Source organism: uncultured Prevotella sp. (genome assembly GCF_946407605.1).
Classification (GTDB): domain Bacteria; phylum Bacteroidota; class Bacteroidia; order Bacteroidales; family Bacteroidaceae; genus Prevotella.
This window is the reverse complement of sequence record NZ_CAMJOS010000029.1, coordinates 1-44,254: the sequence shown is the minus strand read 5'-3', so window position 1 is coordinate 44,254 and position 44,254 is coordinate 1. Positions and strand designations below refer to the sequence as shown.

At 50.2% G+C, this 44,254-nt stretch carries 32 protein-coding genes and 2 tRNA genes; 16 read left to right on the top strand and 18 right to left on the bottom strand.

Annotated elements, in window-relative coordinates; genetic code table 11:
- Positions 1-151: 151 nt before the first annotated feature.
- Genes Q0R57_RS11520 through Q0R57_RS11505 form a run of 4 tightly spaced genes read right to left on the bottom strand, consistent with a single transcriptional unit; the run spans position 152 to position 4,751 of the window.
- Positions 152-1,840 carry a C69 family dipeptidase gene (locus Q0R57_RS11520; RefSeq protein ID WP_294747705.1) on the bottom strand — a complete coding sequence of 563 codons (1,689 nt, stop codon included), beginning with the start codon at positions 1,838-1,840 and terminating at the stop codon, positions 152-154.
- Between the two features lie 30 nt (positions 1,841-1,870).
- Complete coding sequence (gene nadC, locus Q0R57_RS11515) at positions 1,871-2,746, bottom strand: carboxylating nicotinate-nucleotide diphosphorylase (protein ID WP_294747701.1); 876 nt, start codon at positions 2,744-2,746, stop codon at positions 1,871-1,873.
- A gap of 30 nt (positions 2,747-2,776) precedes the next feature.
- Positions 2,777-3,277 (bottom strand): outer membrane beta-barrel protein, encoded by a 501-nt coding sequence (locus Q0R57_RS11510; protein WP_294747698.1) that lies wholly within the window; start codon positions 3,275-3,277, stop codon positions 2,777-2,779.
- 7 nt (positions 3,278-3,284) lie between these two features.
- Complete coding sequence (locus tag Q0R57_RS11505) at positions 3,285-4,751, bottom strand: carbon starvation CstA family protein (RefSeq protein WP_294747668.1); 1,467 nt, start codon at positions 4,749-4,751, stop codon at positions 3,285-3,287.
- A gap of 111 nt (positions 4,752-4,862) precedes the next feature.
- On the opposite strand from Q0R57_RS11505, the gene Q0R57_RS11500 reads away from it, so the two are divergent.
- The gene (locus tag Q0R57_RS11500) at positions 4,863-6,473 is read left to right on the top strand and encodes a family 10 glycosylhydrolase (RefSeq protein ID WP_294747665.1); all 1,611 of its coding nucleotides are present in this window, start codon (positions 4,863-4,865) and stop codon (positions 6,471-6,473) included.
- 30 nt (positions 6,474-6,503) lie between these two features.
- Entirely contained in the window at positions 6,504-9,767 is a 3,264-nt protein-coding gene (carB, locus tag Q0R57_RS11495; RefSeq protein ID WP_294747663.1) for a carbamoyl-phosphate synthase (glutamine-hydrolyzing) large subunit, read from the top strand.
- Positions 9,768-9,825: 58 nt separating this feature from the next.
- Here carB and ettA read toward each other — a convergent pair whose 3' ends face one another.
- The 4 genes from ettA to Q0R57_RS11475 all read right to left on the bottom strand — a co-directional run bounded on the left by ettA (position 9,826) and on the right by Q0R57_RS11475 (position 16,152).
- Entirely contained in the window at positions 9,826-11,544 is a 1,719-nt protein-coding gene (ettA, locus tag Q0R57_RS11490) for an energy-dependent translational throttle protein EttA (protein ID WP_294747660.1), read from the bottom strand.
- A 44-nt stretch (positions 11,545-11,588) separates the two neighbouring features.
- Positions 11,589-11,888 (bottom strand): DUF4491 family protein, encoded by a 300-nt coding sequence (locus Q0R57_RS11485; protein WP_294747711.1) that lies wholly within the window; start codon positions 11,886-11,888, stop codon positions 11,589-11,591.
- 32 nt (positions 11,889-11,920) lie between these two features.
- Complete coding sequence (locus Q0R57_RS11480) at positions 11,921-12,997, bottom strand: glycerate kinase (RefSeq protein ID WP_294747657.1); 1,077 nt, start codon at positions 12,995-12,997, stop codon at positions 11,921-11,923.
- Positions 12,998-13,083: 86 nt separating this feature from the next.
- Entirely contained in the window at positions 13,084-16,152 is a 3,069-nt protein-coding gene (locus tag Q0R57_RS11475) for a TonB-dependent receptor (protein ID WP_294747655.1), read from the bottom strand.
- 138 nt (positions 16,153-16,290) lie between these two features.
- Between Q0R57_RS11475 and dnaB the strand changes: the two genes are divergently transcribed.
- On the top strand, positions 16,291-17,826 hold the full coding sequence (gene dnaB, locus Q0R57_RS11470) for a replicative DNA helicase (RefSeq protein WP_294747652.1): 1,536 nt from the start codon (positions 16,291-16,293) through the stop codon (positions 17,824-17,826).
- A 15-nt stretch (positions 17,827-17,841) separates the two neighbouring features.
- On the opposite strand, the gene trpS is transcribed toward dnaB, so the two are convergent.
- Both trpS and Q0R57_RS11460 read right to left on the bottom strand, forming a co-directional pair.
- Positions 17,842-18,888 carry a tryptophan--tRNA ligase gene (trpS, locus tag Q0R57_RS11465; RefSeq protein WP_294747649.1) on the bottom strand — a complete coding sequence of 349 codons (1,047 nt, stop codon included), beginning with the start codon at positions 18,886-18,888 and terminating at the stop codon, positions 17,842-17,844.
- A gap of 54 nt (positions 18,889-18,942) precedes the next feature.
- Positions 18,943-19,791, bottom strand: a complete 849-nt coding sequence (locus Q0R57_RS11460; protein WP_294747647.1) for a patatin family protein — start codon at positions 19,789-19,791, stop codon at positions 18,943-18,945.
- Between the two features lie 103 nt (positions 19,792-19,894).
- On the opposite strand from Q0R57_RS11460, the gene Q0R57_RS11455 reads away from it, so the two are divergent.
- The 4 genes from Q0R57_RS11455 (at position 19,895) to Q0R57_RS11440 (ending at position 26,114) form a co-directional block, all read left to right on the top strand.
- Positions 19,895-21,292, top strand: a complete 1,398-nt coding sequence (locus Q0R57_RS11455; protein WP_294747644.1) for an aminopeptidase P family protein — start codon at positions 19,895-19,897, stop codon at positions 21,290-21,292.
- Between the two features lie 6 nt (positions 21,293-21,298).
- Positions 21,299-22,498: a C1 family peptidase gene (locus Q0R57_RS11450; protein ID WP_294747641.1), complete on the top strand. Its 1,200-nt coding sequence runs from the start codon at positions 21,299-21,301 to the stop codon at positions 22,496-22,498.
- A 155-nt stretch (positions 22,499-22,653) separates the two neighbouring features.
- A complete protein-coding gene (gene recJ, locus Q0R57_RS11445) occupies positions 22,654-24,378 on the top strand; it encodes a single-stranded-DNA-specific exonuclease RecJ (protein ID WP_294747639.1) in 1,725 nt (574 codons plus the stop codon).
- A 26-nt stretch (positions 24,379-24,404) separates the two neighbouring features.
- Complete coding sequence (locus Q0R57_RS11440) at positions 24,405-26,114, top strand: ATP-dependent DNA helicase RecQ (protein ID WP_294747636.1); 1,710 nt, start codon at positions 24,405-24,407, stop codon at positions 26,112-26,114.
- Positions 26,115-26,123: 9 nt separating this feature from the next.
- On the opposite strand, the gene Q0R57_RS11435 is transcribed toward Q0R57_RS11440, so the two are convergent.
- From Q0R57_RS11435 to Q0R57_RS11425, 3 genes are read right to left on the bottom strand one after another with little or no spacing between them, the layout of a single operon-like run.
- On the bottom strand, positions 26,124-26,885 hold the full coding sequence (locus Q0R57_RS11435; protein ID WP_294747634.1) for an MBL fold metallo-hydrolase: 762 nt from the start codon (positions 26,883-26,885) through the stop codon (positions 26,124-26,126).
- Complete coding sequence (murB, locus tag Q0R57_RS11430; protein WP_294747632.1) at positions 26,882-27,898, bottom strand: UDP-N-acetylmuramate dehydrogenase; 1,017 nt, start codon at positions 27,896-27,898, stop codon at positions 26,882-26,884. Before murB ends, Q0R57_RS11435 begins: the two co-directional genes overlap by 4 nt.
- Positions 27,898-28,752, bottom strand: coding sequence for a DUF4348 domain-containing protein (locus Q0R57_RS11425; RefSeq protein ID WP_294747628.1), 855 nt, complete (start codon positions 28,750-28,752; stop codon positions 27,898-27,900). Before Q0R57_RS11425 ends, murB begins: the two co-directional genes overlap by 1 nt.
- Positions 28,753-28,957: 205 nt before the next feature.
- Between Q0R57_RS11425 and Q0R57_RS11420 the strand changes: the two genes are divergently transcribed.
- The 4 genes from Q0R57_RS11420 (at position 28,958) to Q0R57_RS11405 (ending at position 32,667) form a co-directional block, all read left to right on the top strand.
- Positions 28,958-29,031, top strand: a tRNA-Arg gene (locus Q0R57_RS11420).
- Positions 29,032-29,040: 9 nt separating this feature from the next.
- Positions 29,041-29,115: transfer RNA gene (locus Q0R57_RS11415), tRNA-Val, on the top strand.
- Between the two features lie 54 nt (positions 29,116-29,169).
- A complete protein-coding gene (pepT, locus tag Q0R57_RS11410) occupies positions 29,170-30,393 on the top strand; it encodes a peptidase T (protein WP_294747625.1) in 1,224 nt (407 codons plus the stop codon).
- A 15-nt stretch (positions 30,394-30,408) separates the two neighbouring features.
- Positions 30,409-32,667, top strand: coding sequence for a cation:proton antiporter (locus Q0R57_RS11405; protein WP_294747622.1), 2,259 nt, complete (start codon positions 30,409-30,411; stop codon positions 32,665-32,667).
- Here Q0R57_RS11405 and Q0R57_RS11400 read toward each other — a convergent pair.
- Positions 32,664-35,501, bottom strand: a complete 2,838-nt coding sequence (locus tag Q0R57_RS11400; protein ID WP_294747619.1) for a putative LPS assembly protein LptD — start codon at positions 35,499-35,501, stop codon at positions 32,664-32,666. The genes Q0R57_RS11405 and Q0R57_RS11400 overlap by 4 nt on opposite strands.
- Before the next feature lie 92 nt (positions 35,502-35,593).
- Positions 35,594-36,130 carry an HD domain-containing protein gene (locus tag Q0R57_RS11395; protein ID WP_294747613.1) on the bottom strand — a complete coding sequence of 179 codons (537 nt, stop codon included), beginning with the start codon at positions 36,128-36,130 and terminating at the stop codon, positions 35,594-35,596.
- A gap of 121 nt (positions 36,131-36,251) precedes the next feature.
- On the opposite strand from Q0R57_RS11395, the gene Q0R57_RS11390 reads away from it, so the two are divergent.
- The 4 genes from Q0R57_RS11390 to Q0R57_RS11375 all read left to right on the top strand — a co-directional run bounded on the left by Q0R57_RS11390 (position 36,252) and on the right by Q0R57_RS11375 (position 40,982).
- Positions 36,252-37,319: a substrate-binding domain-containing protein gene (locus Q0R57_RS11390; RefSeq protein WP_294747610.1), complete on the top strand. Its 1,068-nt coding sequence runs from the start codon at positions 36,252-36,254 to the stop codon at positions 37,317-37,319.
- 12 nt (positions 37,320-37,331) lie between these two features.
- Entirely contained in the window at positions 37,332-38,828 is a 1,497-nt protein-coding gene (locus tag Q0R57_RS11385) for an altronate dehydratase family protein (protein ID WP_294747607.1), read from the top strand.
- Between the two features lie 106 nt (positions 38,829-38,934).
- Positions 38,935-40,161, top strand: coding sequence for a Na+/H+ antiporter NhaC family protein (locus tag Q0R57_RS11380; protein ID WP_294747708.1), 1,227 nt, complete (start codon positions 38,935-38,937; stop codon positions 40,159-40,161).
- A gap of 14 nt (positions 40,162-40,175) precedes the next feature.
- The gene (locus tag Q0R57_RS11375) at positions 40,176-40,982 is read left to right on the top strand and encodes a hypothetical protein (RefSeq protein ID WP_294747604.1); all 807 of its coding nucleotides are present in this window, start codon (positions 40,176-40,178) and stop codon (positions 40,980-40,982) included.
- Positions 40,983-40,985: 3 nt separating this feature from the next.
- Here Q0R57_RS11375 and Q0R57_RS11370 read toward each other — a convergent pair whose 3' ends face one another.
- Entirely contained in the window at positions 40,986-41,453 is a 468-nt protein-coding gene (locus Q0R57_RS11370; RefSeq protein WP_294747601.1) for a nucleoside deaminase, read from the bottom strand.
- Positions 41,450-42,088, bottom strand: a complete 639-nt coding sequence (locus Q0R57_RS11365; RefSeq protein ID WP_294747598.1) for an HD domain-containing protein — start codon at positions 42,086-42,088, stop codon at positions 41,450-41,452. Before Q0R57_RS11365 ends, Q0R57_RS11370 begins: the two co-directional genes overlap by 4 nt.
- 73 nt (positions 42,089-42,161) lie before the next feature.
- On the opposite strand from Q0R57_RS11365, the gene menA reads away from it, so the two are divergent.
- Positions 42,162-43,073 carry a 1,4-dihydroxy-2-naphthoate octaprenyltransferase gene (menA, locus tag Q0R57_RS11360; RefSeq protein WP_294747595.1) on the top strand — a complete coding sequence of 304 codons (912 nt, stop codon included), beginning with the start codon at positions 42,162-42,164 and terminating at the stop codon, positions 43,071-43,073.
- Positions 43,074-43,148: 75 nt separating this feature from the next.
- Here menA and Q0R57_RS11355 read toward each other — a convergent pair.
- A partial coding sequence (locus Q0R57_RS11355) for a His/Gly/Thr/Pro-type tRNA ligase C-terminal domain-containing protein (protein WP_294747592.1) occupies positions 43,149-44,254 on the bottom strand: 1,106 nt, incomplete at its 5' end.

Genomic DNA, 44,254 nt, shown 5'->3' with positions numbered 1-44,254 from the left:
CCACAACCTTCTGATCCGTAGTCAGATGCTCTATTCAGTTGAGCTACGGAACCATCGTTCCTTGTTTGCGGGTGCAAAGGTACGCACTTTTTTCGAATCCACCAAACTTTTCAGCAAGTTTTTTCGAAAAAAGTGCGTTTTTGCTGGTTTTCTATTGTTTTTCGAACTTAGAACCAGTCTGTTTGATGAGTTCGCGTGCGAATTTATCGGAATAGCCAGGACGTTTGACGGTGGCTCCGAGTCCGTATTTTGAGCGGAGGAAACGTCCGTTTTCGTCGGGCTTGACTGCCATATCGTTGTACTTCACGATGAGATAGGTGGCGAGCTGACGCCAGCGGGCCAGCATCTGGTCGGCCTTCTCAGCAGTATAGTCGGTAAGGAACTTCACTCGCGCAGCCTCGTCGAGCAGAAGGGCACGGTCCTCCACCTCTTTCTGTGCACGGAAGTAGGAGTTGTCGAGAGAGTCGCGTACCTGCTTCAGGCTGGGGAACAGCATGGAGTAACGGGGATAGACCATATTGCTGACCCAGTTCTGCACCCAGAAGGCGTTGTCCATAGAGAAGGTGACATCGTCGGCACCAGGGGTGTTGTAAGGACGGGGCGACTCGGTGGCGCAGCAATAGACGGGGGTGAAGGGCACCATGTTGCCATCGTCGTTAGCAAACCAGAAGCAGCCTCCCACCTGGCGCGGCAGCCACGAGCGCATCTGCGACACATAGACGAAGCCTGCCTGCTGGGTAGAGACGGGACGCTCGTTGAAGTATTCCTTGCCATCGACCTTAAAATAAAGAGGTGTGGGACGATAGGGCATCTCCCAGATGCCGCCACCATTGTCCTGGTCGAGCGAGAAGGGGGTATCCTCGAAGTGGTCGCGCATGGCTGTCTCTACATCCTGTACGGTGAGCTTCTTGTTGGGCTTGACCCACAAGGGCATCACCTCGGCATTGGCATCGCGGCCCTCAGCCCAGGGGATGTAGCGGTCCATACCGTCGGCATAGCGATTGAAGAACTGCCACACACGGGCATCACAGATGCGACGGCCAGAGAAGTCGGGAGCGGCATAGGCGGCATTGTACGAGAAGTCCTCGTCCTTGCCAGAGAACCATCCCATGAGGCGGGCGTAGGACACCACATTCTTAGAGAAGAGCACGTCGCCAGACTTGTCCTTCATATTAAAGGTGGTGATGCGGCTCTGGTTGGCATGACCGCAGATCATATCGTCGGGGATGCGCAGGGCCACCCATACGGTACGGCCCAGCTGCTTCTTGACGGAAGACTTCAGGCCAGCCTTAACGGAGTCGGGCACCCAGGCACCCATCATCTCCATGATCCACGCCTCGTTGGGGTCGCAGATAGTAAAGGTCTCGCCCTCGGAGTTATAGCCGTACTGCTCGACCAGCGACGTCATTACGGCAATAGCCTCGCGAGCTGTCTTGGAACGCTGCAGGGCGATATAGATGAGTGAGCCGTAGTCGATGATGCCAGTGGTGTCGACCATCTCCTCGCGTCCGCCAAAGGTAGTCTCGCCAATGGTGACCTGCCACTCGTTGATGTTGCCAATGACGTTATAGGTCTCTTCGGCCTCGAGGATCTCGCCACCATATTTATTAGTGTCCCAGTCGTAGACCTGACGCATGGTGCCCTTGGGATGCTTGGCAGCAGGATAATGTACCAAACCCTGGAACATGCCGTAGCTGTCGGCACTATAGGAACAGATGACGGAGCCGTCGGCCGACGCCTTCTTTCCCACGATATAGTTGGTGCAGGCAGAGGCCGGAGACAGGTGAAGGGTGAGAGGCGACAGGACTGCCACTAATACAGATATAATGATTTTCTTCATTGTATTAAACCACGAATTATGATAGTGTAACTATTTGATTTTCAACTTATCGCTGCCAGCTGCCTTAAAGCTCATGTCGAGACCTTTGACAGAATGCGTGAGGGCACCGAAAGAGATGAAGTCGACACCTGCCTTGGCATAAGGTATCATGGTGTCGAAGGTGATGCCACCACTCGACTCGGTCTCGGCACGACCATTGACAATCTTTACGGCACGGGCCGTTTCCTCGGGGGTGAAGTTGTCGAACATGATACGGTCGCAACCCTCGGCCAGCGCCTCGTCGAGCTCTTTGAAGTCGCGAACCTCGCACTCAATCTTCAAGTCCTTGCCTTTCTCCTTGCAATATGCCTTGGCACGAGAGATGGCGTTGTGCACGCCGCCGCAAAAGTCGATATGATTGTCCTTGAGCAGGATCATGTCGAAGAGTCCGATGCGATGGTTCATGCCACCGCCAATCTTCACGGCTTCTTTCTCGAGCATGCGCATGCCAGGAGTGGTCTTGCGGGTATCGAGCACACGGGTCTTGGTGCCCGCGTCGATAAGGGCCTGCTGGTACTTATGCGTCATCGTGGCAATACCACTCATGCGCTGCAGGATATTGAGCATGAGACGCTCGGTCTGCAAGAGGCTCTGCTCCCTACCCTTCACACTCATGACGATATCGCCAGGCATGACGTGGGCGCCATCCTCCACATATACCTCTACCTGCATCTCGGGGTCGAAACGATGGAACACTTCCTTGGCTATCTCGACACCAGCGAAGATACCCTCTTCCTTGATGAGCAGCTTTGACTCGCCTACGGCATCGGCAGGGATGCAGCATAACGTGGTATGATCGCCATCGCCGATATCCTCGGCAAAGGCAAGGTCGATGAGCTTATCGTTTAATTCCTCAACTGTCAGCATAATTCTCAATTCTGAATTCTCAATTCTCAATTACTCAAAGTAGATGCCAATACCAATGCGGAAGCCGAAGCCACTATACTGCGTGTGGTCCTTCAGACTGAGGTTGTAGTAGAGCTCGGGCTCGATGGTGACGGTACGGTTCAGGAAGTAGGCATAGCCCAGCTGAACGGTAGGCATGAAATCGTCAAATTGGGGGTTGTGCAGGTAGTTGGCACCAGCACCCAGGAACAGGCCGTTCTGCTCGATGTAATAACGAATACCAGCACCAGCCATCAGGACATTATCGCCCTGCTTATGCCAGTCGTAATCCACGTTGGCAGTAATCATCCAGTCGTCTTCGAACAGATAACCGCACTTGGCTGCCACATCGGCATGCCAACTCTGGCTTTTGTTCCAGTTGAGGTCGAAGCCTGAGAGACTGGCAGAGGTGTAGAACTTGTCCTTAGCAAAGGGCAGACGGTCTTGTGACTGAGCCTGACTGGCGACTGAGAACATCAGCGCGCAGAGCGTTGTTAACAGAATCTTTTTCATAATCATATTATTTTTGAGATTTATTGAATTTTAAATACCATACAAGGAACCATGCCAATGCCACGACGAGGGCGGCACCGGCAATAACCCAAGTCCACAGGACAGGCAGCGTGAACACCTTCTGGGAAAAGAAGAACGTGGTGCAGACTACCGTCATGAATAGAGCAGGTATGAGGGTGATGAAGTAATTGCGCTTCTGACGAACCAGATAGACGGTGATGGCCCAGAGGGTGAAGACAGACAATGCCTGGTTGCTCCAGCCAAACCAGCTCCACAGCATGTTAAAGCCCTCCTTATCGGCCATCTGCCATATCAGCAGACCCATGGTGAACACGAACAGGGGAACGCAGACATAGAGACGATTGCGCATGCTGCGCTGCTCCAGCTTCAGGAAGTCGGCAATGATCAGTCGGCAAGAGCGCAATGCCGTATCGCCGCTGGTGATGGGGGCGGCAACAACACCCAGCAAAGCCAGGATACCACCAGCCACACCTAACCAGTCGTTGCAAATAAGATTCACGATGGTAGGCGCATCCTTCGTGGCGTCAGAGCCTAATCCCATCAGCTGATAGCCTGGCTGAGGTTCGTCGTAGAAGAAATACATGGCTACCGTGGCCCATATCAAAGCCACGATTCCTTCGGTAATCATAGCACCATAGAACATGGGGCGACCCATCTTCTCGTGCTTCACGCAACGGGCCATCAGAGGCGTCTGAGTGGCGTGGAAACCACTAATGGCACCACAGGCGATGGTGATAAACAGACAAGGGAAGATGTTCTGTGTGGTGAGCAGGTCGCCAGACACGCCCTCCCACAACTCAGGAATATCGGGATGTTTCACAAACAGCATCACCATGAGGGCACCAGCCATGAACAACAGCGAAAAGGCAAAGAGCGGATAAATGCGGCCAATGATCTTGTCGATAGGCATCATCGTGGCTATGAGGTAATAGATGAACACGATGGCAATCCAGAAGATATAGGGGCCGAAGGTCTCGGTGAAATAGGCAGGTTCCCACATGTCGCCCAGAATCTTTGCAGGGCTGAACACAAACACGGCACCCACCATAATCAGCAGGAATACTGAGAAGACAAGCATCACCTGCTTCGTGACATTGCCAAGATACTTTCCGATGATATCGGGCAGGTTGGCACCACCATTGCGGATAGAAAGCATGCCGCTCAGATAGTCATGGGTGGCTCCGGCAAAGATACAGCCCAGCACAATCCACAGATAAGCGGCAGGGCCGAACTTGGCACCCATAATGGCACCAAAGATTGGACCCGTTCCTGCGATGTTCAGGAACTGAATCATGAAGATCTTCCACGATGGCAGCACGATGAAGTCCACTCCATCGGCTTTGGCAACGGCCGGAGTGGGTCTGTTGTCAGGACCAAAAACTCTCTCAACAAAACGGCCATAAAGCATATAGCCCAACACAAGAGCCACGAGGCTCAACACAAACGTAATCATTTACTATTGATGCTTAAAAATGAATTCACGATGCAAAGATACAAATAAATTGAGAATTAAGAATTAAGAATTGAGATTTTTTTTGTACCTTTGCACGCAAATCATTCATCGATGAAGAAATATCTCTGTTTTCTACTGTTATTTCTGACGTATATAACTGCAGCAGGACAGTCGCCTAAGCACGAGGTCAGAGCCGTGTGGCTGACCACGATTGGCGGCATTGACTGGCCGCACTCCTACAATGCGGAGGCTCAGGAAAACGAACTCACCAACATTCTGGACCAACTGAAGCGTGCTGGCATCAACACCATACTAATTCAAACACGTGTGAGAGGAACGACCATCTATCCCTCTGATATAGAGCCCTGGGACGGATGCATCACGGGTACGCCAGGCAAGAAAGCGTCGTACGACCCTTTGCAACTGTGCATCGACGAGTGTCATAAACGCGGCATGGAGTGTCACGCATGGGTGGTAACCATCCCTGTGGGAAAATGGAACAAGTTGGGATGTAAGCAGTTGCGACAGAAATACCCCAAACTCATCAAGCGTATTGGCGAGGATGGCTATATGGACCCTGAGCAGAGTCAGACGGGTGACTACATCGCCTCGATATGCAAGGAGATTGTGACGAGATATGATGTGGACGGCATACACCTGGACTATATCCGCTATCCTGAGACCTGGAAAATCAAGGTGACACGCAGCAAGGGTCGCGAGTATATCACGGACATTGTACGAAAGATCTATCGCGTTGTCAAGAGCCAAAAGCCGTGGGTCAAGCTGTCGTGTTCGCCAATAGGCAAGTATGACGACTTGCGCCGCTATAAGGCTGGTGGCTGGAACGCCCGCACCGCCGTTTGTCAGGATGCTCAGGCGTGGTTGAAAGAGGGACTCATGGACGCCCTGTTCCCCATGATGTATTTCCAGGGCAACAACTTCTACCCCTTTGCCATAGACTGGAAGGAGCAGAGCAACGGACGCATCGTGGTGCCTGGCTTAGGCATCTACTTCCTCGACCCACGCGAGGGTAAATGGACACTCGACATGGTGGTGCGACAGATGAACGTCAGTCGTGAACTGGGACTGGGACATTGCTATTTCCGTTCGAAGTTCTTCACAGACAATATCAAGGGCATCTACGACTTCGGCTGTCGCTTCGATGCCACACCAGCACTGGTGCCGCCTATGACGTGGGCAGGACAGCATGCCCCATCGGAGCCCCCTACCCTGACACTCGACGGCAACACGCTGTCGTGGCAGGCTGCTACCGACTCGAGCGATGCACCCAACCTCTTTTATAATATCTATGCCAGCGAGGATTTCCCTGTGGACATCAACAAGGCTGAGAATCTGATGGCCACACGACTGACAAAGACCAGTCTGATGGTGCCTGTCAACGGGAAGAACTATGCCGTGACGGCGATGAACCGCTACGGACAGGAGAGCACACCCGCACAGCTGCTGCTGAATGCTGGTAGACAGTATGCGGCACCTACCATCAGCAAGACGGACGGACGCCCCATAGCCCTGCCACAAAAGGGAAAGACGCTCGATGCGGAGTATATCGTTGTAGAGACGCTGGGCGGACAGCAGGTGGCCCTGCGTCCTTATGGCGCCGTGCTCGACGTAAAGGGACTGCCTGACGGGCTCTATCAGCTGCGGTCGCTTGGCAAGAAAGGCCGAAACCACCGCATAGGTTTCTTCAGTATCAAACGATGAAAATATTTTTCTAATTTAACCCAATAAACAATGAACAAAAAGAATCTTAAGAAGGTGCTCGTACTCGGTTCGGGCGCACTGAAAATCGGACAGGCTGGCGAGTTCGACTACTCTGGCTCGCAAGCCCTAAAGGCCCTGCGCGAAGAGGGCATCAAGAGCGTGTTGGTGAACCCTAACATCGCCACCATCCAGACTTCGGAAGGTATTGCCGACCAAGTGTATTTCCAACCGGTTAATGCGCATTTCGTCACAGAGATTATCAAGAAGGAGCGTCCTGACGGCATACTACTGGCCTTTGGCGGACAGACAGCCCTGAACTGCGGTACTGAACTCTATCTGAACGGTACGCTGAAGGAGTATGGAGTAGAAGTGTTGGGTACCAGCGTCGAGGCTATCATGGATACTGAGGATCGTGACCGCTTCGTAAAGAAGCTCGACGAGATTAGTCTGAAGACACCTGTGAGCCACGCCGTAGAGAACATGGACGACGCCCTGAAGGCTGCCCACGAGATTGGTTTCCCAATCATGATTCGTTCGGCCTATGCACTGGGCGGACTGGGTTCTGGTATCTGTCCTGACGAGAAGGCCTTTATTGAGCTGGCTGAGTCGGCCTTCACCTTTGCACCTCAGATTCTGGTGGAAGAGAGCCTCAAGGGCTGGAAGGAGATTGAGTTCGAGTGCATCCGCGATGCCAACGACCGCTGCTTCACCGTAGCCTCGATGGAGAACTTCGACCCCCTGGGTATCCATACGGGTGAGTCGATTGTGGTGGCTCCTACCTGTTCGCTCACCGAAGAGCAGGTGAAGATGCTTCAGGAAATCACAATCAAGTGTGTGCGTCATCTGAACATCGTGGGCGAGTGCAACATCCAGTTTGCCTTCAACGCCCAGACCAACGACTACCGTATCATTGAGATAAATGCTCGATTGAGCCGTTCATCTGCATTGGCCTCAAAAGCAACGGGTTATCCTCTTGCATTCGTGGCTGCTAAGATTGCTTTGGGTTACACGCTCGACCAGATAGGCGAGATGGGAACAACCTCATCGGCTTATGTCGCTCCGAGCCTCGACTATATGATTTGTAAGATTCCTCGTTGGGATCTCACCAAGTTTGCTGGCGTCAGCCGTCAGATTGGCTCATCGATGAAGTCGGTGGGTGAAATCATGTCTATTGGACGTTCGTTCGAGGAGATGATGCAGAAGGGTCTGCGTATGATTGGTCAGGGTATGCACGGCTTCGTGGGCAACGACCATACGAAGTTCGAGAACCTCGACGATGAGCTGGCCAATCCCACCGACCTGCGTATCTTTGCTATAGCACAGGCGCTGGAAGAGGGTTACACCATCGAACGTATTGAGGAACTGACAAAGATTGACGTCTGGTTCCTGGAGCGTCTGAAGCACATCGTGGACCTGAAGCACGAGTTGATGAAATATAACAAGCTGGAGGAACTCTCTGACGAGCTGCTGCTCGAAGTGAAGCGCTGCGGCTTCTCTGACTTCCAGATTGCACGCTTCGTGCTCAAGACCAAGTCGACCAACATGGAGAAGGAGAACCTAGAGGTGCGCCGCTATCGTAAGTCAAAGGGTATCGTACCTTCTGTGAAGCGCATACCCACGGTAGCCTCTGAGCATCCTGAGCTTACCAATTACCTGTACTTCACCTATACCCATGTGCCTGCCTTTGGAAATGCTGAGGGTGAGAAATATGCTGTGGCTCACGATATCAACTACTTCAACAACGAGAAATCTGTTGTCGTGCTGGGTTCTGGTGCCTATCGTATTGGTTCTTCGGTGGAGTTCGACTGGTGTTCGGTGAACGCCATCAATACAGCCCGCAAGTTGGGTTATAAGTCCATCATGATTAATTATAACCCTGAGACCGTATCGACTGACTACGACATGTGCGACCGTCTGTATTTCGACGAGCTGTCGCTGGAGCGTGTGCTCGACGTGATGGATTTGGAGCAGCCGCGTGGCGTCATCGTCAGCGTGGGTGGTCAGATTCCTAACAACCTCGCCATGAAGCTCTATCGTCAGGGTGTGCCTGTGCTGGGTACGTCTCCTGTGAATATCGACCGCGCTGAGAACCGTGACAAGTTCTCGGCTATGCTCGACAAGTTGGGAATTGACCAGCCTGCATGGCGCGCGCTGACCTCGTTCAATGATGTGAAGGAGTTTGTTGACAAGGTGGGATATCCTGTACTTGTTCGTCCTTCGTATGTGCTCTCGGGAGCTGCCATGAACGTGTGCTACGACGATGAAGAGCTGCATCGCTTCCTGAATATGGCTACTGAGGTGTCAAAGGAGTTCCCTGTGGTTATCTCGAAGTTCATGACAGAGACCAAGGAGATTGAGTTTGATGCTGTGGCCGACAAGGGCGAAGTGGTAGAATATGCCATCTCTGAGCATGTGGAATATGCTGGTGTGCACTCTGGCGACGCCACAATGGTGTTCCCTGCACAGCACATCTATTTCTCTACCATCCGTCAGATAAAGAAGATTGCCTATAAGATTGCGGCTGAGCTGAACATCAGCGGTCCGTTCAACATCCAGTTCCTGGCAAAGAACCGTGAGGTGAAAGTCATAGAGTGTAACCTGCGTGCCAGTCGTTCGTTCCCCTTCGTATCGAAGATTCTGAAGCGCAACTTCATCGAGACTGCAACAAAGATTATGCTCGACGCACCTTATCAGCGTCCTGACAAGAGCGAGTTTGACATCGACCGCATTGGCGTCAAGGCCTCACAGTTCTCGTTTGCTCGTTTGCAGAATGCTGACCCCGTGCTGGGTGTCGACATGAGTTCTACTGGTGAAGTGGGCTGTCTGGGTGACGACCTCAACGAGGCCCTGCTCAACTCGCTTATCGCCACAGGCTATAGCATTCCCAAGGATGCCGTGCTCATCTCATCAGGTGGTGCTAAGGGTAAGGTTTCGCTCCTCGAACCTGCGCAGCAGTTGGCCAAGAAGGGCTACACCATCTACGCTACTGCTGGTACTGCTAAGTTCTTCAACGACAATGGTGTGAAGGCAATAACTGTAGCTTGGCCTGACGAGGCTGGTGACAACAACGTGATGGATCTCATCTCGCAGCATAAAGTGGGTCTGGTCATCAACGTGCCGAAGAACCACACTTCGCGTGAGTTGACCAATGGTTATAGGATTCGTCGTGGTGCCATCGATCACAACATTCCGCTGATGACTAATGTCCGTCTGGCAAAAGCCTTCATCGAGGCCTTTACCGCCATGAGTCTCGACGACGTCAAGATTAAGAGCTGGCAGGAGTACAACAAGTAATCCTGAAAGACATAAAAGAAAGACGGCCCAGAAGCGAATTGCTTACTGGGCCGTTATTTTATTCATCCATCAACTTGCGATAGCGGGCTCGCTTGGGTTCCTCCAGTCCCAGTCGCTGGGCCTTGTTAGTTTCATACTCACTATAGTTGCCCTCGAAATAGAAGACGTTGCCTTCACTTCCGTCGCCAACAAATGGTCCTTCAAACGCCAGGATATGCGTACAGATACGATCCAGGAACCAGCGGTCGTGACTGATGATGACTGCACAACCAGCAAAGGCCTCCAGACCTTCTTCGAGAGCACGAAGGGTATTCACATCGATATCGTTGGTGGGCTCGTCGAGCAACAGCACGTTGCCTTCCTGCTTTAAAGCAATAGCCAGATGCAGGCGGTTGCGCTCACCACCAGAGAGCACGCCACATTTCTTTTCCTGATCAGCACCGCTGAAGTTAAATCTTGAGAGGTATGCTCGCACGTTAACATCCTTGCCACCCATCCGGATGGTCTCGTTGCCTTGCGACACCACCTCGTATACAGACTTATTGGGGTCTATATCCTTGTGCTGCTGATCAACGTAGGACAGCTTGACGGTCTCGCCAACAGAAAACGATCCAGCATCGGCTTGCTCCAAGCCCATAATCAGACGGAACAGCGTGGTCTTACCAGCACCATTGGGGCCAATAACTCCTACAATGCCGTTGGGCGGCAATACGAAATTGAGGTCTTTGAACAATACCTTCTCAGGATATGACTTTGCCACATGCTCTGCCTCAATCACCTTATTACCTAAGCGCGGACCATTGGGGATGAATATCTCGAGTTTCTCTTCTTTTTGCTTCTGTTCCTCGTTCAGCATCATCTCGTAAGAGTTCAGACGGGCTTTACCTTTAGCATGACGGGCTTTCGGTGCCATGCGTACCCACTCCAGCTCGCGTTCCAAGGTCTTGCGACGCTTTGACGCAGTCTTCTCTTCCTGAGCCAGTCGCTGACTCTTCTGTTCCAGCCAACTTGAGTAGTTACCCTTCCAAGGGATACCCTCACCACGATCCAGTTCGAGAATCCACTCTGCCACATCATCGAGGAAGTAACGGTCGTGGGTCACAGCAATCACCGTTCCTTCGTACTGTTGCAAGTGCTGTTCCAACCAGTCTATCGACTCGGCATCGAGGTGGTTGGTAGGCTCGTCAAGCAGCAGCACATCAGGCTTCTGGAGTAACAGACGACACAAGGCAACACGACGACGCTCACCACCAGAGAGATTCTTAACACTCCAGTCACCTGGAGGACAATTCAGGGCTGCCATCGCACGGTCTAATTTCGAATCCATGTTCCAGGCATCTGTCGAGTCGATGATATCTTGCAACTCAGCCTGACGCTGCATCAGCTTATCCATCTTATCAGGGTCCTCGTAGTATTCCGGCAGACCGAACTTCACATTAATCTCATCATATTCAGCCAGCGCATCATACACATGCTGTACGCCCTCCATCACGTTTTCCTTCACCGTCTTCTCCTCATTCAAAGGTGGCTCCTGAGGCAAATAGCCCACGCTGTAGCCTGGGCTCCACACCACATTACCCTGATACTGCTGGTCGAGTCCCGCAATAATCTTCATAAGTGTTGACTTACCTGCGCCATTCAAGCCGATGATGCCAATCTTGGCACCATAGAAGAAACTGAGGTAGATGTTTTTGAGCACTTGTTTCTGGTTCTGTTGGATGGTCTTGCTCACTCCAACCATCGAGAAAATCACTTTCTTATCGTCGACTATTGCCATGACTTTTGAATTATATGAGTGTTCAACTATTTTCTAACTGATGACTATTGCTTATAATCTGCTGCCCTCTTGGGATTCTTTGGAAACCAACCTCTTTCTACACGCTTCTTCTGCTCGAAGAGTTCGCCGATAGCCCAAAGTGACGAGGCGCCGAACACGCCAACGATAGCAGAGATGACCGTGTTCTCAATGAACAGGGCCCCAATGACGGATGCCAGTCCAATGACTAAATAGATAAACCAGGGACGCGTACCCCAATAATACTCAGTCTTGATAACAATGGGATGCCATATACCTATAGTCAAAAAGGTACAAATAGCGATGATTATGCCTGTAAAATACATGTTGGTTATTGCTTTTATATGATACTCCTCACTTAATTTCTGTGCAAAGATAACCATTTTTCTGCAATAATCATCATTTTATTCTCTAAATTCTGCATGGCCACCTCTTTACGCATGGCTTCTTCAAGGGGCATATTATGAGGACTGATAGATTCTACACAAGTGAACCCTGCTTTCAATAGCTCTTCAAGATGAGTGTAACGTCCTGCTACCAGACAGACAGGAACATTACCAGAATGCTGAAGGATTCCCATAGGTAACTTACCCATTAATGTCTGGCGGTCGGCAGAACCTTCGCCTGTAATGACAAGATTGGCATCCTTGACAATCTCGGAATAATTAATAGTCTCGAGTAACAATTCAATGCCTGACTTACATTCTGCATTCATGTATTGGAGAAAAGCATAACCAAGTCCACCAGCGGCACCTGCACCCTCAGCCTCAGAACGGTCAAAACCAAAATGACGGGTCGACATCTCTGCAAACTTTCTTGCGCGCTCGTCCAGAACCAATATGTCTTGTGGAGAAGCTCCTTTCTGCGGAGCAAACACATGAGCCGCTCCATTGTTGCCACAGAGTGGATTCTTTACGTCGGAAGCAATGATAAAACGAACATTTTCAAGAGCCTTTATATTATCCCATTTGCCGCCCTTGGCAAAAGTGTCTGTCAAAGCCCGCAGCATCCCAACACCAGCATCACTCGTAGCGCTGCCACCAAGGCCAACGATAATATGTTTGGCACCTCTCCTGACTGCATCAGCAACCAACTGACCAGTACCATAACTTGTTGCCAACATCGGATTTCGCTCTTCGTTTGCCAGCAGAGTCAGACCGCTGGCCTGCGCCATCTCAATCACTGCCTTATCACCATTCAGCAAATATTTTGCTTGGACAGTGCGCATCAGCGGGTCTCTTACCGACACTTCCACAAGAATACCGCCAATAGCAGTAAGGAAAGCCTCCAAAAAGCCTTCGCCACCATCGCTAACAGCTATCTGCACTACTTCTGCATCAGGCATAATTTGACAGATACCTTCGGATGCAGCATGGTTTGCCTCTTTTGAAGTCATACAATTCTTAAATGAATCTATCGCTACAATAATCTTCATACGCTTAATGTTAATTGCGGGTGCACCAGATCACTCTGACACACCCGCGTAGAAAGGTATTTTGGTTATAATATCATAATCATATCTTAGAACATGCCGGGACCACCGAAGCCACCGCCTGCAGGACGTCCACCGCCGAAGCCGCCACCGCCACCACGGTTGCCACCACCACGGTTACCACCGCCCATGCCGCCGCCCATAGGCATGCCGCCACCGAAGCCACCCATACCCATGCCCATACGAGCCTGACGAGTGCCGAAGAGGTTGAGGCGATAACTAGCGCGGAACATCACGTAGCTGTTGATTGAGTTGTACTCGTTATCAGTACGGGCCATAGCCGAGATGGTACGTGAGAAGTTGGACTGCTTGCCGAGGATATCGTAGAACTGCAGCGAGAGTGTGAGGGGCTTGCCACGCAGCAGACTATGAGAGATCTGTGCATTCCAGATGAGCTCGTTGGTATTCATCGACTCATCAGTATAACCACGACGACTGTTCATACTGAGGTCTGTAGTGAACTGTGAGCCCCAAGGCATCTGCAGAGTGGTATTGAAACCATAAGAGAAGGTATAGGTGTCGAGGTTTGACTGAGGCTGCAATTCATTACGTGTGATGTTGTAGTTGAGTGAACCGTTAAGCTCGACCTCCAACCAGTCGTTACGATAGCTGGTACCCAGACGACCACCGAGGTTATGAGAATTAGTAGTATTTCTCAGTGTCTCCTGATTCTGAAAAACATAACCTACACGGTGGTTGTAGTTCTCCTGCAGAGTAATGTTATAGTTGAAGTAACCTAATGAGTCGATAGCCGAGTTGAAAGTAACATTACCACCAGCATTCCAATTACCATTGATATTCTCAGGCTTTGACTCCTGTCCACCAGTCTCGGCATTATAGCGTACTGCGTTAGCAATGCTGTTAGCCGTTGTAGAGAAGTTCAGATTGGCGAAAATGAAACGCTGATGATCCTGGAAATAGTCGTTATAGCGCAGGTTGAAGCTCTGGGTGAACGAAGGCTTCAGGTTGGGGTTACCAGTGGTCTTGTTCAAGGGGTTGGTATCGTCATTGAGGACGAGCAACTGACTCAGAGAAGGCTGACTAGAGCTACCACGATACTCGAAGCGGAGGTTACCCTGCTGAGAGAAACGCCAGCGGAAATTAGCTGTAGGACTCCAGTTAACAACATTGATGACTGTGTCGACCAACTGTCCCAGATAGTCCTGATTATAATGTGACTTCTGTGGGATGATCTGAACACCAACGTTGAAGTCGTAGGTATTGCGGATAAAGCGTAACATTACCTCTGCGGTGTGGATGTAGTTGGTATATTCTGAATACTGGCTCTGATTCTTTGTATAATAAGTATCATTTACAGAAGGAGAATAACCATTATTAACCAGATTGAAATAATCATTCCAGTTGCCGTATGAAGGTGTGACGCCTGTGAAGTCATAACCACGAGTGGGGTCAGAAAGCAGAGGATCAGAATAGTCATACGTCTGACGGTCGTTCTGGTTATAGCGATACTGGAAGGTATAGCTGAACTGCAGGAACGTGGCGTAGGCAATAGGCTCACTATAAGTAGCACGTGCGCTATAGTCGTAAGACTTGGTAGGAGTGAGTGTGTAACGGTTGGTCTGATAATTGTCAAGACCTGAAACGCCGTTAAAAGTAGTAGTACTCTTAAACAGACGAGTGAAGTTGTTTGATAACTGCTTGTTCTCGTTGTCGCTGTAGTTACCTGTCAACTGAACGGTGATGTTACGACCCTGACCATTGAGCACGCGGTTAATCTGCAAAGTACCGCCCAAACGCTTGTTCTCACCATAAGAAAGTGATTTGTTGGCAGAACCGTTGACAGCAATATTACGTAACTTGCTTATAATGTCATCATTGCTATTATTATTATTTAAAAGTTCTGCAATAACAGCAGAAGAAATTTGTTCATCGACAATATCATAGGGATCAGCATTGAAAGTTGCTGATGAGTTGTTGCCAGTACCATCGTTGTCGCCGAAACTCCAGTTTGGACGGAACGAAATGTTCCACAATGTGTCGGGAGTCCACTCTACACGACCTGTTACGCTCCAGTTGTTAGAACGAGAGTAGCTTTGGTTGATAGAGTTCTGGAATGATGAGGTACTACCAATAAAGTTCTCGCTAGAACGACGTGACCAAGAGTCACCATCACGATGGTTGAAATTCACGCTGGCCTGAGCAATAATTAGGTCGGTCTTCTCGTAGTTCAGGTTAATCATACCTGTCTTGGCTGCATTGAGGCCTCCGCCCATGCCCATACCGCCACCATAGCGTCGACCACCACCGCCGCCCATGCCCTGGTCGTTGGTGTTGTTAGCGTTAAGCATAGCCATCACACGATAGTCATCACGCATATACATACCGAACAGACGACCAGAGTAGCGGTCTTTAGTACCTTTACCCAAGTCGACGTTTATCATAGTACCGCGATTCATACCAGCACGAATGCCGAAGTCGAGCACGGTCTGCTCGTTACCATCGTCGATACCTGTGATACGGGCCAGGTCGCTCTTTTCGTCGTATGCGCGTACCTTTTCTATAATAGAAGTAGGCAGGTTCTTCAGCGCTGTCTTTGAGTCGCCAAATTCCTTACCGTCAACCTTAATCTTTGTAACAGTCTTACCATTGACCTTGATATTACCATCGTCATCGAGATCGACACCAGGCATACGCTTCACAAGTTCCTCAACTACTGAACCTTCTGGGGTGTGATAAGCGTCGGCATTGAAAATCAGCGTGTCGCCCTTGGACTGAACCTTTGCCAGATGAGAAGTAACGGTAGCGCCCTTCAGCATCACAGCATCGACGTTAAGGCTCATCTTACCAAGATTAACGGGCTTACCAGCCATCGTCACGTTCTTGTAGAGCGTCTTATAGCCCACGTATGTCACGCGTACTATATACTTACCATCAGACGGAGCAGTCATGGTGAACTGTCCGTTCATGTTAGTCACGGCATTAGCGACGCGGGTGCTATCGCTCTTCAACAAAGAAACAGTTGCTTGGATGACGGACTCTTGTGTGTCTTCTTCCAACACTGTACCTGTGATGGTACGCTGAGCCTGCATGGTGAGAGCCGATAAAACGACGGCCATCGTGAATAGAAATCTTTTCATTATCCTTTGGTTTTGTTTTTTTACTGAACTTTTGACGCATGAAGATAATTAAAGTTTAACAGACAATTAAAAAAAATCACTTCAACTGAACTTATCTACTAAAAAAGTATTACCTTTGCATCAGAAAATAACAAAAATATGCCTGAACAAAAAACTTCAAACCGTCGACAGTCACGTAAACAACAGCCCGTCGACAATACTTATGCCCACCTACAACCGCAGGCCCTCGAAGTAGAGAGAGCTGTGCTGGGTGCATTGTTGATTGACAAAGATGCTTATGCGGTGGTATGCGAGACACTTCGTCCTGAAAGTTTCTATGAGCCTCGCAACCAAATGGTATATTCCGCTATTCAACAGCTCTCGATGAACGAGCAACCTGTCGATGTGCTCACGGTGGCCGAGGAGTTAGCCCATGAAGGCAAACTGGAGGAGGTTGGAGGCCCTGCCTATATCGCCGAGATTTCATCTCGTGTGGCTTCATCTGCTCATATTGACTATCATGCCCGCATTATTGCCCAGAAATATCTGGCTCGTCAGCTCATTCAGTTCTCGAGCGACATTGAGACACGTGCCTTCGACGAGACTATTGATGTAGACGACCTGATGCAGCAGGCCGAGGGTGCCCTCTTCGAGTTGTCGCAGAAGAACATGAAGAAGGACTATACCCAGATTGACCCTGTGGTGTCACAGGCGGTGAAGGTGATACAAGAGGCATCGAAGAATACAGACGGCCTGACTGGTATCTCGAGCGGCTATCATGGACTGGACGACAAAACCAGTGGCTGGCAAAACTCTGACCTGGTGATTATAGCCGGACGCCCTGCAATGGGTAAAACGGCCTTTGCACTTTCGATGGCCAAGAATATTGCTGCTGACAGTCAGGTACCTATGGCTTTCTTCTCGTTGGAAATGTCGAACCAGCAGTTGGTTAATCGTCTGCTGTCAAATGTCTGCGAAATTGAAGGCAAGAAGATTCTGAACGGTCAGCTTCAACCTGATGAATGGGACCGTTTGGATAAACGTGTAAACAGTCTTCTTGGCGCACCATTATATGTAGATGACACCCCTGGTCTCTCCGTCTTCGAGCTACGTACCAAGGCCCGTCGATTAGTTCGCGAGCATGGCGTAAAGATTATCATGATTGACTACCTGCAGCTGATGAATGCCAACGGCATGAGGTTCTCGAGCCGTCAGGAAGAGGTGTCAACCATCAGCCGATCGCTGAAAGGTCTGGCCAAAGAGTTAGATATTCCCATTCTGGCTTTGTCACAGTTGAACCGTGGTGTAGAGAACCGCGAGGGCTTGGAAGGCAAACGTCCGCAACTGAGCGACTTGCGTGAGTCAGGTGCCATTGAGCAGGATGCCGATATGGTGCTCTTCGTGCATCGTCCAGAATACTATCGTATCTTCCAGGACGATAAAGGACGCGACCTGCGTGGCATGGCCGAGATAATTATAGCCAAGCATCGTAAAGGTGCCACAGGCGATGTACTGCTCACCTTCCGTGGCGAATTCACACGTTTTGAGAATCCTGACGAAGGCCGTCTGACACCGAATTCTGCAGCAGGTGGTGAGATTCTTGGGTCAAAAATTAATGGCGAAGAAGGCCCTGCACCCCTACCCGATGGATACGACCCCTTCGCCAATGCTCCGAGAGGCGAGATGCCGTTCTAAACGGCACCTCTCACTTTATCCGAAATAGTCAATCTGCATGGCTTTGCGCACCTCACTCATGGTTTGTGCGCCCACTTCACGTGCAGCTTCCGTACCTTTCTTCAGGATATTATAAATTTCGGGAATATCCTTCTCAAGTTCGGTTCTGCGCTGGCGCATAGGCTCCAAATACTGATTGAGCACCTCGTTAAGGAATTTCTTACACTTCATATCGCCCAGACCACCACGGGTGTAGTGCTCCTTCAACTCGTCCAGATTCTGATATTCAGGCCAGAAATTCTGAAAATCAGCATCGGTAGAGAACGCATCGAGATAGGTAAATACGGCATTGCCCTCCACATGACCTGGGTCAGAGACGTTCAGGTGAGTGGGATCTGTATACATAGAGCGCACCTTCTGCCATACCTCGTCAGCAGAATCGCTCAGATAGATACAGTTACCTAAGCTCTTCGACATCTTCTCTTTTCCATCGGTACCAGGCAAACGACGTGCTGTCAAATTCTCTGGCAGCATGATGTTGGGTTCTACTAACACGGGACCATAGGTATTATTGAAACGATTTACCAGTTCGCGTGTTACCTCCAGCATCGGCTCCTGATCTTCGCCAGCAGGAACAGTAGTGGCCTTGAACAGCGTGATATCGGCAGCCTGAGAAACGGGATAGCAGAAGAAACCTAAAGGAATGCTCTCACCCTCGAAGCCACGCATTTTGATTTCCGTTTTTACCGTAGGGTTGCGCTGTACGCGACTCACGGAAATCAGGTTCATCAGATAGGTGGTCAACTCGGCCAGCTCGGGAATCTGACTCTGAATGAAAAGCGTACACTTCTGAGGATCCAGTCCGGCCGACAGATAGTCAAGAGCTACCTGAGTGATGCTATTACGGATCTTCTGAGGATTATCAGCATTATCTGTAAGGGCCTGAACATCGGCCATAAATACAAACATCCTGTCGTAATCACCAGCATTCTGGAGTTCCACACGACGGTGCAAAGAACCCACAAAGTGGCCCAGATGCAACTTTCCAGTAGGACGGTCACCCGTCAAAATTACTTTTCCCATATCTTTTATTTCAATAAGTTTTTGTTTCAGCGTGCAAAGGTAACACTTTTTTTTCTATAAACGATAGTTGGTACAAAATTTTTCGCCTTCTTCGAAACCTTCTTCATAAAGTCGTTCCAACTTCGATACGTCACTACAAGTACGTCCTACCTCCATTTTTCGCTGTGGACGGATAACAAGGATTTCTCCCCAGCGTTCCATTTGTTCCACCATCTCCAACTGGGCGTTATAGGCCTCTACACGATGACTCAAAGCCTCACGCAGTTGTGGATAGTCACTATAAATAAAAGAAGGTATGTTCACATCGCGTTCAGTCGAGCGGAAACCCTTGTTTCGAGTCATCACCACAACGTTGAACGGATGTCCCTGACTTGTGGCACGCAACACGGGTATCGAGTCGATAATGCCACCATCGAGCATCGGGATGCCGTCGACCATCGTAATCTGAGCTACATAAGGCAACGAACTACTGGCCTTGGCTATGGCTGTGATGCGACGCGGATCGTGCTTCTCACTCAAATATTCAGCTTGTCCCGTCAGACAGTTAGTAGTTACCATCTCGAAGGGGGCAGGATTCTTGGCATAAGTATCATAGTCGAAAGGCACTATCTCTGCAGGAAAACGCTCATAAAGGATGTTTGGGTCGAAAATGCTGCCTTGAACCAGCAAGTGTTTAAGCGATAGATAACCGTATTTACGCAACATGTCAATATTTGAGAAACGAGCCCTTCGGGGTTGTCGACTCATATAGGAAAGACCATTACACGCACCTGCCGACACAGCCACGACATATGGGAAATACCGTTCATACTTCATCAGCGCATCAAGCACGCCACTGGTGAATACGCCACGCATGCCACCACCTTCAAGCACCAGTCCAGTATCCCTTCCCAATCGTTCCATCTCTATGTTTTAAGAAAAATTTGCTGCAAAGATACTAACAATTTAATAAAAAATGCGTAACTTTGCATCAAATTTGAATAAAGAAACCATTTTTCTTATCAATATGTTTGGAAAAGAAACTTATATCCGCCGTCGTTCGGAGTTAAAACGACTTGTTGGTAGCGGTTTACTGCTGTTTATCGGCAACAACGAATCGCCCGCCAACTATCCGGCCAACAGCTATGCTCCTTTCCGCCAGGACTCTTCGTTCCTGTATTATTTCGGACTGCATCACGACGGTCTTGTCGGACTGATTGATGTGGACAACGATGAAGAGTGGCTCTTTGGTGACGATATCGACATCGAGGATATCGTGTGGATGGGTTACGTGCCCTCCATTGCCGACCTCGCTGCAGAGGTAGGCATTACCAAAACAGCACCAATGTCAGAGCTCAGTTCTGTATGTAGTCGTGCGCTGGCCGCAAACAGGAAGGTTCATTTTCTGCCGCCCTACCGCCACGACACTAAGATTCAGCTGATGGACTTGCTGGGCATTCACCCCTCAAAGCAGAAAGAGGCTGCCAGCTTGCCGTTGATCCAGGCTGTGGTAAAAATGCGTGCTACCAAGGATGTACAGGAGATTGCAATTATTGATGCGGCCTGCGATATAGGCTATGTGATGCACACCACCGCTCAAATGCTTATCAAGCCTGGTGTCACCGAGCGTTTTGTAGCTGGACAGGTTGACGGCATCGCCCGCTCGTTGTCTCAAGGTAATAGTTTCGGCACTATCTTCTCGCAACATGGTGAGATTATGCATGGCAGCCCTTCTGATGCTAAGTTGGAAGCGGGTCGATTGGTCATCTGCGATGCTGGTTGCGAGTTGGAAGATTACTGCTCCGACCATACTCGCACCATGCCTGTCAGTTGTAAGTTCACGCAGAAGCAACTGGAGATATACTCAATTGTGGAAGCCTGCCACGACTATGTGCTCGAGGTAGCCAAACCTGGCGTAAAATATCAAGACGTGCACTTTGCAGTCTGTCGCATGATGACCGACCGCCTGAAGGAGATAGGTCTGATGAAAGGCGACACGGAAGAGGCCATTCGCGCCGGTGCCCATGCCATGTTCCTGCCTCACGGACTGGGACACATGATGGGTATGGACGTACACGATATGGAGGGTTTAGGACAGATTTATGTTGGCTTCGACGATGAGACCCGCCCTAACCTCGAGCAGTTTGGTACCAATTGTCTGCGCATGGGTCGCAAACTCGAACCAGGCTTTGTGCTTACTGACGAGCCGGGTATCTACTTCATTCCCCACCTCATCGACCTGTGGCGAAAGGAAGGCCATTGTAAGGAATTTCTCAATTTCGACCTGCTGGAGACCTACAAGGATTTTGGCGGCATCCGCATCGAAGACGATATCCTCATCACCAATGACGGTTGTCGTTTCTTAGGCTCGAAACGTATTCCTTACCATCCTACAGAACTAGAAGAATTAATGAGCAACAACTAATTGAATATGAAGAAATTACTATCACTCGCACTTATCAGCCTTTTGGCTATTGGTGCTCAGGCTCAAGAAGCCGAAAAGAAGGCCAACAACAAGCCGATTTTTACCACCATCAAGGAGAATCCCATCACCAGCATCAAGGACCAAAATCGTTCAGGTACTTGTTGGGATTATTCTACGATTTCATTCTTTGAATCAGAAATTCTGAAGGCTACAGGCAAGACCTACGACCTCTGCGAGAGTTTCGTGGCCAACAAGACCTACATGGAGCGTGCCATCCAGGTGGTCCGCTTCCATGGTGATTGCCAGTTTGCCCAGGGCGGTTCTGCCGAAGACGTGCTAGCTACCATGAAAACCCACGGCATTTGTCCGCAGGATGCCATGCCTTTCCCTGGTTCACTTTATGGCGACTCTCTTAACAACTTCAACGAGTTCTTCTCATTGCTGGAACCCTATGTGGCAGCTATCTCGAAGAGCACAGCCAAGAAAATTTCAAACCAATGGAAGGCAGGTCTGCAGGGCATTCTCGACGCCTATCTGGGCGAGTGTCCTGAGGAGTTTACATACGAGGGCAAGAAATACACACCAAAAAGCTTTGTGGAGAGTCTTGGCATCAACCTCGACGACTATGTGAGTATCACTAGTTACACCCACCATCCCTTCTATACGGCCTTTGCCGTGGAGGTACAGGACAATTGGCGTTTCCCCTTGAGCTATAATCTGCCTATGGACGAGATGATGCAGGTCATCGACAACGCCATTGAAAACGGCTATACCGTAGCCTGGGGCGGTGACGTTTCTGAAGACGGTTTCACTCGTCAGGGTCTGGCTTATGCCATCGATACAAAGAAGACTGAGAGTCTGCAGGGAAGCGACATGGCTCGTTGGTTGAAGATGAGTACAGAGAAAAAGCGCAATCTCATTGACTCCCTGGGCTGTACCGTTCCTGAGATTGTACCTACACAGAAGATGCGTCAGGAGCGTTTCGACAATTGGGAGCTGACCGACGACCACGGCATGTTAATCTTTGGTGTGGCCAAGGACCAAAATGGTAAGGAGTACTACATGGTGAAGAACTCATGGGGCGAGACAGGCGAATATAAAGGTGTCTGGTACATGACCAAGTCATTCATCGCCGCTAACACGATGGACTTTCTCATCAACAAGAACGCCATCCCCAAAGCTATCCGCAAGAAATTGGGAATCTGATTCCAGAATTCTAATAATTAGTAAAAAATGCGGAAGATTCTGTTAAAATTCGACAGATTCTTCCGTTTTTTCATTTTTTATCATTACCTTTGTATGCTATTTTGCCTCAATAGGCACTTTTAGCACCTAAAGCGACGATAAAAATAAACAATATAATGAATTTTAAATGGAATTACGAACAACCTACATCCGAGCACAAGCAACAGGCTAACGAGCTGGCCGAGAAAATCGGCATGAGTCCCATTCTGGCCGACTTGCTTATCAGGCGAGGCATCAAGACTGAGTCGGCAGCAAAGCGGTTTTTCCGCCCGATGCTCAACGAACTCATCGACCCCTTCCTGATGAACGACATGGACGTAGCAGTCGACAGACTGAACGATGCCATGGGACGCAAGGAACGCATCATGGTCTATGGTGACTACGATGTTGACGGATGTACAGCCGTCGCTCTGGTGTACAAGTTCTTACAGCAATTTTACTCGAACATCGAGTACTACATTCCTGATCGCTACGAAGAGGGCTACGGTATTAGCCGTAAGGGTCTCGACTATGCGGCGGAAACAGGTGTCAAACTCATCATCGTTCTTGACTGCGGCATCAAGGCCATCGACGAGATAGCCTATGCCAAGCAGCTCGGCATCGATTTCATCATCTGCGACCATCATGTGCCCGATGATGAACTGCCTTGCGCGGTGGCTATCCTTAATCCCAAGCGTGTTGACTCCACCTATCCTTTCAAGGATCTGTGTGGATGTGGCGTAGGGTTCAAGTTCATGCAGGCTTTTGCCAAGAACAATGGTATTCCTTTCTCACAACTCATTCCCCTACTCGACTTCTGTGCAGTCAGCATTGCTGCCGACATCGTGCCGGTAATGGGTGAAAATCGTATTCTGGCCTTTCACGGACTGAAACAGCTGAACCAGAATCCCAGCGTGGGTTTGAAGAGCATTATCGAGATATGCGGTCTTACAGGTCGTGAAATCACCATGAGCGACATCATCTTCAAGATTGGTCCGCGTATCAATGCCAGTGGTCGTGTGCAAAATGGCATCGAGACTGTTGACCTGTTAGTGGAAAAGGACTTCCAGCGTGCGCTGACTGAAGCCACCCATATCAATGAGTACAACGAGCAACGCAAGGATATTGACAAGCAGATGACCGAAGAGGCCAACCAGATTGTGGCCCGTCTGGAGAGTCAGGAGCACCAGTCGGCCATCGTCCTTTATGGCGAAGGTTGGAAGAAAGGCGTGGTTGGCATCGTGGCCTCTCGCATGACAGATATGTACTACCGACCTACGGTAGTACTTTCGTGCAACGAAGGCGTAGCTTCAGGCTCGGCACGAAGTGTTGCCGGCTACGATATCTATGATGCCGTGAAGTCGTGCCGCGACCTCCTAGAGAACTTTGGCGGCCATACCTATGCTGTTGGCTTGACGCTTAAGGTTGAGAACATTCCTGAGTTCCGTCGCCGCTTCCAACAATATGTCAGCGAGCATATCCACATAGAACAGACCGAAGCCACGCTCGACATCGAGGCCGAAATAGACTTCAAGGACATCACCAAGAAGTTGCACAACGACCTAAAGAAGTTTGCACCCCACGGTCCCGACAATCCCAAGCCACTGTTCTGCACGCGACGTGTTTATGACTACGGTACTTCGAAAGTGGTGGGTAAGCAGCAAGAGCATATTAAACTCGAACTAGTAGACTCTCGTTCATCGAACGTCATGAACGGCATCGCCTTCGGCCAAAGCCAAGCGGCTCGCTATATCAAGTCCAAGCGTTCGTTCGACATCTGCTACACCATCGAAGAGAATATCTACAAGCGTAGCGAGGTGCAACTGCAGATTGAAGACATTAAGCCATCAGAAGAGGTTTGAAGTTGGAGATTTAAGATTTGAGGTTTATGGAGGACTTCAAAAAAATCTTGAAGAAATATTGGGGCTATGATGATTTTCGTGGTATTCAGCGCGAGATTATCGAGTCTATCCTTTCCGGCCAAGACACATTGGGTCTAATGCCCACAGGTGGAGGCAAGAGCATCACCTTCCAGGTGCCGGCATTGGCTCAGGAAGGTGTTTGTATTGTTATCACGCCCCTCATCGCCCTGATGAAAGACCAGGTGCAGAACTTACGTAGCAGAGGCATCAAGGCAGCAGCTATCTATACGGGGCTGACCCACGACCAGATACTGCAGACACTCGAAAATGCCGTCTTTGGCGCTGTCAAACTGCTCTACATATCGCCTGAACGTCTGTCGTCCGAACTATTCCAACAGAAGCTACGTCACATGAAGGTGTGCTTTATCTGCGTGGATGAGGCCCATTGCATCAGTCAATGGGGCTATGACTTCCGGCCTTCTTACCTCGCTATAGCTGACATTCGTCGTTTGGTGCCTGACATCCCTGTGCTTGCTCTAACAGCCACAGCGACCCCTGAGGTCGTCGACGACATTCAGAACCGGCTGCACTTTCAAAAAAAATGCGTCTTTCGCATGAGCTTTGAACGCAAAAACTTGGCTTATGTGGTGCGCCGCACCTTCAACAAGGAGCAGCAACTGGTCCATATTCTTCAGAGCGTGCCTGGCTCGGCCATCGTCTATGTACGCAGTCGCCAGCGCACCAGGGAATATGCCGACCTGCTAAATAAGTCAGGCATCAAGGCCACCTTCTTTCATGCTGGCCTCGACAATACATTAAAAGACCAACGACAGATGGACTGGCAGAAAAATAAAGTGCGGGTAATGGTGGCTACCAACGCCTTCGGCATGGGTATTGATAAACCTGACGTGCGTGTGGTGATTCATATTGACTGCCCAGATAGTCTTGAGGCATATTTCCAGGAGGCTGGCCGTGCTGGACGTGACGGTCAAAAGTCTTATGCCGTACTGCTCTACGACGACAATGACAAGATGAAACTTCGCAAACGTGTCGTCGACACTTTTCCCGACAAAGAGTTTATCTGCGAGATTTACGACCAACTGGCCTATTTCTATCAGATAGCTGTAGGCTCGGGCTATAACGCCACGTTCGAGTTTCCTGTGGAACGTTTCTGTCAGACCTATCGTCATTTCCCTATCCCCACCATCTCGGCGCTCAACATTCTCACCCGCGCTGGCTATATTGACTATCGCGATGAAGATGAGGCTCAGGCCCGTGTCATGTTTTTGTTAGGACGCGATGATCTCTACCGTCTGCGTGACAACGAACCACGCGAGGATGCCGTCATTGTGGCATTGCTTCGAACTTATACTGGTTTGTTCCAGGACTATGGCTATATTGACGAAAGTATCATCGCCCAGCAATGCGACCTCACGCCGCAGCAGGTCTATATGATTCTCACCAATCTCAACCAGAAGCACATTTTAAGTTTCATCCCCCAGAAGCATATTCCTTTTATCCGCTTCACCCAGCGTCGCGAGGACTCGCAGCACTTGATTATTCCACCCGCCGTTTATGACGACCTCAAGGCACGCTATGTCCATCGCACCGACAAGATGCTTGAATACGCTACCTGCGACCTCATTTGTCGCAGCCGTCTACTGCTCCGCTATTTTGGCGAAGACCGTACTGACGATTGCGGCATGTGCGATGTATGCCTAGGTGGCAAAGAATAAACGTAACTGTTAAATTTCCAGCACCTGACCGTCAAATGCCAGTTCAAATCCCGAGGGCAGACGGCGGTTCACCTCGTCGTGCAGTCCTATGTCATGACACATATGAGTGAGAAGTGTACGACGTGCGCCCACCTGACGTGCAAAGGCGATAGCATCATCAACCAATTGATGTGAGTGATGCGGACGGTCAAAACGCAAGGCATTGACCATCAACGTTTCTACGCCCCGAAGCAGTTTTACCTGTTCAGGATCTATGCTTTTCATGTCGGTGATATAGGCAAACGTGCCAAAACGATAACCTAGTATGGGCAGCTTTCCATGCATCACTTGCACGGGAAGCACCTCGATGTCGCCAATGGTGAAAGCTTCGCCTGCACGAATCTCATTAAGACCAATCTGCGGCACACCAGGATAGCGATTCTCAGCAAAACAATAAGGCAGCATTTCTAGCATACCCTGGCGGGCAATGGCATCAGCATAGACCTCCATTTTGCCGAACTGGCAGTAAGGTCGAATATCGTCCATTCCGCCCACATGATCGTAATGGGAATGGGTAACAAGAATGCCGTCGATACGACGGAAAGGCTGTGTGAGCATCTGCTGACGGAAATCGGGTCCGGCATCGATGAGCAGTCGTGTCTGTTCTGTCTCAACAAGAATGGAGCAGCGCAGACGTTTGTCCTTTGGATGAGTACTCTGACACACATCACATTGGCATCCCACTACTGGCACGCCACATGAAGTTCCTGTTCCAAGTATCGTTATTGTCATGAAATAATGTTTACCTCTGGGAATAACAGAATATCAAACTGGGCCTTGACATCGCGGCAAACCGCCTGGCACAGACGAACGATGTCGCTGCCAGTAGCACCGCCTCGATTGACAAGCACCAAGGCCTGACGACTATGCACGCCGGCACGTCCTAGCGAGCGACCCTTCCATCCACATTGATCTATGAGCCATCCTGCAGGAATCTTTTCGTGAGCCTCGTCAACAAAGTAATGGGGCATCTGCGGATATTGCGTCAGCAGTTGTTCAAACTGTTTGCGACTCACCACAGGGTTCATAAAGAAACTGCCAGCATTCCCCTCAATCTTCGGGTCGGGCAATTTCTGCTGGCGAATGGCGATGATAACGTCGCGCAGTTGCTGGGCTGTAGGATTGCTAATGGCTCTTTGCTCCAGTTCGGCTCTAATGTTGCCATAGTCCAGACATGGTGAAAAGGTCTTCGACAGTCGATAAGTGACATGAGTGATAAGATAGCGGTTTTTCCAGTCCTGTTTGAAACGACTCTGTCGATAGCCATAGCAACATTCGCTCGCCATCATTTGACAGCATGAGCCATCAATCAGTCTTACCGTTTCCACCTTATCTATAATATGCGAAGCTTCGGCACCATAGGCCCCAATGTTCTGCACAGCAGAAGCACCCACCTCTCCAGGTATTAGCGATAAATTCTCGGCACCGTACCAGCCATTATCAACGCACAGGGCAACAATATCGTCCCACACCTCACCGCTTCCTACGCGCAACAGCACCTCGTCAGTCGTCTCGCTAACCACCTCGTGACCCTTGATGGCCGAATGCACCACGATGCCGTGGAAATCATTAGTCAGCAACAAGTTACTGCCACCACCAATCAGCAGTAGTGGTTCCTGTCCTTTCACCATCTGGGCCACAAGTTGCGCCTCCTGAATGGTGTTATACTCCAGGAATCGGTCACAACAGGCTTCAATGCCGAAGGTATTGTGTGCCAACAGGCTGTAATTGCACAGGTCTTTCATTATTCAGTCAGTTTTACCAGTTTCCATTTATCCTTCTCGTGATGGAAGGTAAGTTCCACCTCTTGACCATTCGAAATGCCGCGCATCACAAAAATCTTATAATCCGAATGGTGGTTCTGATGACCATATACAATATTATATATAGTATCGTGAGGCAGGTCGGGAGCAAAAGCATCCCAGAAATCGGGCGTGATGACGCCTTCCATCTGTCCGAACTCATCGTCGGGGTCTGGCCCCACGAAGTTTATCTCCGGACTCAGGCTCTTATGACAGAATATCGAATCGGTAGCAAAACGACGGTAGAAAGCCAGGAATGAAGCGTTGTGATTGAGGGAGAGCGTCTGTTTGTCAATAGCGTCAAGCATCCATTGTCCGTTTTCCCGACGAAAGATATAACGATGCACAAAGGCCTGACTAAGGAAAATCTTTTCCACGACCACCTCGTTGATAGTGGTATCTTTGACGATATCCATCTGCTGCTCGCTGTCAAAAATCAGGGTGTACTCCTCCTGATGCATGAAGAAGTGGTTCATCTGCCATTCCGAACGTTCCAGCGTGTCGGTCTTAGCGTCTGAACGAATCACCAAGGGGAAATGAATACGTTCGAACTGCAATCGGCGATTTGAGGCGAAGTTAAAGAAGAAATCATCGAACAATTCTTCAGCCGCCTGTGGCATGGGCTCTTCCGAAATGAGCTCATCCATATCTTCCTCGTCAGCATCTTCGAGGTAATTTTCTGTTGTCTCTGTCGAGTCCACATCGGCAGCAGAGTCACTGAAAAAGGAGGTTTTACCCTGTTTACAACCCGTCAACAGACAGGCTGTCAGCACTCCAATTACCAGATTCCTTTTCATCTTTTTATCTTTTCGGCATGCAAAGGTACGAATAAGCGAGCAAAATGCAAAAGGAAATAGAATATTTCTTTCATTTTCGAGTGAAAGTGCCTTCGGCCCAAGGTCAGAGGTGCGAATTATTCCTTAATCCGTTGCAAATATCTCATCAAAAATTTGCAGGAATAAAATAAAATGTGTAATTTTGCACCCGCAAACGAACGCAAGGGGACCCGTAGCTTAGCTGAATAGAGCGTCAGATTCCGGTTCTGAAGGTCAAGGGTTTGAATCCCTTCGGGTTCACAAATGCACAGGAGCATAGCTCAGTTGGTTTAGAGCGCTTCAGTCACATTGAAGAGGTCATGGGTTCGAGTCCCATTGTTCCTACAAAAAGTGAGGCAGGATATCAGTCCTGCCTTTTTTTAATCAAAAACCATACAAATGAATATTACAGAAAGATTCTTAAACTACACCAAGTTCGACACGCAGTCGTCGGAAGAGAGCGAAAGCGTGCCCAGTACCTCCAAACAGTTGGTCTTTGCCCGCTATCTGAAAGAAGAGATGGAGCGCGAGGGTCTACAGGACGTGGAAATGGACGACAAGGGTTACCTCTACGCCACGCTGCCTTCAAATATGAAAGGCCATGCGCCCACCATAGGTTTTATTTCTCACTATGACACCAGTCCCGATTGCTCGGGTGCCGAAATTAAGCCACGTATTGTTGAGAACTACGAGGGCAGCGACATCCTGTTGTCTGACGGCATTATGCTGTCGCCAGGCAAGTTCCCCGAGTTGCTGCTGCACAGGGGTGAAGACTTGATAGTGACCGACGGCCACACATTGTTAGGTGCCGACGATAAGGCGGGTATTGCTGAGATTATGCAGGCTATGGTTTATCTGCAGGAACATAAGGAAATAAAGCACGGCAAGATTCGCGTTGCCTTCAATCCTGACGAGGAGATTGGCATGGGTGCCCATCATTTTGACGTGGAGAAGTTTGGCTGTGAGTGGGCCTATACGATGGACGGTGGTGATGTAGGCGAGTTGGAGTTTGAGAACTTCAATGCTGCCTCGGCTAAGATTACCATTAAGGGTGTAAGTGTGCATCCAGGCTATGCCAAAGGCAAGATGGTCAACGCCTCGCTTCTTGCTGCTGAGCTGGTAGGGCTACTGCCTGCCGACGAGACGCCAGAGACCACCGAAGGCTATCAGGGTTTCTATCATCTTACTGGCATGCAAACACAGACCGAGCAAGCCAAATTGAGTTATATCATCCGCGACCACGACCGCGAGAAGTTCGAAGCCCGCAAGCGTTTCATTCTGCAGGTTGTGGAGCAGATGAACCAGAAATACGGCGATGGAACGGTTACTGCCGAGGTGAAGGACCAGTACTATAACATGAAGGAGAAGATAGACCCGCAGATGCACGTCATCGACTTGGTGCTGCGTGCCATGCAGGATTGTGGTGTGGCTCCGAAGGTCAAACCCATCCGCGGTGGCACCGATGGCGCTCAGTTGTCGTTCAAGGGTCTACCCTGCCCCAACATTTTTGCTGGCGGCATCAACTTCCACGGTCCCTACGAGTTTGTGCCCATCCAATCCATGGAGAAGGCCATGCAGGTCATCGTAAAAATATGCGAACTGACTGCTGAATACAATTCTTAATCACGAACCAACGAGATGGCAGAACTCCCTACGATGATACGCGACCTGGCGCTGATATTGATGATGGCCGGCGTGGTAACGATAGTCTTCAAATGGCTCAAGCAGCCATTGGTGTTGGGTTATATCGTGGCTGGCTTCCTCGTGTCGCCCCACATGCCCTACACGGCTTCCGTCGTAGATACCTCAAACATCCACCTGTGGGCCGACATCGGCGTTATGTTCCTGCTGTTCTCGTTGGGACTCGACTTCTCATTTAAGAAGATTCTGAAGATGGGTGCTTCACCCATCATCTCCGTGGTGTGCATCATCTTCGCTATGGGCATGCTGGGCGTCATTGTTGGTCATACATTTGGATGGTCCAAAATGAACTGCATCTTCCTTGGCGGTATGCTCGCCATGAGTTCCACCACTATTATATATAAGGCTTTCGACGACTTGGGTCTGCGCCAGCAGCAGTTTGCCAGTCTGGTGATGAGTGTGCTCATTCTCGAGGATATCCTCGCCATCGTGATGATGGTGATGCTGAGTGCCATTGCAAGCGGCAACAGTCCCGACAGCGGTCAAATGCTGGAGTCTGTCATAAAGATTGGGTTCTTCCTGGTATTATGGCTGGTGGTTGGCATCTTTGCCATTCCGCTGTTTCTACGTCGTGTGCGCAAGCTCATCAATAGCGAAGTGCTGCTCATCGTGTCGCTTGGTCTATGCTGTGCTATGGCGGTGGTCTCTACCGAGGTAGGCTTCTCATCGGCTTTCGGTGCCTTTATCATGGGCAGCATACTGGCTGAGACTATCGAGGCCGAGCGTATAGAAAAATTGGTGGAGCCAGTGAAGAACCTCTTTGGAGCCATCTTCTTCGTGTCGGTAGGTATGTTGGTTGATCCGCAAATATTGGTCGATTACGCCCTACCCATCTTTGTGCTCGTCATGACCATCATCGTGGGGCAGGCCATCTTCGGCTCATTCTCGTTCCTCCTGGGCGGCGAGTCGCTCAAGTCAGCCATGCGTTGTGGTTTCTCCATGGCGCAGATTGGTGAGTTCTCGTTTATCATCGCCTCGCTCGGCCTGTCGCTGGGTGTCATTGGCGATTTCCTATATCCGGTTGTGGTGGCCGTATCCGTCATAACAACATTTCTCACACCTTACATGATACGGCTTGCCACGCCGGCTTATAATGCGTTGGAGCACAGGTTGCCAAAGCGGCTCATTACGTCACTCAACCACCTATCGATGAGCCATCCTAACACTAACGAACAAAGCAAATGGAAACGTTTGCTCGCGCAGATGGCCGTCAACACGCTGATCTATGCCATCCTTTCCACTGCAGTCATCGTTGTCATGCTCACTGTGTTCCATCCCTTCATCATGCGCATTTTCCTTGACCATTGGTATGGACTCGCTATCACTGGCTGCGCCACCATCCTGATTATCTCACCATTCCTGCGGGCCATGGTAATGAAAAAGAACCACAGCGAAGAGTTCAAGGCACTGTGGCACGAGAGCAATCGTAATCGTCCGCCACTTATCTTCACCATCCTGATTCGCATGCTCATCGCTGTCAACTTCGTGTTCTACGTTGTGCAGTATCTCACCAACTTCGGCCCAGCCCTGCTTATCACCATCGGCGTGATAGCTGTTGTCCTTATCATTATGTCTAGAGGCATCAAACGCCGTAGTATCCTGTTGGAACGACTATTTATCAATAACCTGCGCTCACGCGACATTGAGGCTCAGGTACTCGGTAAGAAGAAGCCACTTTACGAGGGCAAACTACTGGACCGCGATATACATATTGCCGATTTCGACGTGCCTGTCAACTCCCGCTGGATGGGCTGCACACTGCGCCAGCTCAGCCTTGGTCGCAAATATGGTGTACATATCAGCAGCATCCTGCGTGGCGGTTGCCGACTTAACATTCCCGATGGCGACTATATTATCTACCCAGGTGACAAACTACAGGCTATTGGCAGTGACGATCAGCTCACAAAGTTCCGCAACGCCCTTGAGACTGAGGTCATAGGCAGCGATACCGAACTTGAAAAACGTGAGATGAAGTTGCGCCAGTTCATCATTGGTGCTGACAGTCCCTTCATTGGCAAGACGCTTGAGCAGAGTGCCATCCGCCGTCATTATAACTGCATGGTCGTAGGACTTGAAGAAGGTAAGGAGAACCTCTCTTCAGTACCTCCTACCCGTCAGTTTGAAGAAGGCGACATTCTATGGATTGTAGGTGAACAGGATGACCTCGACCTGCTGGTAAAGGCGAAAAAGCATTAATACCATTGTACGGCATTGGAATACGATGAGCGCTTGTCGTATTTCAAGGCATCGGTAAGGGTGGAAGCGTTACAACGGAAGGAGAAGTTGTAACTGGTATAAGGCGCAAGCACAACAGAACATGACATGTTAAAGCAATGGAGGTCACGCCCCAGCGAGGCGGTGGTCATTGATATCTTTTTGTTCTCAAAGTCGTAACCTGAGGAGAAGGAGATGTTCCAGCCATCGGAGAGGCGGATATTTCCACTCATGTTCAGGTTCTGCGTAAACTTATAGGGATAGCGCATGGTATTGTAGTTGAACTTGCTGCGGTCGGTATCCTCACGCATCGTGATACCATAACCAAAACTCAGCGACCAAGGACAAGTATATTTCATAAAGCCGTCCTCGTCTGTATCGGCCTTGCCTGCGTTCTCTTTCCTGGCTCCATGCTTGCCAGCCTCAAGGTCCTTGTCGAGGTTCGAGTCGATGTCGATATCGTCATCATCGTCTTTGTTGTTGTCGCGGTTGTTACGATTATTATTATTTTTCTTATCGTCACGCTCACCTTTGAGCCACTTGATGATGCTGCTGATTTTATCGTTGGTGATGGTGTATGACAGGTTTTGCGACATGCCCTGAAAACGACCTATCTTACCTTGTTCCCAATAGGTAGTGTGCTCGCTGACGCGTGGTGTTGCTCCCACGGAGTCGGCCTCATATACATAGCTGGCAAAGACAGCATTCATGTTGAAGGTGTAGTTCTTTGAGAGCTTCAAGCGCAAACGTGTAGAAAGGTCACTCCAAGGACGAATCTTTGCTGCCATGTTATAACTCATTGATAAGCCCAACTCGTCAATCAGATATATTTTCTTCAGCGAGTCGTTACGGTCGTACATCTTCATCTCCAAGTTGTTCGAGATATCCCATGAGATACTTCCCGTCTTACCCTTACCAGGCACGCCATAGAGTTGACCTGCATAGGGCGAGTATTCTACAAGCGAGACGCTACCGTCGGCATTGGTTCTCTGATAGGTTTCGTAATAGCCATAGCGCGAGGTGCTGAAGTCAGGGGCATAGGTAAACGACACCTGTGGGGTGACGAGGTGACGGATAGCATAAATCTTACCCTTGAGGAACTTCGGTCCAGGCTTGAGGAAGCCATAGAGCTTGGTCGATGCGCTGAGCGACATAGACCAGTTATAGATGTTATATAGACCATAAACGGTATCGTTGACCACTTTAGAGCCATCCCACGACTGCATGGTCTTGCGGAAATAGGTGCGGTCGGTGAAGTTGAACGTAGCGTTGAGGTTGATATAGTTCAGCACAGTGAAGTTGGCGCTGACGGGGATGGTATGCTGCATACCATTGTTCCAGTCTCGCGTCAGACTAGAGTGCATCAACTTGTCTTCTTTTGTTGAGATGCTGTTGCTGAGTCGTCCCGTATATGAGAGTGAGATTTTCTCGTACCATTTTTGTTCACCAGCCATCTTCTTGCGGCGGAAAGGATAGAAGCGCGCAATGGAGATGTTGAGGTCGGGCATTGTCATAGCGATAGTCGAGTCACGCATGTTCTGATTCAAGTTCATGGTGGTGCTAAGCGACATGCCTATGCTCGAGAACTTGGTGCTATAGCTGACAGACGAAGTACGCGTAGATTGCGTGAGCGACTGTGGGTTGTACATTGACGAGAGGTTGTTACGCTCGTAGCTACTAGTGGCGAAGTTGACCGATGCCGAGAGGTTGGAATAAGGATTGGCCTTGGCATCCTGCCGGTGGCTCCATTGAATCTTGAAGCTGGTCTGTTTAGAATAGTCGGGCATATTCTTCTCGCCAGTCACCGAGTTCTGATAACTGGCATAGAAGGCACCATTGTACTTGTAGCGCTTGCGGTAGTTGCTTTGGGTGCTGACAGCCCATGAGCCCTTGGTATAAATCTCACCCAATACCTTCAGGTCCATCTTGTCGGACAGGGCAAAATAATAGCCACCATCGCGCAAATAGAAGCCACGCTCTGTTTCGTCGCCATAGGTAGGCATGATGAATCCACTACTATAACTCTTGGTAAAGGGGAAGAAACCGTAGGGGATGGCCAGCGGCAAGGGCACGTCGCAAACCACGAGATAGGCAGGACCGAACACCACATCCTTGCCAGGACGCACCTTGGCTCGCGAGAGTGCCAGGTAGAAATCGGGATGAGGTTCGTCGCAAGTGGTGTATTTACCATGCTGCAGGTATAACTCGCCATTGGCGCCACGCTTCGACAGTTCGCTGGTGAGGTAGCCGTCTTCCTGCTCAGTATATACTTGCTGAATCAAGCCCTTCTTAGTCTTGAAGTTAAAGGCCATCGTGTCGCTCTCATAGGTGTCGCTACCCATCTTAAACACGGGATTTCCGTAGAGCGTGCCTAGACTGTCGCGAGCACCAGTGGCATGAACCAGCGAAGAGTCCATACACATATAAATATTCTCGCTACGCAGATCCATGTTCTGATAGGTGACATGCGAGTTGCCGTAGAGGAACGACATGCCCGACGAGGCCACATAGACCAGCGAGTCGTCGGCCGAGAACTGCACAGGCGAATCAATACCGTTTTTCTTGGTGCGGTTGATGCTGTCGAGCGCCAACGAGTCATCGATGGCTTTATTACGCTTATAAATGGCCAGATGGAGTGAGTCCATTAGCGTGGTATCTACAGCGAGAGAGTCAGACTTAAACAACGAGTCGGGAAGCGACAACGAGTCAGACAACGCCACCTGGGTATTGTCATCTTGAACCGGTGCCGACGGTACGCCCGCCATCACACAAAGGAAGACGGAAAGCAGTAAAAATATGACCGACTTGCGTTTCACGGCTGCAAAATTACGAAAAAGTTAGGAGTTTTTGGAGTGGTGCATGCTGATAATACATACTCTTTAACGTTTTTTACCCGTTTGGTCCCACTCTACTCAAACATTTCAGCCCATTGCAGGAATTTCTCCACACCATCTTGGCCGAATTTCTCAAGGCTTTGGGCCGCCTGCTCTACCGTCAATACGCGCTCAGGCTTCGACTTGGAAAAGAACTTGTCGGCATAGCAAATCAGTTGTTCTTCCAGGGTCACAGGCGTATAATTCTCAGCAGGAAGAGGCAATTGCTGACTGACAATCTGCTCCTTGGTGAGTCCTGTGCCAGTATGTCGCTCGCAAACCTGAGCATGACGTGGAAGCCCCTCCTGTCGCAACAGTTCACCGCCAATCAGTCCATGACGAATATAATGTTGGTCACCCACGCAAAAGATGGAAGGGGCATGACACCAACGAATGCCAATGTCGTGGAGCATGGCAGCCTCTTCCACAAAGGTATTGTCTAATGCTAATTCAGGATGTTTCTCACACAACGCTAAGCACTTGTCCGCCACCTGTCGTGAATGCAACAGTAACAGGCGCTTTAGGTCATCGTCTTCGGGATAATATTTGTCGATAATTGCTTGATAATCCATTTGTATTCTTGAATATTTTTTGCAAAGGTACAAAATAATTGATAATCGACAATTGATAATTGACAATTTCTTTGGTATTTTGATATGATATTTGTACCTTTGCACAAAATTACCAAGTATTATGGCAACTGATAAGATTAGGATTAAGGATATCGCAGAACGGGCAGGCGTGTCAGTGGGCACCGTGGACCGTGTGCTGCACGAGAGACCAAACGTGTCGAAAGCAGCACGAGAGAAAGTAGAACAGGCACTTGCCGAAATGGATTATCAACCCAATGTCTATGCCTCGGCATTGGCATATAATAAGGACTATACCTTTTATTGCATCATTCCGATGCACGATAGTGAGGCCTACTGGGACGAGATTGAACAGGGCGTTAAAGCAGCAACAGCCCGTCGACGTGACTTCCACGTCTCACTCAAGTTGCTGTATTACGAGCGTTTCAACGGCCCTTCGTTCGAACAGGCCGCCCAGGTTTGCCTGAACGAGAATCCCGATGGTGTCATCGTGGTGCCTGCAAAACTGGAGATAACCCGAAACTTTACTGATCAGTTGAGCGAACGCAACATCCCATTCATCCTGCTCGACTCCTACCTGCCCGACTTGAAGCCGTTGGCATTCTTCGGACAGGACTCTTTCCAGAGTGGCTATTTCGCAGCCCGCATGATGATGCTCATTGCATCGAAGGAAAAGGAAATCATGATGATGAAGCAGTTGAAAGACGGTCATGTAGGCTCTAAACAGCAGTCGAACCGTGAAACGGGCTTCCGTCATTATATGCGCGACCACTTCCCTGAGATTACTATTACCGAAGTGAACCTGCCGCTGGGCGAGCCCAAGGCAAAGTTCGACAAGATTCTCGAGGAGTTCTTCACCTCGCACCCACATATTCACCATTGCATCACCTTCAACTCGAAAGCCCATCTGGTGGGCGAGTTCCTGTTGCGCACCAATAGGCGCAACGTGCAGATTATGGGTTACGATGTAGTGCCTAAGAACGAAGAGTGTGTGCGCAGAGGCAGCATCTCGTTCCTCATTGCCCAGCACGCCTATATGCAAGGCTATGCCTGTGTGGAGACGCTCTTCCTGGCCATCGTGCTGAAGAAAGAGGTGACGCCAGTAAACTATATGCCTATCGAGTTGCTGACAAAGGAGAACATTGAGTTCTACAGACGAATCAATATATGATAAAGACAGCCCATGACTTTAAAAACGTATCTTAAGATTAACCCCGCCGACTCGGTGGTGGTCTGTCTCGTCGACAAGAAAAAGGGGGACATCATCGAGGCTGATGGCAAACAAGTGGTGCTGGCAGAAGATATTCCTGCAGGCCACAAGGTGCTGATAAGCGATGTAAAGGAGGGTGAGGACATCATTAAATATGGTTACCCCATTGGTCATGCGCTGAAGGATATGAAGGCTGGCGATTGGGTTAACGAGCACAATCTGAAGACCAATCTTTCTGGAACGCTCGAGTATACATATTCTCCTGTAGCCGAGAAACTTAATATCAAAAAAGAAAATAGAACGTTTAAGGGTTATGTACGCAAGAATGGCGACGTTGGCATTCGCAACGAGATATGGATTGTTCCAACTGTGGGATGCGTCAACGGCATTGCTGAGCGCCTGGCCAAACAACTACGCGAAGAGACACAAGGCCGCGGTGTGGATGCTGTCTATTGCTGGCACCATAACTATGGCTGCTCGCAGTTGAGTGGCGACCACGAGAATACTCGCAAGGTGCTTCGCGACATTGTGCTGCATCCTAATGCTGGTGGTGTGCTAGTACTGGGCTTAGGCTGTGAGAACAACCAACCCGACGACTTCATGAAGATGCTGGGCGACTATGACCAGAAGCGCATCCGACTGCTGGTAACCCAGAAGGTGGAGGGCGACGAGGTAGAAGCCGGCATGCAGATACTACGCGAACTATATAATATAGCCAAGAACGACAAACGCGAAGAAGTACCTGTATCAAAGCTGAGAGTAGGTCTGAAATGCGGAGGTAGCGATGGCTTCAGCGGCATTACCGCCAACCCTCTTGTGGGTGAGTTCAGCGATTGGCTGGTGGCTCAGGGCGGCACGAGTGTGCTGACCGAGGTGCCCGAGATGTTTGGTGCCGAGACCATCCTCATGAACCGTTGCGAGACCCCAGAGCTTTTTAATCAGACGGTCTCGATGATCAATAACTTCAAAGAGTATTTCCTTAGTCATGGCGAACCCGTAGGCGAGAACCCAAGCCCTGGAAACAAGGCTGGCGGCATCTCCACACTTGAGGACAAAGCTCTGGGATGCACACAGAAGTGCGGTCGCGCTCCTGTCAGCGGCGTCATGGAATATGGCGACCGTCTGCAAGCCACAGGACTCAATCTGCTGTCGGCTCCTGGCAACGACCTCGTGGCAGCCACGGCGCTGGCCTCTTGCGGTTGTCATTTAGTACTCTTTACCACAGGTCGCGGCACGCCTTTCGGCACCTTTGTGCCCACCATGAAGATTGCCACCAACCCTACCCTCGCCCAGCGCAAGCCGCAATGGGTTGACTTCTCTGCAGGACAACTCATAGAGGGTCGCACCATGCAGGAATTAGTGCCCGAGTTTATCGACAAGGTCCTGGCCGTTGCCTCTGGCGAGAAGGCCCGCAACGAGGAAAACGATTATCGCGAGATTTCTATATTCAAGAATGGCGTAACACTATAGTGAAAGGCTGCGAGAGCAGACTATTCTAAAGTTCAAAGTGAATAACGAAAAGAGAATAACGGAAGGAAAAGGCTTGCTGGCATTGTCTCCTTTGCTGGTATTTGTAATGCTTTATCTGGTTACGAGCATCATTGCCCGCGACTTCTACAAAGTGCCTATCACCGTGGCTTTTCTCGCTGCCGGCATCTACGCCATAGCCATCACCAAGGGTAAACTGATTCACCGCATCAACATCTTCAGTCGTGGAGCAGCCACGGCGGAGATGATGCTGATGATATGGATTTTTATTCTTGCTGGCGCTTTTGCCAATTCGGCCAAAGTGATGGGAGCCATCGATGCCACCGTCAACCTGACTATCTCGCTATTGCCAGAACAAATGCTGCTGGCGGGACTCTTCCTGGCGGCATGTTTCATCTCGTTATCCATTGGCACCTCAGTAGGCACCATCGTGGCTCTGACGCCTATTGCCGCTGGCGTGGCCTCGCAGACTGGAGCCGACTTAGCTATGGTCATCGCCATCGTGGTGGGCGGTTCGTTCTTTGGCGACAACCTGTCCTTCATCTCCGACACCACTATTATAGCCACACAGACGCAAGGTTGTAAGACCAGCGATAAGTTTCGCGTCAACTCCTTTATTGTGGCGCCAGCTGCACTCATTCTGTTAGCTGTCTATTTCTATTTAGGCAAGGATGTCGAGGCCACCTCGGCAGCATCGTCCATCGAGTTCTGGAAGGTGGTGCCCTATCTGGCTGTCATCATCACCGCCGTGGTAGGACTCAACGTGATGATTGTGCTGACGTTAGGCATTATACTGACAGGCATCATCGGTCTCTCTGACGGCTCATTCACCTTCTTCGGATGGTTAGGAGCCATGGGCGACGGCATCATGTCGATGGGCGAACTGATTATCATCACCATGTTGGCTGGTGGCCTGCTTCAGATGATCAAGCATAATGGCGGTATTAACTTCATTATTAGTCGACTGACAAGCCACGTCAACAGCAAACGTGGCGGCGAGTTGGTTATCGCCCTGCTAGTGAGCATCGTCAACCTGTGTACTGCCAACAATACGGTGGCCATCATTACCGTGGGCGGCATAGCCCGGAATATTGGCCAGCAATTTAAGATTGACCCGAGGAAATGTGCCTCGTTGCTCGACACGTTCTCGTGCGCCGTGCAAGGCTTGCTGCCCTATGGCGCCCAGATTCTCATGGCTGCAGGACTGGCCAGCATCAACCCCATCGCCATCGTGCCCCGTCTCTATTATCCTATGGCCATTGGCGTGGCAGCCCTTTTGGCCATCCTATTCCGTTATCCCCGTCGTTATTCATAAAACACAGTTAGCCCATGGATGTCATCACGCGTAATTTCTTCCGTCTGCTGCGAGCAGGAGCCTTTGGCCAGCAGGACATGGTAGAACCCATGTCAGTATGCAAGTGGCGAAAAGCCCTGCAGTTGTCAATGGCGCATGGCGTAGAGGCCGAGGCCTACGAGGGTCTCGAAGTGCTCAGCAATCAGTTTTTCGTGGAGATCATCCCTGCTGACTTCCGTGCTGAATGGGCGGAGAAGGCCTCAGTACGACGCCAGCAGCAAGAAGAACAGAAGTCTGCCGACCTGTCGAAAGTCAACCAGCGCATCAACAAACGATTGAAAGACATTGCCGAAGAGATTGGCGTCAGCACCATAGAATACCGCATTCTTGAGGCGATGGCGCAGTTGGCAGGGACACTGCTCACCGATGACTACTGGATTAAACAACTGTTGGCCTTGGGTGAGCTGATACGCGAACAAGGCAGCAAGACCAAACGCGACATTATCAAGAAAGGCATCAGCAAGCTGCACCTTGGCCAGATGGTACAATTAGAGGGAGCCCTTCTGGTGACCCTCATGGGTGTCATGCTGGAAGAACTCCCCTTTGACTGTCAGACCTCGCGCTTTATCAATCAGGTAGAGGCCATCGCCTCGTCAGTACCTCATGGTCGCGAGCAATGGGTTCTGTCGCAGGGCGATAATATCTTTGTGCGCACCAGCAACACCTCGGCGCTGGTATGGAGTGCACGGCGCTCGGCACGCTTCTTCCGTTATAATCCCTTAGACAGCGTGAGCCAGCTGTTCACCTCGTTTGCAAAGTCGCTGACCAACATCGAGGAATAGCGGTTAATACTCCGTCTTATCCTCTTTCTCGTCCCACATCTTAAAGGCCTCCAGCGCCTCTTCGCGCAGCAGGACCTCCGACGGCTTTTTGCGCTGCTCGGCGCTTAGGGCTATCTCCTGATAGATGAAGTCATCGTCGAAACCAATCTTGGCAGCATCCTTGCGGTCGTTGCCCATATAGATTTTATCGAGATGGGCCCAGTAGATGGCACCGAAGCACATTGGACAGGGCTCGCACGAGGTGAATATCTCGCAGCCAGAGAGGTCGAAGGTGCCCAGCGCCTTGCAGGCCTTACGAATGGTAGACACCTCAGCATGGGCCGTAGGATCACAGTCGATGGTTACGCAGTTAGAGCCCTCGGCCACAATCTCTCCATTACGGGCTATGACAGCTCCGAACGGTCCTCCGCCATTTCTTACGCTCTGCTTCGAAAGCTCAATGGCACGTCGCATTAATTCTTTGTTTGTCATATCTTCTCTTGATTATAATATTTCTCAAACTGTTCTCTCAGCAAGGTGGTATTGGCAATGATATTACGCAGTTCCTTGAGTCGTTCCTCGTTGGGCGAGCCAGGAATCCACAGGCGGATATAGCCGTTGACCGAGTATTTCTCGTCCATGTGTTTCTGGAATCGCTGCCAGTGTTCCTCTTTGCTCATCTCAGGATAGTTGGCCATGCCGAACTGCACGGTACGCTGAAACACCACCTCGGGCACGATGTCCCTGTCGGCCTCGGCCACAATCTTTCCGTAGAGACTACGTGGTGCACGCGATGCAGAGGCGCGATGGTCCTCAATGGCTTCTTTCATGATCTTGATCTGCTCAGCCGAGAACCATTTCTTCAGTCGCGCGTCGCTGGCCAGAATTTTTCCGCCAGTGATATGATGAATGGCCCTGGGGCCCGACATGCCCGCATCGTGATAGGCCGCCACGGTATATACCATGTTCTTGTCGGCCCCTGTTTTCTGCGCCAAATCCATGGATCGGCGAATCACTCGGGTGACATGTTCCAGATTGTGTGCCTTATCGAAATTGGCATACTGAGGCAGAATCTGAGTCTCTATAAATTCCACCAAATCAAGGCTTGCATAGTTATTGTCTATCATTTTTTTAAGGTTTGGTTTGCAAATATACAGGAAATTATTTACTTTTGCAAGTGTTTTTAGAAAAAAGTGTGAAATGGAAGTAAAGAAAGACTCTTTCAAAGCATGGTTGCTGGCTGCTCGTCCCAAGACGCTGACAGGTTGCGCCGTGCCCGTGATGATAGGTCTGGCGCTGGCCTGGACCGACTCGAAAGGCTATATCACCCTCGACGGGCATTCTGTGTTTAAGATCCTGCCCGCCGTGCTCTGTCTGCTGTTCGCCTTTATCATGCAGATTGATGCCAACCTGATCAACGACTTCATAGACTATGCCAAGGGCACCGACGACAAGGAGACACGACTGGGACCAGAGCGAGCCTGTGCCCAGGGTTGGATCAGCGTTGATAAGATGAAGCATGCCATCGCCGCCGTCACTTGTGTAGGCTGCCTCGTTGGTCTGCCTTTGGTGTTCTTTGGCGGCTTGGAGATGTTGCTCATAGGCCTGCTCTGTGTGGTAGCCTGCTTTCTCTATACCACCCACCTTTCTTATATAGGACTGGGCGATGTGCTGGTAATCGTGTTTTTCGGCATCGTGCCAGTATGCGTCACCTATTACATCCAGCTCCACACCGTGACCACCGAGGTCGTCATTGCTTCGCTGGCCTGCGGACTAGTCATCGACGCCTTGTTGCTGGTTAATAATTTTCGCGACCGCGATACTGACAAGGCTGTGGGCAAGAACACCTTAGTGGTGCGCATTGGCGAGAAAGCCTCCATTGGTCTCTATCTGGGCGTGGGTATCACGGCCTGCCTTGCTGGCATCGTCTTCGGCATCAATGGTCGCTGGTGGGCTTTCATACTGCCATTTGCCTATCTGGTACTCCACGTCCTCACGTTCCTGAAGATAAACAGCATCTGGAAAGGACGCGAACTTAACAAGTGTTTAGGCGAAACAGCCCGTAACATTTTCATGTACGGGCTGCTTGTCAGTATCGGATTGCTCCTCTAATTCTTATTTCTTCGCTCGGCTTTGCCGCTTGGCTCAGCCAAGAACTCTTAATTCTTAACTATTAACTATTAACTCTTAATAGCTTCTTGCGATGATGACGCGAGCCTTCGAGGGCTTGCCAGTCACCATGTCCACGCCAGGAGTCTGCTCCACGCCGAAGGGCACACAGCGGATGGTGGCCTGCGTCTCTTCCTTGATCTGAGCCTCGGTCTCGGCAGTGCCGTCCCAGTGGCAGAGGAAGAATCCACCGTCCTTCACTTTCTCCTTAAACTCCTCGTAGTTCTCGCACTCGTAGATACGACTGTCACGATAGGCCTTAGCCTTCTCGAAGATATTCTTCTGGATATCCTCCAGCAGTTGCTCCACGTATTCTGCGATACCCTCCAAAGGACGAGTCTCCTTCTCCAGCGTGTCGCGACGCATCACCTCGATGGTGCCGTTCTCCAGATCGCGAGCACCCAGTACCAGGCGCACGGGTACCCCCTTCAGCTCGTAGTCAGCGAACTTAAATCCAGGACGCTTGTTATCGGCATCATCAAACTTCACGCTGATGCCAGCCTTACGCAGCTTCTCGATGATAGGCTGCACCTCTTTGTTCACCAGCTCCATCTGCTCGGGCTTGGTAGCAATAGGAATAATCACCACCTGGATAGGAGCCAAACGCGGAGGCAGTACCAAGCCGTTATCGTCAGAGTGAGTCATGATGAGGGCACCAATCAGACGAGTGCTCACACCCCATGATGTTGCCCAAACATACTCAGGCTTATTATCTTTATTAAGATAGGTGACGTCGAAAGCCTTGGCAAAGTTCTGACCCAGGAAGTGCGAGGTACCGCTCTGCAGCGCCTTGCCGTCCTGCATCATAGCCTCGATGGTATAAGTGTCGAGGGCACCGGCGAAACGCTCGGTCTCACTCTTCACACCCTGAATCACGGGCACTGCCATCCATTCCTCGGCAAACTTGGCATACACCTTCAGCATCTTCTGTGCTTCCTCTTCAGCCTCTTCGCGAGTAGCGTGAGCCGTGTGACCTTCTTGCCACAGGAACTCTGAGGTACGCAGGAAAGGACGAGTGCGCATCTCCCAGCGCATCACGTTACACCACTGGTTGCACATCAGGGGCAGATCGCGCCACGACTGAATCCAGTTCTTATAGGTGTTCCAGATAATCGTCTCTGAGG

What these genes read in the sequence shown, in the direction of transcription:
- Q0R57_RS11520 (WP_294747705.1), bottom strand. Translation starts at nt 1,840, where the DNA reads ATGAAGAAAATCATTATATCTGTATTAGTGGCAGTCCTGTCGCCTCTC.
- nadC (WP_294747701.1), bottom strand. Translation starts at nt 2,746, where the DNA reads ATGCTGACAGTTGAGGAATTAAACGATAAGCTCATCGACCTTGCCTTT.
- Q0R57_RS11510 (WP_294747698.1), bottom strand. Translation starts at nt 3,277, where the DNA reads ATGAAAAAGATTCTGTTAACAACGCTCTGCGCGCTGATGTTCTCAGTC.
- Q0R57_RS11505 (WP_294747668.1), bottom strand. Translation starts at nt 4,751, where the DNA reads ATGATTACGTTTGTGTTGAGCCTCGTGGCTCTTGTGTTGGGCTATATG.
- Q0R57_RS11500 (WP_294747665.1), top strand. Translation starts at nt 4,863, where the DNA reads ATGAAGAAATATCTCTGTTTTCTACTGTTATTTCTGACGTATATAACT.
- carB (WP_294747663.1), top strand. Translation starts at nt 6,504, where the DNA reads ATGAACAAAAAGAATCTTAAGAAGGTGCTCGTACTCGGTTCGGGCGCA.
- ettA (WP_294747660.1), bottom strand. Translation starts at nt 11,544, where the DNA reads ATGGCAATAGTCGACGATAAGAAAGTGATTTTCTCGATGGTTGGAGTG.
- Q0R57_RS11485 (WP_294747711.1), bottom strand. Translation starts at nt 11,888, where the DNA reads ATGTATTTTACAGGCATAATCATCGCTATTTGTACCTTTTTGACTATA.
- Q0R57_RS11480 (WP_294747657.1), bottom strand. Translation starts at nt 12,997, where the DNA reads ATGAAGATTATTGTAGCGATAGATTCATTTAAGAATTGTATGACTTCA.
- Q0R57_RS11475 (WP_294747655.1), bottom strand. Translation starts at nt 16,152, where the DNA reads ATGAAAAGATTTCTATTCACGATGGCCGTCGTTTTATCGGCTCTCACC.
- dnaB (WP_294747652.1), top strand. Translation starts at nt 16,291, where the DNA reads ATGCCTGAACAAAAAACTTCAAACCGTCGACAGTCACGTAAACAACAG.
- trpS (WP_294747649.1), bottom strand. Translation starts at nt 18,888, where the DNA reads ATGGGAAAAGTAATTTTGACGGGTGACCGTCCTACTGGAAAGTTGCAT.
- Q0R57_RS11460 (WP_294747647.1), bottom strand. Translation starts at nt 19,791, where the DNA reads ATGGAACGATTGGGAAGGGATACTGGACTGGTGCTTGAAGGTGGTGGC.
- Q0R57_RS11455 (WP_294747644.1), top strand. Translation starts at nt 19,895, where the DNA reads ATGTTTGGAAAAGAAACTTATATCCGCCGTCGTTCGGAGTTAAAACGA.
- Q0R57_RS11450 (WP_294747641.1), top strand. Translation starts at nt 21,299, where the DNA reads ATGAAGAAATTACTATCACTCGCACTTATCAGCCTTTTGGCTATTGGT.
- recJ (WP_294747639.1), top strand. Translation starts at nt 22,654, where the DNA reads ATGAATTTTAAATGGAATTACGAACAACCTACATCCGAGCACAAGCAA.
- Q0R57_RS11440 (WP_294747636.1), top strand. Translation starts at nt 24,405, where the DNA reads ATGGAGGACTTCAAAAAAATCTTGAAGAAATATTGGGGCTATGATGAT.
- Q0R57_RS11435 (WP_294747634.1), bottom strand. Translation starts at nt 26,885, where the DNA reads ATGACAATAACGATACTTGGAACAGGAACTTCATGTGGCGTGCCAGTA.
- murB (WP_294747632.1), bottom strand. Translation starts at nt 27,898, where the DNA reads ATGAAAGACCTGTGCAATTACAGCCTGTTGGCACACAATACCTTCGGC.
- Q0R57_RS11425 (WP_294747628.1), bottom strand. Translation starts at nt 28,752, where the DNA reads ATGAAAAGGAATCTGGTAATTGGAGTGCTGACAGCCTGTCTGTTGACG.
- pepT (WP_294747625.1), top strand. Translation starts at nt 29,170, where the DNA reads ATGAATATTACAGAAAGATTCTTAAACTACACCAAGTTCGACACGCAG.
- Q0R57_RS11405 (WP_294747622.1), top strand. Translation starts at nt 30,409, where the DNA reads ATGGCAGAACTCCCTACGATGATACGCGACCTGGCGCTGATATTGATG.
- Q0R57_RS11395 (WP_294747613.1), bottom strand. Translation starts at nt 36,130, where the DNA reads ATGGATTATCAAGCAATTATCGACAAATATTATCCCGAAGACGATGAC.
- Q0R57_RS11390 (WP_294747610.1), top strand. Translation starts at nt 36,252, where the DNA reads ATGGCAACTGATAAGATTAGGATTAAGGATATCGCAGAACGGGCAGGC.
- Q0R57_RS11385 (WP_294747607.1), top strand. Translation starts at nt 37,332, where the DNA reads ATGACTTTAAAAACGTATCTTAAGATTAACCCCGCCGACTCGGTGGTG.
- Q0R57_RS11380 (WP_294747708.1), top strand. Translation starts at nt 38,935, where the DNA reads ATGCTTTATCTGGTTACGAGCATCATTGCCCGCGACTTCTACAAAGTG.
- Q0R57_RS11375 (WP_294747604.1), top strand. Translation starts at nt 40,176, where the DNA reads ATGGATGTCATCACGCGTAATTTCTTCCGTCTGCTGCGAGCAGGAGCC.
- Q0R57_RS11370 (WP_294747601.1), bottom strand. Translation starts at nt 41,453, where the DNA reads ATGACAAACAAAGAATTAATGCGACGTGCCATTGAGCTTTCGAAGCAG.
- Q0R57_RS11365 (WP_294747598.1), bottom strand. Translation starts at nt 42,088, where the DNA reads ATGATAGACAATAACTATGCAAGCCTTGATTTGGTGGAATTTATAGAG.
- menA (WP_294747595.1), top strand. Translation starts at nt 42,162, where the DNA reads ATGGAAGTAAAGAAAGACTCTTTCAAAGCATGGTTGCTGGCTGCTCGT.